The organism is Nibrella saemangeumensis, from assembly GCF_039541915.1.
Lineage (GTDB): Bacteria > Bacteroidota > Bacteroidia > Cytophagales > Spirosomataceae > Nibrella > Nibrella saemangeumensis.
This window is the reverse complement of record NZ_BAABHD010000081.1, coordinates 115,344-171,744: the sequence shown is the minus strand read 5'-3', so window position 1 is coordinate 171,744 and position 56,401 is coordinate 115,344. Positions and strand designations below refer to the sequence as shown.

Annotated in this window: 59 protein-coding genes (2 of these 59 only partly in view); 29 read left to right on the top strand and 30 right to left on the bottom strand. The window is 51.7% G+C overall.

Annotation, left to right across the window (positions count from 1 at the left end):
* On the top strand, positions 1-775 hold the 3' portion of the coding sequence (locus ABD949_RS24820; RefSeq protein WP_345248097.1) for a DUF418 domain-containing protein. 587 nt of this gene lie to the left of the window's left edge; the window shows 775 of its 1,362 coding nt (coding positions 588-1,362); the start codon falls outside the window, past its left edge; the stop codon is at positions 773-775.
* A 150-nt stretch (positions 776-925) separates the two neighbouring features.
* On the opposite strand, the gene ABD949_RS30875 is transcribed toward ABD949_RS24820, so the two are convergent.
* Positions 926-1,294 carry an HNH endonuclease gene (locus ABD949_RS30875; protein WP_425576806.1) on the bottom strand — a complete coding sequence of 123 codons (369 nt, stop codon included), beginning with the start codon at positions 1,292-1,294 and terminating at the stop codon, positions 926-928.
* Complete coding sequence (locus ABD949_RS24815; RefSeq protein WP_345248095.1) at positions 1,291-1,530, bottom strand: hypothetical protein; 240 nt, start codon at positions 1,528-1,530, stop codon at positions 1,291-1,293. The genes ABD949_RS30875 and ABD949_RS24815 overlap by 4 nt, the downstream gene beginning before the upstream one ends.
* A 163-nt stretch (positions 1,531-1,693) precedes the next feature.
* Between ABD949_RS24815 and ABD949_RS24810 the strand changes: the two genes are divergently transcribed.
* From ABD949_RS24810 to ABD949_RS24770, 9 genes are all read left to right on the top strand, one after another.
* Positions 1,694-3,043 (top strand): spinster family MFS transporter, encoded by a 1,350-nt coding sequence (locus ABD949_RS24810; RefSeq protein ID WP_345248093.1) that lies wholly within the window; start codon positions 1,694-1,696, stop codon positions 3,041-3,043.
* A 188-nt stretch (positions 3,044-3,231) separates the two neighbouring features.
* Positions 3,232-3,915, top strand: coding sequence for a response regulator transcription factor (locus tag ABD949_RS24805; protein ID WP_345248091.1), 684 nt, complete (start codon positions 3,232-3,234; stop codon positions 3,913-3,915).
* Positions 3,912-5,294, top strand: coding sequence for a sensor histidine kinase (locus tag ABD949_RS24800; RefSeq protein ID WP_345248089.1), 1,383 nt, complete (start codon positions 3,912-3,914; stop codon positions 5,292-5,294). Before ABD949_RS24805 ends, ABD949_RS24800 begins: the two co-directional genes overlap by 4 nt.
* A gap of 79 nt (positions 5,295-5,373) precedes the next feature.
* Positions 5,374-6,318, top strand: coding sequence for a hypothetical protein (locus tag ABD949_RS24795; protein ID WP_345248087.1), 945 nt, complete (start codon positions 5,374-5,376; stop codon positions 6,316-6,318).
* Positions 6,319-6,453: 135 nt separating this feature from the next.
* A complete protein-coding gene (locus ABD949_RS24790; protein WP_345248085.1) occupies positions 6,454-7,575 on the top strand; it encodes an endonuclease/exonuclease/phosphatase family protein in 1,122 nt (373 codons plus the stop codon).
* A 90-nt stretch (positions 7,576-7,665) separates the two neighbouring features.
* Positions 7,666-8,052 (top strand): hypothetical protein, encoded by a 387-nt coding sequence (locus tag ABD949_RS24785; protein ID WP_345248083.1) that lies wholly within the window; start codon positions 7,666-7,668, stop codon positions 8,050-8,052.
* Between the two features lie 12 nt (positions 8,053-8,064).
* Positions 8,065-10,230 carry a S9 family peptidase gene (locus ABD949_RS24780; RefSeq protein WP_345248081.1) on the top strand — a complete coding sequence of 722 codons (2,166 nt, stop codon included), beginning with the start codon at positions 8,065-8,067 and terminating at the stop codon, positions 10,228-10,230.
* 43 nt (positions 10,231-10,273) lie between these two features.
* Positions 10,274-11,593: a serine hydrolase gene (locus ABD949_RS24775; RefSeq protein ID WP_345248079.1), complete on the top strand. Its 1,320-nt coding sequence runs from the start codon at positions 10,274-10,276 to the stop codon at positions 11,591-11,593.
* A 107-nt stretch (positions 11,594-11,700) separates the two neighbouring features.
* The gene (locus ABD949_RS24770; protein ID WP_345248077.1) at positions 11,701-12,015 is read left to right on the top strand and encodes a hypothetical protein; all 315 of its coding nucleotides are present in this window, start codon (positions 11,701-11,703) and stop codon (positions 12,013-12,015) included.
* A 530-nt stretch (positions 12,016-12,545) separates the two neighbouring features.
* Here the strand turns inward: ABD949_RS24770 and ABD949_RS24765 are convergent.
* The 3 genes from ABD949_RS24765 to ABD949_RS24755 all read right to left on the bottom strand — a co-directional run bounded on the left by ABD949_RS24765 (position 12,546) and on the right by ABD949_RS24755 (position 13,419).
* On the bottom strand, positions 12,546-12,728 hold the full coding sequence (locus tag ABD949_RS24765) for a hypothetical protein (protein WP_345248076.1): 183 nt from the start codon (positions 12,726-12,728) through the stop codon (positions 12,546-12,548).
* Between the two features lie 65 nt (positions 12,729-12,793).
* Entirely contained in the window at positions 12,794-13,120 is a 327-nt protein-coding gene (locus ABD949_RS24760) for a hypothetical protein (protein WP_345248074.1), read from the bottom strand.
* Positions 13,121-13,176: 56 nt separating this feature from the next.
* Positions 13,177-13,419, bottom strand: a complete 243-nt coding sequence (locus tag ABD949_RS24755) for a hypothetical protein (RefSeq protein WP_345248072.1) — start codon at positions 13,417-13,419, stop codon at positions 13,177-13,179.
* A gap of 338 nt (positions 13,420-13,757) precedes the next feature.
* Here ABD949_RS24755 and ABD949_RS24750 point away from each other — a divergent pair, with 338 nt between their 5' ends.
* Both ABD949_RS24750 and ABD949_RS24745 read left to right on the top strand, forming a co-directional pair.
* Entirely contained in the window at positions 13,758-14,279 is a 522-nt protein-coding gene (locus tag ABD949_RS24750; RefSeq protein ID WP_345248071.1) for a hypothetical protein, read from the top strand.
* A 163-nt stretch (positions 14,280-14,442) separates the two neighbouring features.
* On the top strand, positions 14,443-16,185 hold the full coding sequence (locus tag ABD949_RS24745; protein ID WP_345248070.1) for a GMC oxidoreductase: 1,743 nt from the start codon (positions 14,443-14,445) through the stop codon (positions 16,183-16,185).
* A gap of 48 nt (positions 16,186-16,233) precedes the next feature.
* Here the strand turns inward: ABD949_RS24745 and ABD949_RS24740 are convergent, their stop codons facing one another.
* From ABD949_RS24740 to ABD949_RS24725, 4 genes are all read right to left on the bottom strand, one after another.
* Positions 16,234-16,941: a hypothetical protein gene (locus tag ABD949_RS24740; protein ID WP_345248069.1), complete on the bottom strand. Its 708-nt coding sequence runs from the start codon at positions 16,939-16,941 to the stop codon at positions 16,234-16,236.
* Positions 16,942-17,111: 170 nt separating this feature from the next.
* The gene (locus ABD949_RS24735) at positions 17,112-17,459 is read right to left on the bottom strand and encodes a DoxX family protein (protein ID WP_345248067.1); all 348 of its coding nucleotides are present in this window, start codon (positions 17,457-17,459) and stop codon (positions 17,112-17,114) included.
* 53 nt (positions 17,460-17,512) lie between these two features.
* Positions 17,513-18,457 (bottom strand): alpha/beta hydrolase, encoded by a 945-nt coding sequence (locus ABD949_RS24730; protein WP_345248065.1) that lies wholly within the window; start codon positions 18,455-18,457, stop codon positions 17,513-17,515.
* Positions 18,458-18,477: 20 nt separating this feature from the next.
* Positions 18,478-19,002, bottom strand: a complete 525-nt coding sequence (locus tag ABD949_RS24725; protein WP_345248063.1) for a RidA family protein — start codon at positions 19,000-19,002, stop codon at positions 18,478-18,480.
* 233 nt (positions 19,003-19,235) lie between these two features.
* Between ABD949_RS24725 and ABD949_RS24720 the strand changes: the two genes are divergently transcribed.
* The 5 genes from ABD949_RS24720 (at position 19,236) to ABD949_RS24700 (ending at position 23,564) form a co-directional block, all read left to right on the top strand.
* Positions 19,236-19,463, top strand: a complete 228-nt coding sequence (locus ABD949_RS24720) for a hypothetical protein (RefSeq protein WP_345248061.1) — start codon at positions 19,236-19,238, stop codon at positions 19,461-19,463.
* Positions 19,464-19,466: 3 nt separating this feature from the next.
* Entirely contained in the window at positions 19,467-20,843 is a 1,377-nt protein-coding gene (locus ABD949_RS24715; RefSeq protein WP_345248059.1) for a hypothetical protein, read from the top strand.
* A 175-nt stretch (positions 20,844-21,018) separates the two neighbouring features.
* Positions 21,019-21,816 carry an SDR family oxidoreductase gene (locus tag ABD949_RS24710; RefSeq protein WP_345248057.1) on the top strand — a complete coding sequence of 266 codons (798 nt, stop codon included), beginning with the start codon at positions 21,019-21,021 and terminating at the stop codon, positions 21,814-21,816.
* A gap of 106 nt (positions 21,817-21,922) precedes the next feature.
* The gene (locus tag ABD949_RS24705; protein ID WP_345248055.1) at positions 21,923-22,555 is read left to right on the top strand and encodes a phosphoribosyltransferase; all 633 of its coding nucleotides are present in this window, start codon (positions 21,923-21,925) and stop codon (positions 22,553-22,555) included.
* Positions 22,556-22,694: 139 nt separating this feature from the next.
* Complete coding sequence (locus tag ABD949_RS24700) at positions 22,695-23,564, top strand: hypothetical protein (RefSeq protein ID WP_345248053.1); 870 nt, start codon at positions 22,695-22,697, stop codon at positions 23,562-23,564.
* 1 nt (position 23,565) lies between these two features.
* On the opposite strand, the gene ABD949_RS24695 is transcribed toward ABD949_RS24700, so the two are convergent.
* The 6 genes from ABD949_RS24695 to ABD949_RS24670 all read right to left on the bottom strand — a co-directional run bounded on the left by ABD949_RS24695 (position 23,566) and on the right by ABD949_RS24670 (position 29,415).
* Positions 23,566-24,624 (bottom strand): sensor histidine kinase, encoded by a 1,059-nt coding sequence (locus tag ABD949_RS24695; RefSeq protein WP_345248051.1) that lies wholly within the window; start codon positions 24,622-24,624, stop codon positions 23,566-23,568.
* Between the two features lie 68 nt (positions 24,625-24,692).
* Positions 24,693-25,727 carry an SO2930 family diheme c-type cytochrome gene (locus tag ABD949_RS24690; protein ID WP_345248049.1) on the bottom strand — a complete coding sequence of 345 codons (1,035 nt, stop codon included), beginning with the start codon at positions 25,725-25,727 and terminating at the stop codon, positions 24,693-24,695.
* 4 nt (positions 25,728-25,731) lie between these two features.
* The gene (locus ABD949_RS24685) at positions 25,732-26,937 is read right to left on the bottom strand and encodes a parallel beta-helix domain-containing protein (RefSeq protein WP_345248047.1); all 1,206 of its coding nucleotides are present in this window, start codon (positions 26,935-26,937) and stop codon (positions 25,732-25,734) included.
* Between the two features lie 121 nt (positions 26,938-27,058).
* Positions 27,059-28,231 carry a glutathionylspermidine synthase family protein gene (locus ABD949_RS24680; protein WP_345248045.1) on the bottom strand — a complete coding sequence of 391 codons (1,173 nt, stop codon included), beginning with the start codon at positions 28,229-28,231 and terminating at the stop codon, positions 27,059-27,061.
* Between the two features lie 51 nt (positions 28,232-28,282).
* Positions 28,283-28,777 (bottom strand): hypothetical protein, encoded by a 495-nt coding sequence (locus ABD949_RS24675; protein ID WP_345248043.1) that lies wholly within the window; start codon positions 28,775-28,777, stop codon positions 28,283-28,285.
* 14 nt (positions 28,778-28,791) lie between these two features.
* Positions 28,792-29,415: a Cj0371 family chemotaxis-regulating polar lipoprotein gene (locus tag ABD949_RS24670; RefSeq protein ID WP_345248041.1), complete on the bottom strand. Its 624-nt coding sequence runs from the start codon at positions 29,413-29,415 to the stop codon at positions 28,792-28,794.
* A gap of 147 nt (positions 29,416-29,562) precedes the next feature.
* Here ABD949_RS24670 and ABD949_RS24665 point away from each other — a divergent pair, with 147 nt between their 5' ends.
* The gene (locus ABD949_RS24665; protein ID WP_345248039.1) at positions 29,563-30,663 is read left to right on the top strand and encodes a hypothetical protein; all 1,101 of its coding nucleotides are present in this window, start codon (positions 29,563-29,565) and stop codon (positions 30,661-30,663) included.
* A 209-nt stretch (positions 30,664-30,872) separates the two neighbouring features.
* Here ABD949_RS24665 and ABD949_RS24660 read toward each other — a convergent pair whose 3' ends face one another.
* A complete protein-coding gene (locus ABD949_RS24660) occupies positions 30,873-32,210 on the bottom strand; it encodes a DEAD/DEAH box helicase (RefSeq protein WP_345248037.1) in 1,338 nt (445 codons plus the stop codon).
* Between the two features lie 169 nt (positions 32,211-32,379).
* Between ABD949_RS24660 and ABD949_RS24655 the strand changes: the two genes are divergently transcribed.
* Positions 32,380-33,096, top strand: coding sequence for a hypothetical protein (locus tag ABD949_RS24655; RefSeq protein WP_345248035.1), 717 nt, complete (start codon positions 32,380-32,382; stop codon positions 33,094-33,096).
* Between the two features lie 92 nt (positions 33,097-33,188).
* Here the strand turns inward: ABD949_RS24655 and ABD949_RS24650 are convergent, their stop codons facing one another.
* From ABD949_RS24650 to yidD, 5 genes are all read right to left on the bottom strand, one after another.
* Positions 33,189-33,734 carry an HD domain-containing protein gene (locus ABD949_RS24650; protein WP_345248033.1) on the bottom strand — a complete coding sequence of 182 codons (546 nt, stop codon included), beginning with the start codon at positions 33,732-33,734 and terminating at the stop codon, positions 33,189-33,191.
* A gap of 48 nt (positions 33,735-33,782) precedes the next feature.
* A complete protein-coding gene (locus ABD949_RS24645) occupies positions 33,783-34,655 on the bottom strand; it encodes an SDR family oxidoreductase (RefSeq protein ID WP_345248031.1) in 873 nt (290 codons plus the stop codon).
* A gap of 104 nt (positions 34,656-34,759) precedes the next feature.
* Positions 34,760-35,203, bottom strand: a complete 444-nt coding sequence (locus ABD949_RS24640; protein ID WP_345248029.1) for a DUF4174 domain-containing protein — start codon at positions 35,201-35,203, stop codon at positions 34,760-34,762.
* A 14-nt stretch (positions 35,204-35,217) separates the two neighbouring features.
* The gene (locus ABD949_RS24635) at positions 35,218-35,598 is read right to left on the bottom strand and encodes a co-chaperone GroES (protein WP_345248027.1); all 381 of its coding nucleotides are present in this window, start codon (positions 35,596-35,598) and stop codon (positions 35,218-35,220) included.
* A 102-nt stretch (positions 35,599-35,700) separates the two neighbouring features.
* A complete protein-coding gene (gene yidD / locus ABD949_RS24630; RefSeq protein ID WP_345248025.1) occupies positions 35,701-35,910 on the bottom strand; it encodes a membrane protein insertion efficiency factor YidD in 210 nt (69 codons plus the stop codon).
* Positions 35,911-36,020: 110 nt separating this feature from the next.
* On the opposite strand from yidD, the gene lgt reads away from it, so the two are divergent.
* Entirely contained in the window at positions 36,021-36,962 is a 942-nt protein-coding gene (gene lgt, locus ABD949_RS24625) for a prolipoprotein diacylglyceryl transferase (RefSeq protein ID WP_345248023.1), read from the top strand.
* A 52-nt stretch (positions 36,963-37,014) separates the two neighbouring features.
* Here the strand turns inward: lgt and ABD949_RS24620 are convergent, their stop codons facing one another.
* The 3 genes from ABD949_RS24620 to ABD949_RS24610 all read right to left on the bottom strand — a co-directional run bounded on the left by ABD949_RS24620 (position 37,015) and on the right by ABD949_RS24610 (position 40,800).
* Positions 37,015-38,235, bottom strand: a complete 1,221-nt coding sequence (locus ABD949_RS24620; protein ID WP_345248021.1) for a S8 family serine peptidase — start codon at positions 38,233-38,235, stop codon at positions 37,015-37,017.
* Between the two features lie 172 nt (positions 38,236-38,407).
* Positions 38,408-39,379 carry a carbohydrate kinase family protein gene (locus ABD949_RS24615; protein WP_345248019.1) on the bottom strand — a complete coding sequence of 324 codons (972 nt, stop codon included), beginning with the start codon at positions 39,377-39,379 and terminating at the stop codon, positions 38,408-38,410.
* 35 nt (positions 39,380-39,414) lie between these two features.
* On the bottom strand, positions 39,415-40,800 hold the full coding sequence (locus ABD949_RS24610; RefSeq protein ID WP_345248017.1) for an MFS transporter: 1,386 nt from the start codon (positions 40,798-40,800) through the stop codon (positions 39,415-39,417).
* 174 nt (positions 40,801-40,974) lie between these two features.
* Between ABD949_RS24610 and ABD949_RS24605 the strand changes: the two genes are divergently transcribed.
* The 4 genes from ABD949_RS24605 to ABD949_RS24590 all read left to right on the top strand — a co-directional run bounded on the left by ABD949_RS24605 (position 40,975) and on the right by ABD949_RS24590 (position 46,192).
* Positions 40,975-42,405 carry a DEAD/DEAH box helicase gene (locus tag ABD949_RS24605; protein ID WP_425576805.1) on the top strand — a complete coding sequence of 477 codons (1,431 nt, stop codon included), beginning with the start codon at positions 40,975-40,977 and terminating at the stop codon, positions 42,403-42,405.
* Between the two features lie 54 nt (positions 42,406-42,459).
* Complete coding sequence (locus ABD949_RS24600; protein ID WP_345248015.1) at positions 42,460-43,875, top strand: BamA/TamA family outer membrane protein; 1,416 nt, start codon at positions 42,460-42,462, stop codon at positions 43,873-43,875.
* A gap of 92 nt (positions 43,876-43,967) precedes the next feature.
* A complete protein-coding gene (locus ABD949_RS24595) occupies positions 43,968-44,546 on the top strand; it encodes a hypothetical protein (protein ID WP_345248013.1) in 579 nt (192 codons plus the stop codon).
* 50 nt (positions 44,547-44,596) lie between these two features.
* Positions 44,597-46,192 carry a peptide chain release factor 3 gene (locus tag ABD949_RS24590; protein ID WP_345248011.1) on the top strand — a complete coding sequence of 532 codons (1,596 nt, stop codon included), beginning with the start codon at positions 44,597-44,599 and terminating at the stop codon, positions 46,190-46,192.
* A gap of 287 nt (positions 46,193-46,479) precedes the next feature.
* On the opposite strand, the gene ABD949_RS24585 is transcribed toward ABD949_RS24590, so the two are convergent.
* The 4 genes from ABD949_RS24585 to ABD949_RS24570 form a co-directional block, all read right to left on the bottom strand.
* Positions 46,480-47,880 (bottom strand): sensor histidine kinase, encoded by a 1,401-nt coding sequence (locus ABD949_RS24585; protein WP_345248009.1) that lies wholly within the window; start codon positions 47,878-47,880, stop codon positions 46,480-46,482.
* Positions 47,877-48,554, bottom strand: coding sequence for a response regulator (locus ABD949_RS24580; protein ID WP_345248007.1), 678 nt, complete (start codon positions 48,552-48,554; stop codon positions 47,877-47,879). Before ABD949_RS24580 ends, ABD949_RS24585 begins: the two co-directional genes overlap by 4 nt.
* A 969-nt stretch (positions 48,555-49,523) precedes the next feature.
* Positions 49,524-49,865, bottom strand: a complete 342-nt coding sequence (locus ABD949_RS24575; protein ID WP_345248005.1) for a YtxH domain-containing protein — start codon at positions 49,863-49,865, stop codon at positions 49,524-49,526.
* A gap of 40 nt (positions 49,866-49,905) precedes the next feature.
* Positions 49,906-50,151, bottom strand: coding sequence for a YtxH domain-containing protein (locus ABD949_RS24570; RefSeq protein WP_345248003.1), 246 nt, complete (start codon positions 50,149-50,151; stop codon positions 49,906-49,908).
* A 351-nt stretch (positions 50,152-50,502) separates the two neighbouring features.
* Here ABD949_RS24570 and ABD949_RS24565 point away from each other — a divergent pair, with 351 nt between their 5' ends.
* Positions 50,503-51,588, top strand: coding sequence for an endonuclease/exonuclease/phosphatase family protein (locus ABD949_RS24565; protein ID WP_345248001.1), 1,086 nt, complete (start codon positions 50,503-50,505; stop codon positions 51,586-51,588).
* Between the two features lie 191 nt (positions 51,589-51,779).
* Here ABD949_RS24565 and ABD949_RS24560 read toward each other — a convergent pair whose 3' ends face one another.
* Entirely contained in the window at positions 51,780-51,941 is a 162-nt protein-coding gene (locus tag ABD949_RS24560) for a lmo0937 family membrane protein (protein WP_345247999.1), read from the bottom strand.
* A 463-nt stretch (positions 51,942-52,404) separates the two neighbouring features.
* Between ABD949_RS24560 and ABD949_RS24555 the strand changes: the two genes are divergently transcribed.
* Both ABD949_RS24555 and ABD949_RS24550 read left to right on the top strand, forming a co-directional pair.
* Positions 52,405-52,779, top strand: coding sequence for a response regulator (locus ABD949_RS24555; protein ID WP_345247997.1), 375 nt, complete (start codon positions 52,405-52,407; stop codon positions 52,777-52,779).
* Between the two features lie 151 nt (positions 52,780-52,930).
* Positions 52,931-54,388, top strand: coding sequence for a sigma-54-dependent transcriptional regulator (locus ABD949_RS24550; RefSeq protein ID WP_345247995.1), 1,458 nt, complete (start codon positions 52,931-52,933; stop codon positions 54,386-54,388).
* Positions 54,389-54,537: 149 nt separating this feature from the next.
* On the opposite strand, the gene ABD949_RS24545 is transcribed toward ABD949_RS24550, so the two are convergent.
* A complete protein-coding gene (locus ABD949_RS24545) occupies positions 54,538-55,188 on the bottom strand; it encodes a porin family protein (RefSeq protein WP_345247993.1) in 651 nt (216 codons plus the stop codon).
* 563 nt (positions 55,189-55,751) lie between these two features.
* Between ABD949_RS24545 and ABD949_RS24540 the strand changes: the two genes are divergently transcribed.
* On the top strand, positions 55,752-56,174 hold the full coding sequence (locus ABD949_RS24540) for a response regulator (protein WP_345247991.1): 423 nt from the start codon (positions 55,752-55,754) through the stop codon (positions 56,172-56,174).
* An 8-nt stretch (positions 56,175-56,182) separates the two neighbouring features.
* Positions 56,183-56,401: the beginning of a hybrid sensor histidine kinase/response regulator gene (locus ABD949_RS24535; RefSeq protein ID WP_345247989.1), read on the top strand. The gene runs 1,260 nt beyond the window's last position; 219 of the gene's 1,479 nt are visible here — the first part of the coding sequence; its start codon is at positions 56,183-56,185; its stop codon lies off the right edge, out of view.

Genomic DNA, 56,401 nt, shown 5'->3' with positions numbered 1-56,401 from the left:
AAAACAGCACAAGACTTTAACCGAAGCTCAACAGGGGGACAAAGTAGCCTGGGAGGACATGCTAAAAGGGCGGCAGTTTAACCAGAAAAAAGTCGACAAAGAGATTAAGGCCATGCGCGGCAATTATGGGTCAGTCTGGCATCAAATCCGGCCGCGAAGTGTCTTTTATGAATCTGAACTCTTCTACCGCTTTCTGATCTGGGATGCGCTCGGCATGATGCTCCTCGGTATGGCCTTGTTTAAATGGGGCGTGCTAACCAACCGGGTAAGTAGTCGAACGTATTGGGGTATGGTGGTGCTGGGGTACGGCATCGGTATTCCGCTGGGCTGGTGGTCGGTTGTGCAACAGGCAGACTTGTACCAGAACGCTGCCCAGGCGGTCGATACGCAATGGTTTCCGGCCCCCGGCGGCACGTACGACATCCGGCGGACACTGGTGGCGCTGGGGCATATCGGGGTGATTATGCTGCTGTACCGGTCGGGCCTGTTTAGTGGGCTGTGGCGCCCTTTGTCGGCAGTAGGGCAGATGGCCTTTACCAATTACGTGATGCAAACGCTCCTCTGCACCGGTATCTTCTACGGCTACGGACTAGGCTATTATGGTGCCTTGCCCTATTACCAGCTTTATTATGTGGTACCAGGCATCTGGGCACTGCAACTCATTATCAGCCCCATCTGGCTGCAAAACTTCCGCTTCGGTCCGTTGGAATGGGTCTGGCGCAGCCTGACCTACTGGCAGCGGCAACCCATGCGCCGGACAGCCGGACTGCATTAAGAATGGGTGGATGCCGGCGAAGACGTAGTTACCTATATTGCTATAAAGCTCCAGATCTATGAAAAACAGGCTGGCCGCTGAGGAGTTAAAATAGCCTGGGAAAGAGCATTCAAGGGTATAAGTTTAATTCTGCGAGCTGCTGTCTGAAGATTAACCGTTCGACCTCGTTGAATTTAAAAATCTGTGCCGTGGCTTTGCCAATATCAGTTTTTCCGTGAATAGCTCCGTCATCCAGGGTAAAGTGGTAATCCAGGAGTCCCTTCTGGGATTGAAGAAGCGAATCACCGTCTCATCGTCGTTGACGAATGTACCTACGTCAGAGCCTTTGTAAAAATTGCAGTCGGGGCAACAGTAGGCTAAGTTGTCAAAAGCGTTTGTGCCGCCGTGCTTAATACTTCGGATATGCTCAATATGAAACGAATAGAATGATAGCTTTTCAGACAACAGGCAATATTCACACTGGAAATTAGCGCGTATGGCAACTTTCTTTTTGAGCGCAGCAGGTACTGCCCTGCTCATCGATGTAACATTTTTAAAGCCCTTGCTTTGGCGAGTCCAACAATTCGGTTGATGATTAAATACTGTTCTAACTCACTGCGTTCTTCGGTTGAGAGAGGAGCTTCTTTTTGTTTATCAAGCAGAAAGTCAAGTCGTTGCTGGTGAACGGCCGAAGGCTTAAAGTCGATGACTCTTTCCGGATTCATACCAGCAATAAACATCGAGATTTCATCAAAAACCGTTGTTCTTCTGAGCATACTTACTGTGTTTTGACTTAATACAAAGATACCTTTTTCGTTCTCACCGGAAAACCCCTGCCATAAAATTCACCGCATGCTGACCGACAATAGACTAATTGCATTTACAAGACAGAAACGGTAGCTTTAAGGGACAAGTTTCGCATCCTAACCCTACCTTGAAATGCCTGTTCCTACAACCCAGACTCCATCGCTGCGGGCCGGCTGGTATGCCGTAGCTATTTTGCAGGTGGCTTATATTTCCTCGTTCATCGACCGGCAAATTCTGAGCCTGCTCGTGGGGCCGATGAAACGCGATATGCTCCTAACCGATACGCAGGTCAGCCTGCTGATGGGCCTGAGCTTTGCCTTGTTCTACACGTTTCTGGGTATCCCCTTTGGGCGCTTGGCCGACCGCACCAACCGCCGTAATCTCATCATCTGGGGTATTTCGCTCTGGAGCCTGATGACGGCCGTCTGTGGGATTGTCAGCAGTTACACCCAATTCTTTTTGGCCCGGATGGGGGTGGGGGTAGGAGAAGGTACACTCTCGCCCGCAGCGTACTCGATGCTGGCCGATTATTTCCCAAAGGACAAACTAGCTACGGCCATCAGCATTTATTCGGCTGGTGTTTTCATTGGCTCCGGCTTCGCCATGCTTATCGGCGCAGTATTAGTGGGAGCCCTTAGTAATGCCCCGGCGATAACGCTGCCTTTTGTAGGAACGGTATTTGCCTGGCAGCAGATCTTCTTTTATGTGGGCTTGCCGGGGCTGCTGATTGCAGTATTGTTGCTAACGGTGAAAGAGCCTGCCCGGCAGGGCTTATTGACGCCAGCCGGTGACGCAGTTGCGACCCCTACCGTGCGCGAGGTGCTGGGGCTAATTGGCCGGCAACGGGCTGCTTTCTTCTCCGTCACATTGGGTATTACATTCGTATCACTCGTTTCATATGGAATGGCCGCCTGGGTGCCAACCTTTTTTGTCCGGACGTTCAACTGGCCAATGGCCCAGGCCGGGCTGGTCTTTGGGGTCATTATTACCTTGTTTGCTACGTCGGGCATCATTATTGGCGGGCGGCTGGCTGACCGCTTTGTCCGGAGAGGCCAAACGGATGGGCGGCTGCGCGTGGGTTTGATGGCGGGCGGAGGAACGCTGCTGGCTTCGTTTTATCCTCTTCTCGACAATACAGTTGTTGTAGTGGCGGTATTAGCGGTAGCCAGTTTCTTCAATGCGTTTGCCCTGGGCGCTTCGGCTACGGCCATTCAGGAATTGATGCCCAACCGGGCGCGGTCCCTGGCCTCGGCCATCTTCCTGTTCGTGCTCAACCTGATTGCGATGGGCTTCGGGCCTACTTCGGTTGCGTTGCTGACCGATTACGTTTTCCAGAACGAAGGGGCCGTTCGGTACTCGCTGGTAATTGTTATTGCCGTCGGCAGCTTGCTGGCAGTTGTATGCTATAGCTTAGGGTTGGCCCCCTACCGCCGGTCTATCGAACGACTGAGCCGGCCGGTAGTAGCTGAAAAATCGCTGTAACGGGTTTCCAGCTTATTTTTTATACCAGTCAATTGTGCAGAAAAAAACGCTGTCCTGTCTTATTGATTCCCTTGAAATAAATCATTTTAGGTAAAGGTATTAGCTCGATTAGAACAAGAGGGTTCAGTCTCTACCTATTATAGGCTGTTTGGAAATCTGTAACTTTGTCATAAGGAACAGCAAACAGTATGAAAATTCTGGTTATCGAAGATGAGGTTAAGACGATTCAGAGCATCAGGCAGGGGCTGGAGGAGCATCAGTGGGAGGTCGATGTTGCCTACGATGGCACCATGGGCTTCCAGCTCGCTACGCGAAATCCTTATGCACTCATAATCTCCGATATTATCCTGCCCGGCATAAACGGTCTGGAACTGTGTCGAAAGCTGCGGGAGGCCCAGGTATCAACACCGATACTACTGCTGACCGCGCTGGGAACAACCGATGACAAGGTAGTTGGCCTTGATGCGGGGGCAGACGATTACCTGCCTAAACCCTTTGAATTTCGGGAACTGATGGCGCGCGTCCGGGCGCTCACCCGCCGGACCGGCACAGTGGGGCAAACCGCCAATCTGCTGAAAATTGCGGACCTGGAACTGAACCCGGACACAAAAAAGGTAGTGCGGGCGGGAAAGGAGATTACGCTGACGGCCAAAGAGTTTCAACTTCTCGAATACTTTCTGCGCCATCAGGGGCGCGTAATTTCTAAGGTGGAATTAGCCGAGAAATTCTGGGATGTGACGTTCGATACCGGTACCAATGTAATTGAGGTGTACATCAATTTTCTGCGCAAGAAGATCGATAAGGATTTTGAGCCTAAGTTGCTGCATACGCAGATCGGGATGGGCTATGTTGTAAAGCTTCCGTCGCAATGATCAATATCCGTACCCGGCTTACCTATCAGTTTGTTTTGCTGGTCACGCTGATCCTGCTGCTCTTCTCGGTGGGCGTCTACTTTTTCAGCCGGCTTTATCTCCAGAAACGATTTTATAAACGGCTCCAGGACCGTGCCCTCACCACGACCACCCTGCTTTTTGATCTTAAACAGACCGATAGTACAGTCCTGCGCCTGATTGATGCCCCCAACCGGGAGCCCCTGCTGAATGAAAATATTTCGGTGTATAACGAAAAGACCAGACAGGTTATCTTTTCCACCAATCCGGCGAACTCCCGCTTCCACGAACAATTTATTCCCCTGCTCAATCCGGCATCGCAGACCGTGTTTCTGAACCGGAACGAATACCAGATCGTAGCGATTCACCTGACCAGGGGGCAGACCGGAAACTGGGTCATTGTCAGCGGCATCGATCAGGCCGGTAGCGACGCGCTGGACGACCTCAAAAAGATCCTGATCGTGATGGTCCTGGTAGCCATTCTGCTGCTGGGCGTGTCGGGTTGGTTCTTTGCCGATCGGGCACTGGCTCCCATGTGGGGTATTGTGCAGCAGGTGAATGCCATCTTCCCGGCTAATGTGCAAAAGCGGGTTCGGCACCCGAACAGTTCTGACGAGATTGGTGTGCTGGTCGCTACCTTCAATCAACTGCTCGACCGGATTGAGCAGGCCCTGAATACCCAGAAGATGTTTATCGCCAATGTCTCCCATGAACTGAAGAACCCGCTGACCCGAATCAGTTCGCAGATCGACGTGGCGCTGATCCAGAAACGCGAACCGGAAGTGTATGAACGAACGCTCCAGTCGTTGCAGGAAGATGCGCAGACGCTCACCCAACTGACCAATACGCTGCTGGAACTGGCCAATACCGTCGCTCAGGCCAGAGACCTGCCCCTGGAGCCTGTCCGGATGGATGAGCTGCTCTGGGAGGCCAGACTACAGCTCCAGCAATGGCATACCGATTATCAGGTACAGCTCAACTTTCCCGACTTTCCCGATGAGGAGGATGCCTTGATTGTCCGGGGTAATAAACCTTCGCTGAAGGTGTTGCTGATGAATCTGATGGAAAATGCGGGTAAATTCTCAACAAACAACACGGCTGTGGTGACTTTTGCTGCCCGTGCTGGCATAATCACGATAACGGTATTCAACGAGGGCCCACCGATACCGCAGACCGATCTGCCCCATATCTTCCAGCCGTTTTTTAGGGGTAACGCCACCGCTCAGTCGAGTAAGGGACACGGGGTAGGGCTGGCGGTGGTTGCTCAGGTTACGGAGCTTCACCAGGGCCAGATCAGCGTACAGTCTGGCCCCCAGGGCACGACCTTTACCCTGACACTTCCAACCGCTACCGCAATTTAAGGTGAATTTAAAGTGGGCTTAAGTCGAGGTTAAGTTGGCGGTAGTTGCTTTGCACCACTACCTACCAGACATCGATTTAATGGAAGTGACAGGCAATAAGCAGGGGAACCTGAATATAATTATCGGGGCCCTGGTTGGGGTGCTGGCTTTGCTGGCCTACCTGTTTATCGGCTCCCGCAACGAAACCCTCGAAGTACAGCGGCTGCTGACGACCAAAGTAGAACAACTGGCGTCGACCCAGGTCAGGTTGGATTCGCTCTCTAAGGTGCTGGATGAAAAAATAGCGGAGGTGCGCCAACTGGGCGGCAGCCTGACCAAACTGGAAAAGATTCGCCGGCAACTGGAAACGGACAAACAGAAGCTTAAATACGACCTTAATTTCTCTCTTCAGCAATACAATCTCAAAATAGGCGAGTACAACGAGTTTCTGGCCCAGAACGATGTGGAGATCCGGAAGCTCCGGCGCGAGTACAGCTCCCTGCTCAGCCGGGCACGGGTGCTCGAACAGGAGAAGCAAACCATTCTGAACGAAAACGAGGGACTGAAACAGGAAAAAGAAGTGCTGGCCCAAACGGTGGTGGACTACTCTCGCCAGAATGCCGACCTGACCAGTAAAGTGACGCTGGCGTCGGCCATGCAGGCGGTGAATGTAGCGGTACTGGCCGTGGCTCCCAACGGCAGGGAACGCACCGGCAGCTCGTACAAAGCGTCCAGAATCGACCGCTTGAAAATAACGTTCGTCATGCCATCGAATCCGGTAGCGGTAAAGAACAACAAAGACATCTACGTGCGTATTCTGGATGCCAACGGGGCGGTGGTCAGCGACAACGGCATTGGTGGCGTAACCTGGGTCGAAGGCCGGGAAATCGGATACAGTACCCGACAGACTGTACCGTTCGAAAACAATGACCAGCACGTAGACATCCTGTTCCGGCGGGATGCCCCCTACAAGCCCGGCGCTTACCAGGTGGAGTTGTACGCCGAAGGCTTTAAAATCGGTTCCGGCAGCTTTGAGGTAAAGTAACTGCCCGGCTTTCTCTTTCCATTCTCTTCACCGATTAGTATGATTCCAAACCGTACCCGGTCATCAGCGGGTCTTCAGCAATATTTTAAGATAATACCATTGGCTTTGCGGCCTTTTGGAGCCAGAATGGCGAGTATGGCGAAGCGTCTGTCTGGTCGGTACGGGCAGTATCCCCTGGCGTATACCGGCCTCGGCTATCTGTTCTTTACGATGGCGTTTTGCTACCATCCCATTGACGGGCACTGGCTGACCGGCTTTGTGATGATGACGCTGCCCCTGGCAATTCTGAGCGGCCTTGTCGCCAGTATCTACCTGATCTGCCGGGGGGAAAAAACAATAGCGACCGCTGGCCTGATCTGGGTGCTGTTTTCCCTGCCGGTTGTTAAACGGCTGATCGGCACGAGCAGCGGCCTCGGGCAGTTTGCGTTGAACCAGGCTCCGGCCCTGACCATTCTGAGTTTCAACAGCGAATCGTTCTCCGAAGCAGCGGGTCATTCGGCCGACTTTCCGGCGCTGAAAGCCGACATTGCCTGTTTTCAGGAGTACGCTCCCAACGTTGGTATTGAGAAGCAATACACCGCCAAAGTGGAGAAGCTGACCTGCTTTGACCAGGGACGGGAGGTAGGACTGGCACTGCTGTCGAAATACCCTGTCGTGAATCAGTACGGCCGGATTTGGGACCGGGTCAGTGGCCCGGACATAAATGGCTTTCTCTGTGCCGACATTGCTTACGGGCCCGATACCATTCGGGTGGTCAACGTGCATCTGTGGTCTATGGGCGTGCGTATTAAACAGGCTTTTGATGCCCTGAAGACCGGAGACCTGCGGCTTTTCTCGTTTGAGTTTTTTGATACACTACGCCGGTTAAAAGAAGGCTTTGAATACCGAAGCGAACAGTTGGCTGAAGTTGAATCGTACGTGGCCGGTAGCCGGTACCCCGTTATTATCTGTGGCGACTTCAACGAGACACCGTTCGGCTATTCCTACGGCAAACTGAGCCTGAACTTCCGCAACGCCTTTGAAGAGGCCGGCGATGGAATGGGTTTTACGCTGAACCGGCATCCGTACTGGGTTCGGATCGACCAGCAGTTTTTCAGCGCCGATTGGGCCGTTACTTCTTGCCAGACCTTATCGAACATTTCCTTTTCTGACCATTTTCCGGTGGTAGCCCGGTATGTGCTGAAGAGATCAGCGGGTGCGCCTACACAGTTAGCAGCACAACACAAAAGGACCGTTCAGGAAATTGCACAGAAATAAATAGTTTTTGTGCTATTGAAGGTTGTGCGATTATGGAAGAATGCAGATATTGACATCACTTACAGTTAAGGGGAGTTAAACTCGTTTGCTATGAAGCTGATACTTGTGGTGATGTGCATAGGCCTGTCGACAACCTGGGTAACTGCCCAGACTTTCCGATCCAGGGGAACCATCGTGATTGTGCAGGAGTGGGAGCGCTCACCGGCTGCAGACCGGTCAACCTCTTTCATTACCACCCGCAGTTCCCTGGTCATTATTTCCGCCGACTCCCTCACGACAACTCCCATACGCCCCCTCCACCGGATCTACCCTGAACTTTTACCCGCTCCGAAAAAAAACAGGGCCATCGAACAGGAAGATGAGGCTATCGACTTCCTGGAAGAAACAGAACTCTCGTCAATATTTTCCATGTTTCCCTCAGGGAAACCTGTAAATTCGGCCCTTTGGAAAGCTCCAAGACCTAAAAAGCCGTTTTAATTCTCCTCTTGCATGTCTAAAATACTCGCTTTAGCCTTTCTATTTGCAGGCTGCTCCGTCGCTTCGGCCCAGATTCAATGGTCGGCCGATGGTAATGCCTATACCAACAGCGTTTCGGGTAATATTGTCCGGACTACACTGCCCGGCAGCCAGACCGCGGTTGTTGTATCCAAACAGAACCTGATCAACCCTGCTACAAGGCAGCCGATCGCCGTTGCAGCCTATGCTTTTTCCAGTGACAGCACCAAGGTTTTAATCTTTACCAACACGGCCCGGGTCTGGCGCGACAATACGCGGGGCGACTACTGGCTACTAAACCGGTCAACTAATCAATTCAGGCAATTAGGAAAAAACCGGCCTGGTCAGTCGCTGATGTTTGCCAAATTGTCGCCCGACGGGCAGAAGGTAGCCTACGTGAGCGAACAAAATCTGTACGTAGAAGACCTAACCAGCGGACAGGTTGTTCCGCTTACCACCGACGGTACCCGCAAGCAAATCAATGGCACCTTCGATTGGGCGTATGAAGAAGAATTCTTCTGCCGGGATGGTTTTCGCTGGAGTCCCGACAGCAAGCAGATTGCCTATTGGCAAATTGATGCCTCCGGCATCCGCGATTACCTGATGCTCAATACCACCGACTCAACTTATTCCTTCACCATTCCGGTAGAATACCCAAAAGTAGGTGAAACACCCTCATCGGCCCGTATCGGGGTGGTTAATGCAGCGGGTGGTTCCACAACCTGGCTGAAGCTTCCCGGCGATCCCCGGCAGCATTACCTGATCCGGATGGAGTGGACACCCGACGCGCCGGAACTGATTGTACAGCAAATGAACCGGAAGCAGAACCAGACTACCCTGTTCATCGCCAAAGCCGCCGATGGCACCGTTCAGCCAATATATACCGAAAAGAACCAGTCTTGGGTTGATCCCCAGCAGGTTGCCAATACTCCCTCTCCGGAACTGGGTTGGTGGTGGACCGAAGGCGGTAAGTCATTTCTGTGGCTGTCGGAAAAAGACGGATGGCGGCACCTGTACCGGATCAGCCGGGATGGTAAGAAAGAAACCTTGCTGACCCCCGGTGCTTACGATGTAGCCCGGTACCTGACGCTGGATGAGAAAGCTAATTACGTCTACCTGATAGCCTCGCCCGACAATGCCACGCAACGGTACCTGTACCGGATAAAAGCAGATGGAAAGGGCACGCTCCAGCGGTTGTCACCCGCCGATCAGCCTGGCACCCATAATTATAGCCTTTCTCCGAACGGTCAATTGGCTTCGCACTCATTCAGCAGCCACCGGGTAGCGCCCGTTCAAGAGTGGGTACACCTGCCCGATCACAAGCCTATAAGCACTAATACGGCACGGGTCAGACCATCTGTGCGAAAACGGAATGTCGAGTTCTTTACGGTTACCACAGACGATGGCATTACCCTCGACGGCTGGATGGCCAAACCTGTCGGCTTTGACAGCACCAAAAAATACCCCGTTTTATTTTACGTGTATGGGGAGCCGTGGAGTGTTACCACCAATGATAACTACCAGGCCGGAGTAACGGATAATTTCGATAGCAATACCTTGGATTCCAACTACTGTTACGTAGCTCTCGACAACCGGGGGACGCCCACCCTGAAGGGGGCCGCCTGGCGCAAAGCCATTTATCGGCAGATCGGCCGGGTCAACATTCGGGATCAGGCTATGGGTACGAAGAAGTTGCTCCAGCAGCGGCCTTACTTAGACCCCAGCCGGGTAGCGGTCTGGGGCTGGAGTGGCGGGGGCGCTACTACGCTCCATCTGCTGTTTCAATACCCGGATATCTACCAGACCGGCATCGCCGTGGCGGCCGTGACCAATCAACTCCTGTATGACAACATCTACCAGGAGCGCTACATGGGCTTGCCGCAGGAGAATCGCGAGGATTTTGTGGCTGGCTCGCCGATTACCTATGCTAAAAACCTCAGAGGTAACCTGCTCTATGTACACGGTACCGGCGACGATAATGTGCATTATGCCAACTCGGAGCAACTGGTCAACGAATTGGTGCGCCATAACAAACAGTTTCAGTTGATGGCGTACCCAAACCGCAGTCATGGCATTGGTGAGGGAGCCGGTACCCGCGAGCACCTCCGGACGCTGTTCACGAAGTTTCTGCTGGCGCATTGCCCGCCCGGTGCCCGTTAGTGGGATTTCGTTGTATATTGCTTTATAAACAGATCTCACCAGCATGCACTTTCCTTCAGCCTTCAAAACCATACTTGTCAGTTGCGCTGTCCTGCTTACGGGACAGACCATCAGCGCACAGACCCCCGCTAAAGCAGTGTCTGCGAAGGTAGACGCTTTGTTTGCCGAGTGGAACAAACCCGGTAGTCCCGGAGCCGCCGTGGGGGTAGTTCATAAGGGACAGCTCATTTATGCCAAAGGGTTTGGGGAGGCTGACGTAGAAACAGGAGCGCCCATCCGGCCGGAGACAATTTTTCATGTAGCCTCGGTTTCCAAGCAATTTACCGCCTACGCCATTGTTATGCTGAGCCAGCAGGGTAAACTGTCGCTGGACGACGACATAAGGACGTACCTCCCGGAAGTGCCGGACTTCGGCAAGAAGATAACCATCCGGCACCTGATTCACCACACCAGCGGCCTGCGTGACCAGTGGAATCTGCTGGCAATGGCTGGTTGGCAGCTGGATGACGTTATCACAAAGCAGCACATCTTTAACCTGGTTAAGCGGCAAAAGGAGTTGAACTTTGAGCCGGGCAGCCAGTTCGCCTATTGCAACACCGGCTATACGTTACTGGCCGAAATTGTGTCCAGGGTGGGCAAACAGCCCTATCGGGACTGGATGGCCCAGAACGTATTTACCCCGCTGGGGATGAAAAATACCTTATTCTACGACAACCATGAGAGAGTTGTTAAAGGCAGAGCTTATTCGTTTTCCAAATCCTCCGGGCCGGAGAACGAGCCCTATAAGAAAAGCGTGCTAAGCTATGCCAATGCCGGAGCTACCAGCCTCTTTACAACGGTTACCGACCTGGCAAAATGGATCACCAACTTCCGAACAGCTTCCGTTGGCAGCCAGCCAATCATGACACAGATGCTGGAACGGGGGCGGTTAACCAAAGGCGATTCGCTGACGTATGCCTTTGCGCTAATTCATGGCAAATACAAGGGAGTAGCCTTTTATGGTCATGACGGAGCAGACGCCGGGTTTCGGTCAACACTGACCTACTTCCCCAAAGAAGACTACGGAATTATTATTCTTAGCAATGCAGGTGATTTTAACCCCGGCAAAAAAGCCTTTGAGATCGCGGATATTTACCTGGCTGGGCAGCTCAAAGAGGATAAGGCAGCTAAACCGGTTACCGCATCGGTCACCACCAAAGACTATAAAATTGATCCAAAGCTACTCGATCAGTACACGGGCGATTACCAGTTGGCACCTGGTTTTGTCTTGTCGTTTAAGCGGGAGAATGACCGGTTTTTTACGCAGGCAACGGGGCAACCGCAGTTTGAAGTGTTTCCTTCGTCGGATTCCACGTTCTTTTAAAGGTAGTCGATGCGCAGGTCACGTTTCATAAGCCCGTAAACGGAAAGACCAACCGGATTACGCTGCACCAGAATGGTAACCGGTCGGCAAATCGGGTTGAGCCGTTTATGGCCAGCAAAGAAGCGCTTCACCAGTATGTTGGCCGGTATTACAGTCCGGAACTGGAAACGTTTTATACCATTGCGCTGAAGAACGATACGTTGCAGCTTGTGCATATTCACCACGGTGAATCCCGTTTGAATGCTATTGCTACAGACCGTTTACAAGCATCCTGGTGGTTTGTGCAATCCATAGAGATGGTGCGTAACGCCGACAAGGTCATTACGGGGCTTCGTATGTCCAACGGCCGGGTGCGTAACCTTTGGTTCAGGCGGCTGCCGGATGACTTTGGGGAAGAGAAGTTGCCGATAGCCAATAAATAACCAATGAGGAGTTCTCACCAAAGAATACTGCTATAAGTCAAACTAATCAATCCGTGAACTCCAGGTACTCACGGAAACTGACGAACTATTTTTACCGAACACTAATTGAATTTGCCGGCATCATTCGCTTTATCGTAGGTTGACCTCCGCAATAGTCTTGATGGGAGTATCCAACTAAAAGAAGCGGAGACATGTTTACAACACAAAACAAGGCGATCGAGGGTGGGTCACTGGCAACAATAGCCCTCCTTAGTGGAGTGGCAGGTATTTTATTTTGGGCACTTTCCTACGCCTGGATTCCCTTCCGGCTTATAGGACAGGAAACCGAAGTTGTATGGACCTTTGTAGTGATTAGCGAAATTATGGCTGAGGTGGCGGGTCTTAATTGCCATAGTTGCCGGGTTGGTAGCTCGTAAACAACCAGAGCCAGGTAGTGTAGCCTTTTATCGAGCCAGAAAGGGAATCCGGTTAGGGATAACCGTTTGTGTCTGCGTTGTCCTGTTTAATGCGATCGGTATTTTGTTCTTCTCCTAATTTGGTTTTCCCCTCAACTGGTTCAATCGCTCTAGGGCTTTCTGTTGGCGAACCCATTCTTCGGGCGTCCAGGCTTCTTTGTAAGCCAGGCGACGCCAATAGGCCATTTGAATAGACCGCCATAGATTACGGGGGAGAAACCAGTCGGCATCGACACGCTGAGTATGGGAGTAGAGCATACGTAAGTGAATTAATTATAGTTTTTAAAGGGGATTATTGTTTAGGTAGCTAAGCTGGAGCAGCCTTACATCACGGTTATCAGTTCACGATGAAAGGCCTCTTCATCGGCACGGGTTAACTGGCCGTCTTTGACGCAGGAATGATACGCCAGCCCTGTTTCGTAGGCCCGAAGCATATCACCGCTCTTCACTGCCTGTTGATAAGCCCCGTATAGCACCTGCTTTTTGATTTCTTTTGTATGAGCATGGCCCACCTTAGCCAGGAATACAAAGCTGACAATAGCCAGGAACCCCAACGCTTCAAGTGGCAGAAAAGAGGTAACGTAAACATCCAGTTGGGTGTTGATGAGATGTCCTTTCGCCAGTATCAGTAAAGTAGCATCTTTAAACATAGGCTTATCAATTAGTGGGGTGTGAAAAAAAGTCTGGATAGAGACGGAAAATGGGTTTAATTGTTGTCTTCCTCCTTAACGGATGAAGGAGCTTCATCGGGCAGGATAAACAAAAGAAGCAGGCATCCGGTAGCCAGCATAGGCAATACAATCGCTATATTGTCACTGTTTAATCCCAGGTTAGAAATAAACGACTTATAAGCAGCCTGCCCCGAGAACGTTAATCGTTGAACAAAAAGTAAGCTGAAGGCAAAAAGGACCATCAGCAGGGGACGAATATAGCCTTTAACAATTTTCATAATAATGACGTGGTAGTAGAGCACGGGTTAGATACACCCGTGTTTCTGGTATGAACATCGGTGAGAAGTGTCATGCAAAAACCATGCTAATTTGCTTGAAAATTCTCCAAAGCTATCGAACGGCGTGAGGCAATGCCCGAGGACCTGAACAGATTTGTCAGACCCTTTTCCTACGCTTTAGTGGGAGCCTGCTACAGCAATACGTTTGTTTTACAATAGCAGGAATCTGTAAGACTCAAAGGGGAATTTGTCGAATAAAAATTAGTTTTCGACTATTACTGGCTTCAGGCTCCTGATTGAGCAACCGGTAAGCACAGCTTCTTTGGTAAAACTGACCGGTGAGAAAAAATGTCTACATCCTCTGCAAAGCATTGTGGATTTGCGGGGTCAGTATCCTTAGCCGGGCTCCCTTACGGCCCGGCCTGAAAATAGATGAAGTAAATAATGGCATTTCGACTACAGCGATAACCAGACCACTGGATACCTGCCAGTTTCCACTCCGGGCAGGTACTTTTATTGCTGATTTCTTTCGGGTGTGTGTCTGTGTGGCATATACGTTGCATGACTTGGACAGAGATGAAGGAGGTGTTTCGATGAGAGGGGATGATATAAATGAGCAAGCGGATAAAAACTATCTGCTTCATCAGAAAACCGTGCTGGGCAATCAGATGGCCAGCATCTCCAACCGGCTCTACCGGTTGGAGAACAGGTTACGTATGTTTCTGAATCGGATGGATGAACCGGTTAACCGGGTGATGCGGGCGCACTACCAATCGCTGATTCAGATGCAGCAGCAGATGTTGTCATATACCTGGAAGCTCTATAAGCAAGTGCAGGATCAACTAAAACGGTTAGAGTAGCAGTAGAAGCCGTTTGGGTTTAGGGTAGTCATTGACTAAGGCTACCCTGACAACTAATGTATTGGATACCTCTTCAGTAGTTAGCTTGTCTTTGTTACTTTATACCCTAAATAGCACCTGCGCTATATATCTTTTATTCCTTCTGTTTCCCAACCCTGTGCATATGGACCTTTTTGAGATTAAAAAAGCCCCGGTGGTGTACGATGCTGTAATCGTTGGCTCGGGTGCCGGTGGTGGTATGGCGGCTTATATGCTGGCTAAAGCCGGTGCCAAAGTGCTGCTGCTCGAAGCCGGTGGCTATTACGACCCGGCCGATCCTAAATACATTACGCAGTTAAAGTGGCCCTATGAGTCGCCCCGGCGGGGTGCCAGTACGTTTGCCCGCTCGGGTGGTGATTTCGATGCAGCCTGGGGTGGCTGGGAACTGGAGGGCGAGCCATATACCTCTAAAGCCGGTACCGAGTTTCACTGGTTCCGCTCCCGGATGCTCGGCGGCCGTACCAATCACTGGGGCCGTATCTCGCTCCGCTTCGGCCCCGACGATTTCCGGCGTGGCTCCCTCACCGGTATCGGCGACGACTGGCCCATTACCTACGACGACATAAAGCCATACTACGATCAGGTCGATAAACTCATTGGCGTATTTGGCTCGGTAGAAAACTTCCCGAACAGCCCGGATGGTTTCTTTTTGCCGCCACCTAAGCCGCGTCTGCACGAGCTAATGCTCAAGAAAGCAGCTACCAGCATCGGAGTTCCGGTCATTCCGTCACGGTTGTCTATCCTAACCAAGCCCATTAACAAAGAGCGGGGGCAGTGTTTTTATTGCCACCAGTGTAACCGGGGCTGCCAGGCTTACGCCGACTTCTCGTCATCATCGGTACTGGTAATTCCGGCCGTAAAAACTGGTAATGTCGAACTGCGCAACAACGCCATGGTGCGTGAGGTAACAACCGATACCCGGACGGGCCTGGCAACCGGCGTTTCGTACGTGGATACGGTTACGTTGAAGGAAATATCGGTTCAGGCCAAGACGGTGCTTCTGGGGGCCAGTGCCTGTGAGTCGGCGCGGCTGCTGCTCAATTCCAAATCGGCCCGTTTCCCGAATGGTCTGGCCAATTCGAGTGGCGTAGTCGGCAAATACCTGAATGACTCAACGGGAGCTTCGCGCTCAGGCTTTGTACCGGCGCTGATGGACCGCAAACGCTACAACGAAGATGGGGTAGGCGGTATGCATGTGTATACGCCCTGGTGGCTGGATAACAAGAAGCTGGATTTCCCCCGTGGTTACCACATCGAATACGGTGGCGGTATGGGTATGCCAGGCTACGGCTTCATGAACGGTATTACATCGCACAACCACCTGGCACCGGGCCGCGACAAAAATAATCGCGTGAGCTACGGAGCAGCCCTAAAAGATGATGTGCGCCGGTTTTACGGAGCCTACGTCAGCATGTCGGGCCGGGGTGAGCCGGTACCGCTGGAAAGCAATTACTGCGAAATTGATCCGAACAACGTCGATAAATACGGCATACCGACGCTGCGTTTCCACTACAAATGGACGGAGAACGAGGTGAAGCAGGCCAAGCACATGCAGGATACCTTCGAAGAGATCATCCATGCCATGGGCGGTATTCCATTGGGCAACAAGCCGGGGGCTAATCAGAACTACGGCTTAGCGGCACCGGGTCGCATTATCCACGAGGCCGGTACCGTCCGCATGGGCAACGACCCGAACAAATCGGCGCTGAACAAATACCAGCAGGCGCACGACGTCAAGAACCTGTTTGTGGTTGATGCCGGGCCGTTCGTTTCCCAGGGCGATAAAAATCTGACCTGGACGATCCTGGCATCCGCTATGCGCACCTCCGAGTATCTGATTGATGAGGTGAAGAAAAAGAATATATAGTTTACTGTTTCAACCGGGCGGTTCGACGGCCGCCCGGTTGAAACAATTTTAAAGTGCTGTTACCTTAATCTTATTGTAGTACAGCGTAGTAATGCCTTCGAAACCGGAGTCGGTGCCGATGATTACCCAAAGTTCACCCTTGTCGTTGGTTTTGGCTGTAAATGGCTGCTCTTTGTTGCTGCGCTGAATCAGCTTGTACTGATTTACGTCATCTCCGGCGCCCACGTGGCCGAGCAGCATCGCGTCCTTTCCACCGCTCGACTGGTTGCCCTTGTCGATGCTGATGTCGTAGTACGTGCCTTTCTTCACCTTCACTGGTTCGGTAGCCGATGCGCCCGCTTTCAGGTATACCGCCAAAGCCGGCGAACCGCCTATTCCCACGCTATTATCAGCATATTGCGAGGCAATTTCCAGATCAAACTGCAGCCGGTACTCGGTGTTCGCTTTGAGGCCGGTTACTTTCCGCTTCACGAACATAAACATATCGTCGCTGCGGTTGCTGCCCGAAATCTTCAAAGCTTTTTCAGAGGTGTTCAGCGGAGCCGGCAGGGCTTCGTGCCTGAAGCTAAAATCCATAATGCTTTCCTGCTGCACATCATAATCAGTGAAGTCGCCTGTCCAGCCGTCGGTTCCGGCGCTGAAGTCAGAATTGATCAGGACTTTATTTTCCCCTGGACCGGGAACAATCTGGTCCTTCTGACAGGCGGTAAAAGCCAACGCTACTAAGGCAAATAATTGAATGGTTACTCGTTTCATGTTTTACTGGAGTGTGAATAAAAAACTAAACTAATTACCCTGGGTATGTACAGAAATGACCCGGTTAGTTAAAGGACGGTTGGAAACGGAGGGAAAAAAAGTTGAACTATTTTATAGAAGGAAATCGTCAGCAGGATCGTGGGGAAGAGAAGAAGGTAAAAGTGAAGGGGTTAGATAAAGCGGCTGGCCCACCAGATAAGTACACCCTGTAACGGGAGCCGTGCCCACAACAGCCACTGCGGAATGTTATGGAACCTGCCTGAGGTAGCCATATAGAGATTGGCTGGGAACACGGCAATCAAGAGCAGAATTAACCCCCAGGCAGACAGGGAGCGGGTTTGGGGAAACAGCAGCCCTACGCCGAAGAGCACCTCAAAAAAGCCGCTAACGATCACCATTAGCCAGGGGTAGGGGATGTACGGCGGCATAATGGCCAGGTACGTCCGGGGCGAGACAAAATGAAGAACACCGGCTACTATGTAGAGGCCGGCCATGAGGTAAAGGCTGAGGTTCTGCATAAACTGGCTGTAAAACGACCAGTTTATGCAGATTGTTTGTGTCGTTGTTGAGGCTACTTTATCCGATTAACAAAATCAACCGTGGCCGTCACCAGCCTGGGTACTACCGGCAGAGTAGCATTACTGTACGTGGCAATATTGGCCTGCATCTCTTTCTCACTTTCTTTCAGCACATGGTTCATTCGGTCGATGATAAGCAGTTGAGCGCCGGGCCTGGCGTTTGCCAGCAAGCGGGCCTGCTCTTCGCTGACCTGAATATCGCTGGTGCCCTGGATTATCAGAACGGGCATCGTCAACTTTTTAATTTCTGCCTGCGGATCATACCTGAACCAGGAGATCAGATAGGGTTGCACGCTCGGCCGGATCAGCGCTCCGAGCATCGGATTTACGTTTTTTACCAGTCTTCCCTGCGCCAGGCTATCCAGTGCCGGATTCACCATGTCGGCTACCTGCGGAGGCTGGGTTTTCATTTGTTCCCGGATGAGTTTATCTGCCGGCAGCCCGGCTCCTGCCACTGAAATAAAGCCGTCGGCCTTTGCCTGGTTGGCGGCTATCATACCAATCAGGGAACCTTCACTATGGCCCAGGACAACGACTTTTGAGAATTGGTTATCCGCTTTTAGCAAATTGATCCAGCCGACGGCATCGTTGATAAAGGTATCAAAACGCATATCCTCTTCTTTGAGGCCCGCCGGCTGGCTTTCGGCGATACCCCGCTTATCATATCGGAGGGAGGCAATACCCTGTTTGGCCAGCTCCTCGGCCAGCATTTTCAGAGAGTTATTGGTCATCATGGGGTTGTTGCCGTTGCGGTCGGTAGGGCCGGAGCCGGCAATAATCAGCACGACCGGCGGTTTGGCCGCTGTGGGCAGGGTGAGCGTGCCGGCCAGTTTACCCATTGGGGTGTCTAGGGTTATTGAACGGCCGGTAGTGGTTTGGGCCAGCAGCGGGAAGGCTCCAACGAGAAAAGCGATAAGCAACGAAAGAAAGTTTTTCATACGGTAAACAGTGTAGTTGGTTATTCCACTTCAACGATCATCTCGATCTCAACGGCATAGTTCAACGGAATGGTCATGCCAACGGCCGTGCGGGCGTGGCGGCCATTATCGCCAAAAACAGAAACGAGCAGGTCGGAACAGCCGTTGATGACCTTGGGCTGATCGGCAAAGTCGGGCAGGCAGTTGACCATGCCGGTTACCTTGACAATCCGCTTTACCCGGTTCAGCGAACCCAGTTCAGCTTTCAGCGTAGAGAGGAGAGAGACCGTAGTAACTTTAGCGGCCTCATAGCCCTGTTCCACCGTCAGGTCTTTGCCGACTTTGCCGATAATGCCGCTATTGTCGGCGCGGGTGGACACGTGCCCCGCCAGAAACAGCAGATTGCCGGTGCGGACGGCTTTGACGTAATTGGCGACCGGTTTTGAGGGTGCATATAGCGTAAGGCCAAGCTCAGTCACTTTTTTGTCGTAATCAACTTTTTGGCCGAAGCTGAATAAGATCGTGAACAGGCAGAGGAGTGCGGTGGTAAAGCAGGCTTTAGTCATGGCAGGTTGCAGATGAGTTTTCGCTCTAAAGTAACAACTCCCGCTAAATTAATACCTGCTGCGAACGGTAAATTACCTCAGTAGCGTATCTGTACTTGTATGCTCCGGCCAGGGTTGGATAATAGTTCGATATGCTATACATCCGGTCGATTTACCGAAAAGTAATTCGACCGGATGGCAGTAGAAAATATGGTTCAATTGTGCGTATTTGTGCTCTAAACCAACAACTTATTATGGCTCGTAAAACAATTTCACACTACGCAGTCTTTCACAATATCGGCGCAGGCTCCGATATTGTACTGTACTATCAGGGCGGAGGGGCCGATTCGGTTCAGGACATTCCGGTGGCCGAAGCGGCTTATATGGTCAATCTGCTCCGCAATGAAAAGCCGATGTCGTATGACCATGATCGGAAACGGCTGTCTACCCTGAACCCTGAGCCGGCCGGCGAGTCCGAATAAATCATGGCCCGAAAAGTCTTAAGCAGCTACGCTGTTTTTCAGAACCTGAATGGGTCGAGTGACGTAGTATTTTACTACGAGAGTGGGGGAGCCGATACCGTAACCGGGGTAAGTCCGGCCGAAGCCGGCTATATCGTAGACCTGCTGCGTCACGAAAAACCGGTTTCCTACGACCACGACCGAAAGCGCCTGTCGACCTGGACACCCGAACCCGTGGGCGAAGCCGAGCAGGAGCCGGATCTGGATGCCTGGCTAACGGCGAATGGTTCCGTTGCCGCTAGTATCATCTGGGAAGACGCGGCCGGGGCGCAGCCGTGGACGGCCTGGGATGCATCCCGGAAAACCCAGTTGCGCGAGGCATTTCAGCTTGCCCGGCACCGGGGGACCATCGCTGTGGCTGACGTGCCGGAAAATCGGCTGACGCTCACCGACGATGAATCGGCAAAGACCATTCTCTCTCAGGCAGATGCCTGGGCGTACTACAAAGCCAGTGTGGCGCAGTCGCTGGCAGTGGAGATTGACCGGCAGGTATCGTGGTCGGTCACGGGTTATTCGGCTGCACAACTGGCCCAGCTTTTCGATAGTCGGGCGCTGTTTCGGTGGCATAGCGCTGCTCCGGCCGGGTATCAGCTCAAGTCAGGACTCGGTCACATTCTGCCCGCTCCCCCCGTAAAAAATTACGAATTTCTGGGTGTTCAGGGGCTGATCGGTTTCACCCGCCTGGAGACCATAATCCGGGTGCTGGATTGGTGCCGGGCCAATCTGATTCACTACGAAGGCAGTTTTACGGCGGCCAATGTAGAGGACCAATGGCAGTATCGGGGGTATCCGCCCATGACGCGGGTGCTGGCCGGTACCAAGCGGCTATCCCAGCCAAACGGCCCCGTCAAAAACCGGACGGCGGGCTGCTGGGGAACAACCGGTCTGCTGCGGACGTTGCTCCGCGTGGTGAACATCCCCGTCAAACTGGTGAAGCCGGGCGGCCACGCTCAGCCGTGGTTCATGGCTGATTCGCAGTACCTGAGCCATGGCGATGACCCTTACAATCAGTTGACCAAAGCAACTCCTCCCATACCGGCCGGCGAGTTGCTGATCGATCAGACAAAATATGATGCCTGGTTTGGCGATGCTGTCTCAGCCGACGATAGAGGAAATAATGTTGGACGCCGGACCCGTGAACTGGCCCTGATTTACCTCCCCAACTATCTGCTACGCGCCTATTGCGACGATATAGCCGCCGGGAAAAGTCACGCCAACGGGAAGGTATTCGAAATATTCTCCCGTCATTATACCGTTGCCCAACTGGAAGGGCTGACTCTCTGGACGCGGATGGATGCTAAAATTGCCGGCTTCGGTGGCTGCTCAGGTGTTCCCACGTAAATACGGAAGTGGCCTGGCCAGGACAGTGAACGGAGCCTCAGCCAGGTCACTTTCTCTCAGGTAGATGGTTGGGACACAGGGCTGCTTTTTTGATAAGCTAACATTTTGCGGTTTTCTATAACAAATGATCGTCGGGCGGGCTTATGGGAGCATAAACCATTTTCGTACACCCATTATGACGAATCAGAAACGGGAATTAGAGGGCCGCGTTGCCCTGATAACCGGTGCCGGGTCGGGTATCGGCAAGGCAGCCGCTATCTTGTTTGGCCAGCAGGGAGCGAAGGTAGCGGCTCTGGGCCGGACCGAAGATGAACTGCAGCAGACCGTCGATGAGATTAAGCAGGCGGGCGGAGAAGCCCTGGTATTGACTGCCGATATATCGGAGGTTGAGGATATGCAGCAGGCCATCCGGACGATCGAAGACCAGTGGGGACGGCTGGATATTGTCTTTGCCAATGCCGGTATCAACGGCGTCTGGGCACCCATTGAAGAACTGGAACCGGAGGAGTGGGATAAAACCATCAAGGTAAATCTGCGGGGAACCTTTCTGACCATTAGGTACGCCATTCCGCTGCTCAAAAAGAAAGGCGGCTCGGTAATTATTACAGCCTCGGTCAATGGGACACGCATTTTCAGCAACACCGGGGCTACCGCTTACTCCTGCACCAAAGCGGCTCAGGTAGCCTTTACGCAGATGGCTGCGCTCGAACTGGCCAAGCACCGCATTCGCGTTAACGTGATCTGTCCCGGTGCGATTGAAACAAACATCGATGAGAATACCGAACGGAGAGACCTGGAGTCGGAAAAAGAGCCGGTAGAATTTCCGGAGGGAAATATTCCGCTCACAGACGGAAAGCCCGGTACCAGTGAAGAGGTGGCCGAACTGGCCCTGTTTCTGGCATCTGACCGCTCCCGCCATATCACCGGCACACCCATCTGGATCGATGGTGCTGAATCGTTGCTGATGGGATAGGTGGCTAATTGATTGAATGATTGAATAATTGAATGCCGAGTGGTCGATTAGTTAATCAGCTAATTAAACATTCGACATTCAATCATTCAACCAATGAACCACTGCCATGTACGAGGATCGCACCGATGCCGCTTTAGCCCTCATCCCCTTCCTGAAAAAATACGAGGGGCAGAACGGTATTGTGTTGGCTATACCACGCGGTGGGGTGCCCATTGCGTACCCAATTGCCAGGGTGCTGCGTTTTCCGCTTGACATCCTGCTGACCAAGAAAATAGGGCACCCCAACCAGAAAGAACTGGCTATCGGCGCGGTTAGTCTGCAGGCTCGGGTGCTATCCCGAAAACTAACCGTTTCGGCTGCGTACATTGATGCCGAGACGGCACGTATTCAGCTTCTCCTGCGGGAAATGTATACGCGCTACCGGGGAGCAAAAGCCCCCGCCGATAGTACCGGAAAGGTGATAATCGTGGTAGACGATGGCATTGCCACCGGCCAGACCCTACTGGCAACCATCGAGCTGCTCCGCAGCCAGCGCCCCGCCCGGCTCGTGGTGGCGGTACCCGTAGGCCCGCCCGAGGCCGTCAGGCGAATTGGCCGGGAAGTCGACGAGCTGATCTGCCCGCTGGTACCCGATAATTTCCAGGCGGTAGGGCAGTTTTACCGGAATTTCAGCCAGACTTCCGACGAGGAAGTGATTGCTCTGCTCCAAAAAGCTGATGATCGTTCGGCTCCGGATTAGAGGCCTTTTGGGCAACTGAATAGGTATGTTTGCAGTTAAATAAAAAAGCAGATTATTTTGCAACGTTCTATTCTTTTTTTTCGTATATAGGGTTGACAATCAGTCAGCCTGACTCCCTGCTAATCCAACCAGTCTGCCTATGAACCGATACGTTTCCGTACTACTACTTTATGCCCTCTTCTTACCCGCAGTGTCGTCGGCCCAAAGCCTGTACGATTACTACCTCCCCGGTAAGGAACGACGAAATTTTGAAAAATGGGGCTTTAAGAACGGCTATCGGGTAACGGAGCGCTGGTACCTGAGCGGAGAGGGTTTTCTGCGGACCGACAACAGCCGTCTGGATAACTCATTCAATGGCCTGCTCAGCTCCCGGCCGGTAACCCGAACCGGATGGAGCGCGTTAATTGGATTTACCGATCGCGACCAATGGGGCCTGGAATGGGGGTATGCCCGCTCACCGATAAACAGCTCGCTGACGATAAACAGCCGGCCCGAGTACACCCTACGGCTGCAGAACGAGAAAAACGGGTTTGTCTTTCGCTCCCGGTACATGATTTTATCGACCAGCCGCAAAGAGCGCCGGTCGGGCTTCTGGCTGACCGCCGGTGCGTGGCTTATCCCGAACGCCGGTTCCGTGCGGAGCTTTACCCTGGAAGGGCTTGGCTACCGGGGCTTCCGGCAAACACCGGATACGCTGCTGCTGATCAGCCGGACCTCAACCAACCGGGAGCCAAGCGGTTTGCTGGAGTTGGGCCTGGAATACAATGTGCGGCTGTCGGGACGCTGGGATGTGGGTCTGGTAGCGCGTCGGAACTGGGGCCTGGGTAATTCGCTGAAAACCGACTTTACCTACCGCGTCAACACCCAGCCTTACCAGATCGCTTCGCTTCGCGCCAACGGCGACGGCATGAGTTTCGGCTTGGCCGTTCGGTATACGTACACGGCCCGTTACAAGGTCAAGACCAGGAGCCTGTACGACCTTCAGGGAAAAATGCCCCGAAAAAAATAACTTACACGGCAAGCCCTTCCCGCAAGGGGGTTATCAGGGGCATACCCACCAGAAACTTCTCTTCGTCGTCGCGAACGAGCACCGACGACTGGGCGAGTAGCTGGTATTTCATCATGATGTTCTGCAGGCCGATCTGGCTGGAAGGAACCGCCAGTTTCTTTTTCTGCAGATTATTCTCCACGTACAGGTTACCCTCGCGGGTGTACAGCCGGATGGTCAGCGGCTGACTGGTAGCGATGATGTTGTGCTTGATGGCGTTCTCAAACAGCACCTGCAGCGTCAGGGGTGGAATCAGGTAATGCATATACCGGTTTTCTACGTCGACTTCCAGGAAGATACCGTCGCCGTACCGGGTCTTGAGCAGATGAAAATACGCTTTGATGAAGTTGATCTCGTCGATAAGCGGGCACAGGTCCCGGTTGTTCTGCTGAAGCAGGTAACGGTACACCGACGATAGCTCGTCCAGAAACTCTTCTGCCTGCCGGGCATCCGTGGTAATCAGCGACGACAGGGAGTTCAGGTTGTTGAACAGGAAATGCGGGTTGATCTGCGTTTTTAATGAATCAAGCTGACTTTGCAGGTTTACCTTCTTCAACTCCTGCGTTTCGATGAACGAAATCCGCCAGCGCCGGTACAGATACATTCCCTCAAAATAGGCCGCCACCATGGCCGTGCCAACCACCGAAACCAGTGTATTGAAAAAGTAGGGTCTGAATTCAATGATATGCTCCGTATCCCAGAGCCCAAGCAGGTGGTAGAGGTATGTCTGGGAAATCCGCACAAGGCTGGCAAACACAATGAACCAGCCTAGCTGAAACAGGACCCGCTCCAGGGTCTGCGCCTGATCGGGGTAGCGCCGGCGGGAGAAGATAATGCCCCAGCGGTTGCATTCCCAGACCACCATGGTGCCCAGCACAAAGAAAACGGGGATGCGCCAGTCGTCGGGATAAGGAACATTGGTATAGCCGTACATCATCCACTGCCCAATTAAGGACAACACTGGTACGCCGATGACGCGCATCCATTTATCGTTCAGCCTCTGGATATTCTTACCAGCCACACTCACAGTAATTCAGGCAGCCCCTTCTGCTTTGCTCTCAATGTAAACGGTGTAAAGATAATTAATCGCTATTTCATTCCCTTGATCCAGGCCCGTACGAGATCAACACCCTCTTTGTGGGTCGTTTTGCGGCCAAGTTCGGGCATCATAATACCGGGGTCGGTAGAGACCATGCGGAAGAGCAGGATGGAGGCATCGGGCTTGCCCGGTACAATGTCGAAATCGCGACCGCCGGAGCCGCGTCCGGCCGCTACGGGGGCTTTCATGATGCCTAAGGCCGTGGGGTCTGTTTCGTCAACGCTCAGGTTCAGGCCCGAGGTCATGGCGGGGCCTTTGGGGTTATGGCAGTGGGCGCAGTTGATGTCGAGCCAGATGCGGGCGCGGGCCTCCAGTGAACCTGTTTCAGGCTGGTTCCAGACGGGTGCTTTGGGGCAGTCGTTCAGGTTGGGCAGTCCGGTGAGCAGGCCGGCTTTCTGCCAATGTAGCAATTGGTTTTCTGAGGTGCCGGTGTAGGTTAGGTCACCGTTCAGTTGTCGTGCCGACGGTCCGATGGGCATCATCTTCTCCTCGCGGTTATGGCAGCCTTTACACTGGTTCACGTTGGGAATGGTGTAGGCGTGGCTGCGCTTTTTACCGTCCTCAAAAACGTAGCTTACCTGTTTGGTGTCACCCGCAACTTCCAGAAAGGCATCGGTTTGCGCATCGTTCCAGACGTATGTCAGCGCCTTCCAACCCGAGGGCTCATGCATCAGCAGGCGCGTTTCCATCAATCGGCGACCTTTGGCGGGGTCCCGAAAATCGTTGGGGTAGTAAAATGTTTTTATCAGCGTCGTGCCGACGGGGAACGCCAGTACATCGGTGGCGTTGTACGCTACCGTCTGGCCCGCCGGCAGTTTCACAAACCGCAGCTTTTCGGCATAATCGGAGAACAGGGGGGTATTCAGCCGGTACGGTACTATGCCCGGTGCCGGTTGCTGCCCGACTAGTTCGCCCGTAAAAAAGCCATACTCCGACAGCTTCTCCTTCGTTGCCGCAGCCGGGCGGTACCCGAGGGAGAGGTAGGTAGTTATGGCGAGTAAAAGTATTAGAATGGTCTTTTGCATAAGCTCACTTCCGCGTCACCACCTGCACCGGCTCCAGCCGGCAGTCGAAGGCCGACATATCACGGGAAATGGTTTTGAAGCCATTTTCTGCGTCGATATTAGCAACGCTCTGGTTTTTGTTGTTCTGGATACAGATGCGTTTGTCGGGCCGGATGGTACCGGCCGCATCCCGCGTGTTCGGGTCAATGATGCCGTCGTACAGGATGTGCGGCACGTCCTTGCCGAACTTCAGTTTAAAGCGGAACAGCTTACCCAGCCGGCCTTGCATGGTCGGGCGGCCGTGGTTACGTTCGTATACGTTGTCGTGGATGTGGATGGCCGTGGGGTAGGCGTAGTAGTCTTTGTCTTTGATGGGTATCTCGGTGACGTAGTAGCTGAAAATTCCTGTCCCCAGACTCTTGTTCCGGATAATCTGGTTGTTGAACAACTCCACCTGGCTGGTCGCCAGAATCATCACGCCCGTGCCTTCCGGCACTTTCGCCACGATATTTCCTTTCGGTGCAAAATTCGGGTAGTTGTTGTCGTGAATGTTGTTGTTATATACCCGCACGCGGCCCCCGCGTTTCTGCACCAGGTCGGGCAGGTCGAACACCAGAATACCACCCGTGTTGTTGTAAGCTTCATTGCCGAATACCTCGGCATCCGTAGAGTTCTCGATCTCGATACCCGCTACGTTGTGGTACGCTTTGCTGTTCTTTACCACAATGTTCCGGGACTGCCCCACGTAGATACCGGCATCCGAAGCGCCAATAGCGGTGCAGTTGTCGATCAGCACGTTGTCGCACTGCACCGGGTAAAGTCCGTAGCTGCCGTTATCTTTACCGGGCTTGCCGGTCCACTCCACGGTCACGTTCCGGAACGTAATGCCCTTCACGTTCATGGTTTTGATCCCGTCGCCCTTCGTGTCCTGAACCGTCAGGTTTTCGATAGTAATGTTTTCGGCGTTGGATACCCGCAGGCCTTCGGCACCGTCGGTCTGCCCCATGAAGCTGAGTATGGTTTTGCCGGGCCCTTTGCCGCGGATGATGATGTTCTTTTTGTCTTCCAGCGAGAGGCTGCCGGTGAAGGTAAAACGGCCTTCGTCCAGATCGATGGTGCTGCCGTCGTCGGCGGTGATGAGTTTGGTCTGATAGCGTTTCTGAACATCGGGCTGGGCCAGCAGCGCCGTTCCCAGCAACAGAAGGGGTATGGATAGCAGTAAGGGTTTCATACGGGTCAAGGCTTTGATGAAGAACTCCCGCACCAATGTAAGCCTGGTGCGGGAGCGACAGTATTCAGTAAATATACGGAATAATGGGCAGTTAGTTCTGCCTTGCCGGTTGCTAAAACGCTTAGTCGACTACATGCCCCACAAATTGAGCCCCGTTGTCGATAATGACCCCACCCCGGCGGTAGCCCAGGCCGCAGGCTTCGCCGGCAAAAAACACCCCCGCCTGGTAACGGTTCCCCGACGAGTCGTGCACCATTTCTACATACTCCTGGTAGATCTTCGGATAATCGCCATAATCGCCGTCGGCTGATTGTTTTACCCGGCCCTGTTCGTCCAGAATCCGGACGTTGGCGCCCTCGCGGCCAAACAGGACCTTTTCCACGCAGGGACGGTCGGTAAGCGGCCGGGCGTCGGTTTTGAGCAGCAGCGGATGGTATGGGTAGAGGTCCCACAGCACCTTCAGGATGTATTTCGACTGGAACAGCAGCGTATAAGCCGGGTTCAGCACCATCACCTGCCTGGCACGGGTGGCTTCGGTCAGGATGCGGGCCAGGTCAGGCTCTTCCTCGCCGATATACTCCCAGGGCACCAGCTTGAACCAGTAGCTGAACTTCTCAAACTGCCCAGTCTCCGGATTCTGCCGGAATACCCCTTCGCCCGCCGAGAACTCCACGTTATCGACATAGTCAAAGTCGACATCGAAACCGGCTTCACGGGCGGCCTCGCCCAGCACGGCTACATTGGCGTCGTCTTCGGCAACACCCCGCATCGCCGACAGCAGCAGGGTAGGGGGCAGGTCGGGGTTCAGCCGCTCCAGTTCGCGGAACTGCCCAACCAGGGTTTCGTACAGGCTGTTGAACTGCTGCTGCTCATCCAGCCGGTTCGCCTTCAGGTGCGCGTACTGCACCACGGCGGTCTCGGGGATGCAGGTTGCCGTGTCGGCGTTGTATTCAATCAGCTTAATAGGCTCATCATCCAGGCCACCGGCAAAGTCGAAGCGCCCGTAGAGGTGAATATGCCGTTCGTCGTCCCAGGAAAGCTTGATCAGGTCAATGAGGTTTTCCGGGATACCCAGTTCGGCAAACAGGTTGTTGTCGATGACGTGCTGCCCGGCTTCAACCAGCATATCGAACAACTGATTGGCCGCTTTGTAGTAGGCTTCGGCTTCGGCGCTGCGCACCACCACGGCTTCGTTGGTCAGGTAGGGCAGGGTATCGCTGCCCAGCATCCAGTCCCAGCCGATATTACGAAGCTGCTGGGTTGGACTCACGGAAAGTTGACGGAGTTGGATCATAAGCAAAGAAGGCAGCCGGTATCCGGTATGGTCGCTAACGTAAGGAACTGATCACGAAAACATACTGAAAAAAGAAGGCCTGGTCAGCATAAAATAGATGGTCATGCCGGCCATCAGCGACGACATACCTTCTTTCACCGGCCAGTCGGGCGAAAAAAAGATCTGATTTTGCTTCACCATGGCGCGGGGTTCGCCTTCGGCATTACTCCAGAGCCAGCGGCTGCGCACCACGTTGGACGCTGAAAAGTGAAACTCACGGCCATCGGAAAAGACCATCCGGCGTTTTCCCCACCATCCGGTCCGGACCTCAGCCACCAGCGCTCCGGCCGTATCCATAACAAAAAGATTGGTGAAGAGCGACTGCCGCTGAATGGTGTAGGTGCCGTACCGCGTTTCAAGCGTCGCACTCAGCGGCCCGTTTATGGTTAATACCCCACGCGGGAAGGGTCCCAGTTCGGGACCAAAGTTTTGAAAAATCTCGTAACGTTCGGCCACGCTGGGCCGAAACCATTCCAGAATATTCCGCTGCGGTACGGTTGGCAACATACAGGAAACCGGGACTAAGATGAATAACCCCGGCTGCTGCTGCTTCGGTTGCCGCCAAAGAACCCGCTGCGTCCACCGGCCGGACGACTGACTCGGGAGGACCGAACCCGCTCACTCAGTTGTGTCGACTTGTTGTATACATTCGGATTGGCGTACGCACCTGACTGAAAACGCTGTTCATAGCCGTACCGGGGTGTCATAGACCGGCCCAGCATATAGCCCAGGCTACCCCACAGGAGCACATTGGCCAAACCGCTGCCGTGGTGCGTGCCGTAACTGGATGGGTTATTAAAGTACTGACTGGTTGAAGGGTCGTTCTGCACGAGCCGTTTGGCCGCTTCCACACTCAGGGTGTCGCGGTGACCGTCGTGGTAATTCACGATAGCGCCGGCACGGCTGGGATCGGCCTGTACTTCATCCGTAATGCGGAAGTTGCCGGGTGATGTTTCCGTAACGTACGTCAAGACCCCTTCGCGAAACGCGGTTTGGGTTTGTCCGTTCTGGGTCGTTTGTTCCTGTTGGTTGGTACCACAGCTTTGCAGCAGCACACTGCCGTTGAGCAGCGCAATACTGAGGGTAGTACCGATGGTTATGTCTTTGACCCGCCGGAGGATCGCATGTTTTCGTAAAGGTGTCATAGCGCTGTTTGCCTGATTAATAATCTAAACTAACACGACAGGGGTACAGTTACAAGATTTTAGGGACGAACCGTCGCGGGATTCAACCAGCGGTTCAGGCAGGCTACAACCGAATGGCGCTGATTGCTTATTTTTGGCGCACCCATTATGCAGTACACTCCCGAAGATATCCTCAACCGTATCGCGCAGCTTCAGTCGAAAGGCGGCAACCGGGGATCCGAACGCTATTTTCCGTGGGGACTGCTACCCTCGTATCGCGTCAACCCCTACTGGCTTTATCGCCGGCCCGATACCAACGTGTTCTTTACGGCTATAACGATTTTTACCCTCCGACAATTGCATAGCCGGGTATCAACTGAAGCGCAGCGGCTCATTGACGATATTGCCGCCCGTGGTGTATCGACCTACGAACTGTTCCGTAATAAAGACGGACTAAAGACCTATAACTTTTACCAGACCCATCCATCGCGCCATTTCCCGCACGGCCTGGTGATGCGTCACTTCGAGCACTTCCGTATTCCGGACGATATTGACGATACGGCCATGGTTTATCTGACCAGCCCGCCCACTCCGGAGGAGTTGCTCTGGCTGAAAGAAAAGCTGGTGGAACACGCTAATGGTTCTAAACTAACCATTCGGAATACCTTCCGGCAGTACCGGTCGCTGCGGGCCTATTCTACCTGGTTTGGCAAAAACATGCCGATTGAGTTTGATGCCTGCGCTCTGTGCAATATGCTGTACTGTATCTACCAGTACAAACTTCCCCTCAAGCAGCACGATACCGATAGCCTGGCGTTTCTGCGCTCCATTGTCGCAACGAATCGTTACCGCACCCATCCGTTCCGCTGTGCCCATAACTACGCCCGCACCTCCCTGATTATTTACCATCTGAGTCGATTGATAGCTGGCTTCGAACCACCTGAGCTACAATCGGTCCGCGAAAAACTCATCCGGGATACCGAGCTGGAGTTAAATAAAGTCCGGAACCGGCTGGACAAGATCTTGCTGGCCACCTCGCTGCTGCGACTGGGTCAGCGCCCGCCCGCGGTTTCACTGGAGAATATTGAACGAGACTTTGCCGGCTTTCACTTCTTTGTGGCGGGTATGCTATCCGCCTACGAAAACCCGCTGGTGTATTTCTCGGCGGGGTTACCTTTCTGGCACATCCGCTGGCAGTGCGAGGCTCACAACTGGGCGCTGGTGCTGGAGTATGTGGTGCTGAGGCAGGAACGTACCCATGGGCTTTAGCTCGTGCTCGTCCGTAATTGTATCGTGAGACGGGCGAGGTCCGCGTCTGTGACGCGATACAATTACGGACGACTGAAAATATTTTGAAAAATACTTACACTATTGCTCAAGCCACACAATAAAAGGAGTAAAGCGTCGTTCTTTCACTGTTATGCTTTTCCAGCCCCGGTAGTCTTCTGCCGGGGCTTTGTTATTTCAGTACTGAACGGTCAGTTATTCGGCCGCGTCTTCCGGATCGGGCGCCCATATTTTTGGCGCTTTTCGGCTTCATGGTCCCGGCGGACGTTTACCTTCTTATTCTTGTCAATCTTTTCGTGGAATGCGCCACCGCCGTCTTCGGGTCGGGATGACTTTACCACGATGTTTTTCATGGTAACCTTTGGCTGTTCGTGTTCCATCAGTTCATCGGAAATCGTTAGGCCTTTGGGCAGGGGAGTCATCAGAATGGCGTAATTCATCAGCGACTCGATGGCCGTCTGGTATTCCTGATCGCGTTGAGTAATGAACGAAATGGCGGTACCCCGTTTGTCGGCGCGACCTGTCCGGCCGATGCGGTGGATGTAGGTTTCTGGATCCTCCGGCATATCGAAATTTACCACGTGTGATACGTCGGCAATATCCAGTCCCCGCGCAATGATATCCGTGGCAATCAGCACCCGGCATTGTCCTTCCTGAAATTGCCGCACGCTCTCGAACCGGTGGTTTTGCGATTTATTGGAATGAATGACGGCGATGGTATCGTCCTCTTTTAGCCTGGGTTGCAGTTCTTCATACAGGTCATCGGCCAACTGCTTGGTAGCGGTAAACACCAGCACCCGGCTTAAACCCGAATCGCGGTTTAGCAGGGCTTCCAGCAGATTTACCTTGGTATGAAAGTTCGGTACAGCATAGGCTATCTGGTCGATGTTCTGAAGCGGGGTGCCGACCGGAGCGGCCTCTATCCGGACAGGACTGGCAAAATACGCATCCAGCAGTCCCTCTACCTCCTCTGACAGTGTAGCCGAAAACAACAGGTTCTGCCGTTTGGGCGGCAATACATCCAAAATGCGCGTAAGCTGCGGGCGGAAGCCCAGGTTGAGCATTTCGTCTACTTCGTCAATAACAACCCGTTTTACATTCTTCACCTTCAGTACCCCAACGCTGGTCAAATCGATCAGGCGGCCGGGTGTAGCTACGAGCACATCGACCCCGGCCTGTACGTCAGCAATCTGGCTTTTGGTATTCACCCCACCGTATACGCCTACCACTACCAGGTTCAGGTAGTTACTGAGTTTCTGGATGCTTTCGACTACCTGCACCACCAGTTCGCGGGTGGGCACCAGGATGAGCAGTTGCGGCAGCTTTTCTTTCGAAAACTGGTATTGTCGCAGGCAGGGTAGCAGGTAGGCCAGGGTCTTACCCGTTCCGGTCTGGGCAATGCCACACACATCACGGCCGGACATCACCACCGAAAAGACCTTCTCCTGAATGGTTGTTGGCGTCGTGAAGCCCAGATCGTCGAGTGCGCTGAGCAGCGGTTTGTTGAGGTTTAAATCGTGAAAAGTCATAGTTAGGCCATAACAGAGCGCCGGGCTAATTAATTTCCGTAGAACGGGCTGAAGCACAGAGGTACGTTGAACTGCCGCAAAATAAATTCAGCCCAAGGCTTAAATAAAATTTAGTTACCATGCTGTAAATTAGAGCGATATAAGCATTTCGGACCTTACCTTTTTTCTTATGCGTTGGCTATATGTATTGCTGTGCACGGCCCTGGTCGGCTGCAATCAGTATCAGACCATTGACAGTAATGGCAAAAAAATGATTATTACCGCCGATGCCCGGGCCAACTACGAAGCCGACTTGAGCAAAGTCGCTTACACGGTCAGTGTCGAAAAATCGGCGCTGGGCAGAGAGGCCGTTGGAGCGGCCAAGGCCCGACTGGCGGCAATGGGTATACCCTTCCTGTTTGAGGAAATAGACCAGTTACGGCAGACTCGGTCGTGGACATACATTGACAGCATTTTTGTGGCTAATCAGCCGCAAATCGAGGCCGATCCGCTGGGGCCTGTGATTAAGGAGCATGTCTCGCAGATCATCCTGAGAGATTTCAATCTGGTGTTGCAGCCCGGCGACAAAGCATCGGCCAGAATAGTCTATTACGTAAAGTGTCTCGTCGACTCCGATAGTCCGCACCCCGGTTTGGTATATATCGGAATTAACCGGCTGACCAATACGCTTACTCCTCAGGAGCGCATTCAACTCGCCGAGAGCCAGTATAACCGGTCTGCAGTATTCATGGAAAAGGACGCGCAGAACTTCCGCAAAATGCGAGCCTCCCTGGATGCTCTTCCCGAAGAAGAAAGAAATAAAATGGGAGTAGGCGTCTATAAACTACTGGGTCTTTATGATGAGGTAGCTTATTTTATGCCTAAGTTAAAAGAGTTAATGCCGTAACCAGGTTAGGTTCTGTTCGAGGATTTCGATTGATTTACTGATAAGTTCATGGTCTGAACGGCGTAACGGGGCAGACATTATTTGTTGAGAATTCAGCCGCAGTAATTCTGTTCATAGTCATGTATTTTCTGTTGCAGCCTTGCCTCCAGATACTCATTTGCGCCGGCCAGAAAGGAAAGTATGGTATGAGCTTCTGCAACATAGTCGAGCCTTTTCGCCTTGGACCAACTGCTGGGCGGCTCCTGTAGATTGGTTATCCGATCGGCCAGTTTGACCGCCCAAACCTCTTTACTACAGCTTCTGATTCGGTTGAGGCTATCCTGCATTTTTTCGGATTTAGGAAGGGCGTTGTTTTTAGTCAATGCAGCAACGGCAGTGGCAACCGCAATACTAAACTGCGATGTTAACTCACCGGCTGTTGTAGCGGTGTCTTCCAGCACGTCGTGCAGGAGCGCAACCTGAATCGCAAATGGTAGATCGAGGGTCCCTGTTGCATGCCCGGCAATCAGTATCTCCATGGCTACGTTGCTCAGATGCACCACATACGGCAGATTGGTTCCCGGTAAGGTTTGCTCCTCTTCCTGATGCTTTGCCGCAGCAAATAGAATGGCTTTTTGGTAAGCGGTTTGAACAGTCATAGTATATCGGTAGTACTTCTATTTTTGCCCACAAGAGATAAGTACGGTTTACATCCACACTTTTTTATAATCCTCCGCAAATTGCCGGAAGGTGATGGGTGGGCGACCCAGCAACTGCTGTACCTCATCGGTTAAACCACCGGCCCGACCGGCTTTGGCAACGGAATAAAGGGTAACCATAATCAGCACGAAGCCCAGTGAAACGTTCTCCTGTATGCGTTTGCGCCAGACAAACCGGAAAATAGACGGATCGGTGTAGGTAATCGTCCGGCCCAATACCTCAGACAGAATTTCGGCTACTTCGTGGTACGTGAGGGCTTCACTACCCGTCAGCTCGTAGGCTTTGTTAATATGTCCGGTATCCCTTAAGGATAAGGCGGCTATGGACCCAATATCGCGGACGTCGATGAAGCTGGTTTTGCCGTTACCGGCCGGTACAAAGATTTCATTGCGTTCACGGATCTCCTTCCTGTGCGTTGTGCTGAGGTTCTGCATGAAGAACCCCGGCCGCAGAAAGGTGTAGGGGAGATGGGCGTTGGTAATTAGTTTTTCTATCTTGGCGTGGGGGGTAAGCGGATTGTTTTCGACGCCCTGCAAGGACAGAAAAACCACTTGCTTCGTCCCTGCCCGCTGCATGGCACCTACAAAGGGTGCAAAGTACCTGGCTACATCGGCGAGTTGGGGAGGTCGCACCAGCAGCACCCGGTCAATGCCTTCCAGGGCGGTGTCGAAGGTGCGGGGATTGGTGAAGTCGAGCCGGACCAGGCCGCTGACGGTGTCGGGTACGCCGGCGCGGTCTTCTGTCGGGTTGCGTACGCCGGCCACTACCTGATAATCGGCGGTGGGGTAAGCCGTCAGGGCGTTGATCGTTTCAGTGCCGACGTTGCCGCTGGCTCCGGTGATTAATAGTCGCTCACTCATGGCGGAAAGATATACCGAAGTGGGCAAATCTCCACCTGTATACAAAAAAACAGGCAGTCGACATTCTTCTCTGCCAACTGCCTGCTGAGAACTGCCTGCCAAACCTATTGCTTCTTCATCTCCTGCTTCCGCATCGGCATGGTGTCGATAAGGGAAAAAAGCTCTTTGGGATCGATTGGCTGAGCAAACCGGTGCTTTACCGTACCGTCTTTACCAATGAGCCAGCCCATGAAGTCTTCGGCCGGAATCAGCTTAAAATCACTTTGCATCAGAAACTGCCGGTCGGGCTCCATCAGGGTAGAGGCTACCAGGACAATAATTTCCATGTCGCGCTCCCGGAATTCATCTTCCACCTGCCGGAAGCTATCCTGTTGTTCAATCAGATAGTGTTGGGCGTCGTCGCGGACGTATACCAGCACCACCCGGCTATTATCTTTTTTTTCGTCGAGAATCGCTTTGAGCGACTTCCGCTGATTAGCTACGCTTTCCATAACGAGAGTAGATCCAATAGTAAGTATCAACAGGATAATCAACCAACGGACGCGCATAGTGTTTAAATAGCTTAGTCAAACAAGTCTTCCGAACGCTCCAGCAGCAGGATAGAAGCCTGCGGGACAATGACGTATTTCTCGCCTTCGTATTCCAGTTCAATGGCGTTGCGCTGGAGGTAAATAGCTAGATCGCCCTCCTGAGCCTGCAACGGCATGTATTTTACCTTTTCTTCGGTTTCTTTCCAGGGTTCGTCCTCCATAGCGGCCGGGATCGGGTAGCCTGGTCCTACCTTAATGATGTAGCCCGATTGTACCTGCTCCCGTTCCTGCACGGTAGGTGGGAGGTAAAGGCCGCTGGACGTGCGTTCGCTTGGCCCTTTGGGTTTGATCAGGACCCGGTCACCCACAACCAGTAATCGCTTCAGTCGGTTATCTGCCGTTATTTCCATCATACTACAAATCGATAGTCGTTAGTCAATTGTCTTTATTAAAAAGGTTGTGCAACCCGATGGTTCAAAAACCGGGCAACTCCCCTCACTCCGCCAATTTGTCAGTCAGGGGACAGGATCATATCCGTGCCCTCCCCAGGGATGGCAGCGGCCGATTCGCTTCAGACCCAGCCAGCCTCCTTTCAGCGCACCATGCTTTTGCACCGCCTGAATCATATACTGCGAGCAGGTAGGCGTATAGCGGCAGGCATTCGGGAAATAAGGCGAGATGGCAGCCTGGTAAAAGCGAACAAAGCCAATCAGCACAAGCTTCATAGTCGGTTTCGGGAAAACGTTTATATTTGTCGGCTGACGGTCGAAGCAATAGCCGGCCGTTACTGGACCTTCGTCGTTAGCAACAAAAACGACTCCGAAAACAATCCGTTATGCTGCAATACATTATTTGGGATGTCGATCCCGAAATTTTTCACCTTGGTTCCTTCTCCGTTCGCTGGTATGGTCTGTTGTTTGCCCTGGGCTTTCTGATCGGCATGCAGATTATGGTGCGGATCTTCAAAACGGAAGGAAAGCCGGTTGAAGATACCGATAACCTGCTGCTGTTTATGGTAGTGGCTACTGTGCTGGGCGCCCGGATTGGTCATTTTCTCTTCTACGAACCGGAGTTTCTCTTTAAAAATCCGCTGCAGGTGCTCTTGCCGCCTTACAGCGGTCTGGCCAGCCACGGCGCGGGTATCGGGATCATCCTGGGGTTATGGATCTACTCCCGCCGGGCCAATAGCCGCAAAACGGGGCAGACGTTCCTCTGGGTGCTCGACCGGATTGCCATTGTGGTAGCGCTGGCCGGGTCGTTTATCCGGCTGGGCAACTTGATGAACTCAGAAATTATCGGAAAACCGACAACAGTGCCCTGGGGATTTGTCTTTGTCAGAGCCAGGGATGAATACCCTATATTCAAAGATTCGGCGTTCAGCAATTCCATTCGAACCAATCCGGCCCGGCTGGAAGAGGTAATGACTTCCATCAAAAACGGCAGCCTGAACCTGGATTATATGCTGGTAAGCCGTCATCCGGCGCAGTTATACGAATCGATTACCTGTCTGATCCTGTTCTTTATTCTAATGGGGCTCTGGAACCGTTACAAATCCCGCACCCCCCGTGGCCTGCTGTTCGGCCTATTTATGGTCTGGATTTTTACGCTACGTTTCCTCTACGAATTCCTCAAAGAAAACCAGGAAGCCTTTGAAAATACCATGGCCCTGAATATGGGTCAGATTCTGAGCATTCCGGCGGTCCTGATGGGGCTGTTCTTTCTGATCCGAAGTTTTCGGAATCATCCCAAAGTAAACAGTTCGGTACCTCAGGAGTAAGGATAAAAAAAGAGGACTCACCCGTGAGTCCTCTTTTTTTATGCCTGATTGATCAGCGCGCTACCATCTGGTCCGCGTTACCATCCGGGTCACCCGATACCGGGCCAATTGCCCGTGGCCGGCCTCCCGTCGCCAGCAACACACCGGCCATGTGTGGAGTCGCCATGGAGGTACCACTCATAAAGGCATAGCTACCGCCCGGGTACGTCGATTTAATGCTGACACCCGGCGCTGCGTAGTCGATGGGCGGATTCCCAAAATTTGAAAACGAAGCAAACAGGTTGTTACTGTCAAAAGCCGAGATGGTGTAAATATTGGTTCCATTCACCCGGCCCGGCGACACATTCGTGGCGCTCTGCGACTCGTTACCGGCAGCCAATGCCAGGAAAAAACCTCTGGCAGCGGTATTCAGCACCGCATTGTCAAGCGAACTGGAAACACCCCCGCCCAGGCTCATGTTGATGACATCACCGGCTCTGCCTACAGACGCTATATAATCCAGGGCAGAAATGATTCCCGACGTTGAGCCGCTACCGCTGCCATCCAGGACTTTGATCGGCACTACTTTGGCACCGGCGGCTACTCCCACTACCCCAACGGTATTGTTCCGGGCGGCAATGGTGCCGGCCACGTGCGTACCATGGCCATGATCATCATCGGCGGACGTTCCACCCACAAAATTACGGCCCCGATTGGCATCAACGTTCAGATCGGCGTGGTCGAGGTCAATGCCGGTATCTACTACCCAGGCTACGTTGGTACCAGTGTAGGAAACGGCTCCGCCGACGCGGCTGATCCCCCATGGTGTTTCCTGCGTGCTGGGCTCGGTTGGGGTAGTGGTGGTAGGCTTTCTCAGGATAATCATCTGGTCGGGCTCTACGGAGGCAACATACGGCGAGTTCCGTAAAGCGTTGACTTCGTCGGCGTCGAGCCGGATTGAAAACCCTTTCAGGGCTTTGCTGTATACCTCTTCGGCGCGGTCAGCAAATTTTCCACTCACTATATTATTGATAACGCCCCGCATTTTCGTACTGCGTTTATCGTAATCGGTTTCACCATCAAGTGTGGTCACGTCTACATCCTGACGGAGCACGACAATGTATTTTTGTTTCTGACCATTCACGCGGGCCGTGGGTTGGCCGGAGGAGAAACGAACATAATCAGTCGATAAAGGAGAAGGATTCTGGTCCGCTAACTGGTCATTCTGACACGCTGCAAACGCAAAAGACAGGCAGGCTACGAGCAGCGAATTACTCAAATTGATCTTAGTCATAAAAACTTAAGTAATTGATAAGATTTGAAAATTGTAACGCTTGTGTATACCTATAACTCTATTTTGTATATAGATCGTGCCGATTAATGATTAAATCGTCATTAAAAAAGGCGCATTAAGCGCCTTCGTGCTTTTTTCATATAGAGGGTAAGCAATGATTCGGCCGTTGCCTTTACGCTGGAAGTTTATATAGGTCGTCACGCGAAATAGCATTGGGTAGTGGCCCACTCCGGGTAAGCTTCATTTCGGCCAAAGCAACACCGGCGTAGGCGCATTGTTCGGGTGTTTTACCGTCGAGCCAGGCCGTCAGGAACCCCGCCCAGTACGCATCGCCTGCACCGGTGGCATCCACTACGTCAATGCGCCGACCCGGTAGACGAACGCGCTCCCGTCCCTGCTCATACGATACCAGGCTGCCGTCGGCGCCCAGCGTCAGACAGACCAGGCGGGCCCCCATTTCGTGAAAATCGCCGATGATCCGGTCCGGCGACTGAGGGCTACCATACAGGCGGGCAGCATCGTCTTCACTTAGTTTCACGAAGGCTTTTGAGGCACAATAGTTTCTGATGACCCGCCGGGCACCTTCTCGATCGGGCCAGATGGGAGTCGCATAATTGGCATCAATAGATACCTGAGCCCCAAACCGACACGCCCGTCCAGCGGCTTCCACAATAGCATCCTGCGCCGGCTGCCGGCTGAGCGCAAAGCAGGTGGTGTGAAAGATAGCCGACTGTTGCAGCAGTTCATCGGGCAGGTGCTCCGGCCGGATCTGGCAGTCAGCCTGGCGGTAGGCGATGAAATCGGGAGTCCCTCTGGTGCGTGATACCACCACGATACTCGTAGGTGCCTGTGCATCTTCGGCAATGTAACGGGTATCCACGCCCGCTTCCGCCACCCGCTGTTTCAGATACGCGCCCAGGTTGTCCTGCCCCACACCTGCAACCAGGGCTGTTCTGTTGCCCAGCCGGGCCATGTTGGCTGCCATATTAGCCGGACTGCCACCCTGGTAACGGTGGAAATCGCGGGTATTCAGCAGGCTGTCCGCCAGATCATGGCCAATCAGGTCAACGAGCAGTTCGCCAACCGCCAGTAAAGCATACGTTCGGTTCTGGGTAGCCTGACCAGTTTGATTCGGTTGATTCACGAATAATAAAGAATTTTATACCAGCAGTCGACTCGTTAATTACCCCCCGGACCCGTCGGGAAAGCGGCTTTCTCGCTCCGTACCGTTTCTTTGACAAAAAAGCAGGCCCCGGCCGCCAGGAACAGACAAATCCCGCATAACACCAGCGCATTACGCGGATCACTGCCCAAAACACTGTCGTACAGAAACGGAATGGTAATCATGTTAATGATCTGCGGCACTACAATAAAGCCGTTGAAAATACCCATATACACACCCATGCGCTCTTTTGGCACCGAAGTCGAGAGCATTACATACGGCATAGACATAATAGAACCCCAGGCCAGGCCCACCAGCGTCATGCCAATCACGAAGATACTCTTGTCGTTGGAGAGCAGCATCGACAGGAAGCCTAAACCGCCAATGGAGAGGAACAGTGCGTGGGTGCCCCGGCGACTGATTACTTTAGCGATGGCGGGCAGGAAGAACGAGATACCAAAGCAGCCCACGTTGAATAGGGCGAAGCATAGACTGCCCCAGCGGGTACCTTCGGCAAAACCAGGTGAGTCGGCATTGGGGGCGTCGTAAGCGTGCCGGGCAATGGCCAGCGACAGGTATTGCCACATCAACGGCAAGCCATACCACGTAAAGAACTTCACCCACCACAACTGCCGCATAGTCGTAGGCATCTCGCGCAGAGCGTGGGCAACCTCGGTAAACGCGCCCAACACTCCACCAGCCTGCTTCTTCTGACGTTCAAATTCTGCCATGTTTTCGGGAGGGTATTCATTCGTGGTGTAAACCGTCCAGAGAACTGCGGCCAGTACAGCCAGCGCACCGATATAAAAGGAGTATTTTACAAAATCAGGAATATTGTTGGTGCCGGCGGCTGCGATGGTAAGGCCAAAGATGGGCAGGATAAACGGCATCAGGTTGGCGAGTGTCTGGCCGAAACCGACAAAGAAGCTCTGCACGGCAAACCCCAGCGTGCGCTGCTGCACGTTGAGTTTATCGCCGATAAATGCTCGGAACGGCTCCATCGTTATGTTGAGGCCGGCATCCAGCACCCACATCATGCTGGCCGCCATCCAGAGCGTCGACGAATTTGGCATCAGAATCAGGGCCAGGCTGGTGATGATTGCGCCGATCAGGAAGTAGGGTTTCCGGCGACCCCAGCGCTGCGACCAGGTCCGGTCACTCATGGCCCCGATAATGGGCTGAATGATAAGTCCGGTAACCGGTCCCGCCAGCCACAGGGCCGGAATGGCAGCTTCGTCGGCATTCAGGTAGCGGAAAATAGGACTCATGTTGGCCTGCTGCAGACCAAACCCGTACTGAATACCCAGAAAGCCGAAACTCATGTTCCAGATTTGCCAGAAATTTAACTGAGGCTTGTCGGCCTGCCCGGCAGTTACCGGCTTCTGGATTTTTTCATTTTGCATAGGTTGTCGAAGTTTGTGAAGGGCGATTTGCGGGAAAAAAAACAATGATAAGGAATCTGTTGCAGGATGTAAAGAACCTTTTTATCCAGAAATATGTATATTTGTTACCATTCAAGCGGTTGCTGGCCGGGGATTCAAGGTCAGCTCATTTCTCAATTCATTCAACGCTGAACCTTGACATTCAACGACTTTAACCTCCACGACGACCTGCTGTCGGGCGTTGAGGCCATGAACTACAAACAGGCTACGCCTATTCAGGAGCAGGCCATTCCAAAAATTCTCGCGGGTAAAGACCTGATCGCCTGTGCCCAGACCGGCACCGGTAAAACGGCCGCCTATCTGATTCCGCTGTTGGACCGTATTTCTCATGCCAGCCACGACCATACCAGTACGCTGATTCTGGTACCGACCCGTGAACTGGCTAAACAGATCGACGATCAGGTAGAAGGCTTCGCCTATTTTGTGTCGGCAACCAGTATTGCCATTTACGGGGGCGGTAAAAGCGAAAACTGGGACCAGCAACGACGGGCACTCACCACCGGTGCCGACATTATTATTGCTACGCCCGGCCGTTTGATCGCCCATATGCAAATGGGCTACGTCAATTTCGACAAACTGGATTACCTGGTGCTGGACGAAGCCGACAAAATGCTCGACATGGGCTTTTCCGATGACATTCTGAATATTGTGCGGCAATTGCCGGCCAAGCGGCAGACCCTGCTGTTCTCGGCCACCATGCCTAACAAGATCCGGGAGTTTGCCAAGCGAATCCTGCAGGAGCCCGACGAAATCCGGTTGGCCGTATCTAAACCGGCCGAACGCGTCGACCAGCAGTTTTACCTGGCCTTCGACCGGCAGAAACTGCCGCTGCTGGCCCACCTGATGAAGCAGACGGCGGGCGTGCAGAGTATGGTGCTATTTACCTCCCGGAAGTCGAACGTAAATGCCATTGTGCGGGATCTGGTCCGGTTAGGCTACGGTGCCCGCGGCATCTCGTCCGACAGTGCCCAGGAAGATCGGGAAGTGGTGCTGCGGGATTTTAAAAACAAACAGTTTCCGATTCTCGTAGCGACCGATGTGCTGTCCAGAGGAATCGATATCGATAACCTGACCCACGTCGTTAATTTCGACATCCCCCGCGATGCCGAGGATTACATCCACCGCATTGGCCGGACGGCGCGGGCCGAAGCAACCGGTACCGCTATTACCTTTATCAGTGACCAGGATCAGGACCGAATCCTGCGCATTGAGCGGCTGCTGGAGCATGAGGTAGAAAAACGGGCCATTACCGAGGAACTGGGTTTGGGTGTCGCCCCTGTATTTAACCCGAAATTGTACCGGGGTGGGGGTAGCCGGGACAAGCAACGGAATAAAAAAGGACGCCGGCCGGGTCAGCCGGTTCAATCGGCTCATGCCCCTAAATCGCTCACCAGTGAAGCGGCTCCCGCACAGGGAGATGCTCTCCCCCGTGGCGACAAGCCGGTTCGGTCGAATAAACGTCGGAATAAGAATCGCCGGCCCCGGCCTGAAAAAGGCGATCCGGTACAGCCTACAGGGGCTCCATCGGCCGTTCAGAGCCCTGCTGGCTCGGAAACTCACCCGTAGTTTGCAGCCAAACGGCTATATTTGCCGAAAAACGGCTTGTAGAAGCCGCTCTGAATGCTGCTGATTACACTTTTATGGTCCTGCCTGCAAGCTGTACAGCCGGTTATAAAGCCTGGTCCAAACTTTGGCGATACGCTGGTGGTTGTGCGATCGGTTAATCTATACGGAAATATTCGTACCCGCGATCGCATCATTCTGCGCGAAATGGCGGTTCGGTCCGGTGATACGCTGCGCCAGGGCGATCTGGCAGGTAAACTGGCCTGGGATCAGCGCAAAATAACAAATACCAATCTGTTCATAACCGTTGATGTGGTGGCAAAACCGGTGGTGGATACTACTGCCGGGATACAACTGGTTGATATAGAGGTGAACATGAAGGAGCGGTGGTATCTGTTCGCCCTTCCGACCTTTGATCTGGCTGACCGGAATTTTAACGAGTGGTGGTACGAACGCGGCCGTGACCTGCGCCGGACCATTTACGGGGGCCGGTTAAGCTACCGAAATGTAACGGGTGTGGGCGACCGGCTAGCCCTGATTCTGGAGTTTGGGTTCACCCGCCGGACGGTTCTGTCATATTCCCGTCCTTATATCGACCGGGCGCAGCGCACCGGCCTCCGGATCGATTTCAGCTATGCCACGAACCGGGACGTACCTTACCGCTCGGCGGCCGATAAGTGGTTGTATGTTCGTAGCAATAACCTGCTGCGGGAGCGTGCCTTCGCAGCCGTCATACTCACCCGCCGGAACGGCTTCTACCATTTTCACCAGCTCGATACCCGTTTCTTTCAGAATTCAATTGCCGATACGGTGGCCCGGCTCAATCCCGACTATTTTCTGAACGGCCGTACCCGCCAGCGGTACCTCCAGCTTTCATACGTATATACCTATGACCGGCGCGATGCAGTTGCGTACCCACTTCAGGGAACGTGGCTTCGCTTGATCGCTACTCAGATGGGCGTACTGCCCAATGACGATATCCACCAGACAGAATTGCTTGGTAGCTTCACGCGTTTCTGGCTGCTGGGTGGCCGGTTTTACGCCAACAGCGGAGTTCGGGCCAAGTATTCCTGGCCCGAGCGGCAGCCTTATTTCAACCTGCGCGGGCTTGGTACGCTGGATAACTTTGCACGGGGGTACGAACTTTACGTTGTGGACGGTCAGCAATACACTTTGTGGCGCAACAACCTGAAATACCAGCTCTTTACCGTTCGTAAGCAACTCAAATGGGTGCCGGTTCGTCAGTTCAGTACCCTGCCTCTGGCTGCGTATATTAATGTCTTTGCCGATGCTGGCTACGTGGGTAGTACGGTGGCCCGGCAGTACGAGAGCCGGCTGGCAAATACCTGGCTGTTGGGTACCGGTGTCAGCCTGGATGTAGTGACGTTCTACAACTTGGTCGGGCGGTTCAGCTTCTCCATAAACCGACAAGGGCAGACCGGTTTTTTTGTGAATATCCTCCAGGAAATATAAACCTGATTACGGGCCTGCCTATATGTACCGTATCTTTGCAGGATTTTTAATTTTCCGAGCGGTCTGCTGGTAATCAGGTGGCCCATTTGTATATGAAAAAAGTTTTAGCTTTTATCGTTTCTGTTTCCTTCCTCCTGAGCGGCCATGGCTGCCGCGATAATCAGAAAGCAGATACCACAACTGAATCGGCTGCGACATCAGCCGGCGGTGCGTCTGACACCCCAATTAGCGAACGCCTGCAGTCGTTAGGGCTCACGGGCGAAGGGCACTGGCGAGGTATCAGCCTCGGTGACTCGCTGGCTATCGTAAAAAATACCGAAGAGGCAAAGCTGTTTGAAAGTGACGCCAGTCACCTGGGGTATTCCCTGGAGTTCCCGAATATGGAGTCGGTTGATATGCTCTATCACCAGAAAGACCAAAAAGTATTGGCCATTGACGTTGATCTTTACCTGAATACCCGGCAGTCGGTGACCGACTATACGAACGATCTGAAGCAGTATTTTACGGCACGATATGGTCATCCCGTGCAGCAGGAGAAGGCGGTGGTCTGGACCGGAACCCAACAGGAGAAAATCAGCGTTATCGATGTGTCCGAGGGGAAAGACTATGGGATCAAAATAAAGATCAATAGCGCGCTGGAAGCAGCGGCTACGGCATCGACTCGTCGGTGAAATGCTGAAAATTTCGTAAATTTAGGCTTTAGTTCTGAGAAAAATACAAAATGAGCATACATGAGGAAATTGGTCTGCGCCGGACGTTCGCTATCATCAGCCACCCGGATGCCGGAAAAACCACGCTGACGGAAAAATTGCTGCTGTTTGGCGGAGCTATCCAGACCGCCGGTGCCGTAAAATCCAACAAAATCAAAAAGTCGGCAACCTCCGACTTTATGGAGATCGAAAAGCAGCGGGGTATTTCAGTGGCTACCTCGGTGATGACCTTTCACTACAATGACCTGAAGATTAATATTCTGGACACGCCCGGTCACAAAGATTTTGCGGAGGATACGTACCGGACACTCACGGCTGTCGACAGCGTTATTCTGGTGATCGACTGCGTAAAAGGGGTGGAGGAGCAGACCGAGCGGCTGATGGAGGTCTGCCGGATGCGCGACACCCCGGTGATCATCTTCGTCAACAAGCTCGACCGTGAAGGAAAAAACCCATTCGATCTGCTCGATGAACTGGAAGAAAAGCTGAACATTCGGGTACGGCCGCTAACCTGGCCTGTCAACATGGGTTCTGACTTTAAGGGCGTGTATAGCATGTACGAAAAGAAACTCTATTTCTTTAAAGTCAACAAAACCAAGGTCGAAGACGATGTGCTGCCGATTGATCTGGACGGGACGCTGCTCGACGAGAAAGTAGGGTCCCGCGATGCGGCCCAACTCCGCGAAGATGTAGAACTCATTGAGGGCGTGTACGATCCGTTTGATCCGAAAGCCTACCGCGAAGGTCATGTGGCACCGGTTTTCTTTGGGAGTGCCGTCAACAACTTCGGCGTGAAGGAACTGCTGGATACCTTCTGCCAGATTTCGCCGGAGCCCATTAGCCGCCCCACGGATAAGCGGGTGGTTAATCCGGATGAGAAGAATTTCAGCGGCTTTATCTTCAAGATACACGCTAACCTTGACCCGCGTCACCGCGACCGGATTGCGTTTCTGCGGATTTGCTCCGGTAAGTTCGAGCGCAACAAGTTCTACCACCACACCAGGCTCGATAAAGATGTGCGGTTTGCCAGTCCATTCAGCTTCATGGCCGACAGCAAAAGTGTAGTGGACGAAGGCTTCCCCGGCGATGTAGTGGGATTGTACGATACCGGTACGTTCAAAATTGGGGATACCCTGACGGAAGGGGAGGACCTTCAGTTTCAGGGCATCCCGAGTTTCTCTCCCGAAATTTTTAAGGAACTGATCAATACCGACCCCATGAAGGCCAAGCAACTGGATAAGGGCATTCAGCAGTTGACCGACGAGGGCGTTGCTCAGTTGTTTACCCTATCACTGGGTAACCGGAAGATTGTCGGTACGGTGGGAGATCTCCAGTTCGATGTGATTCAATACCGGCTGGAACATGAGTACGGTGCTAAATGCCGTTGGGTACCGATGAACATCAGCCGGGCCTGCTGGATTACCTCGGATGATAAGAAAAAATTAAACGAATTTATCCGGTTAAAAGGCATGCAGATTGCCTATGATAAAGATCAGAACCCGGTTTTTCTGGCAGATTCGGACTGGGTTCTGCGCATGAATCGTGACAACAACCCGGATATAAAATTCCATTTGACATCCGAGTTTAAGACAGCCGTGGAGTTCTGAGGTGAGCTTCGTGGATTATGATTTTGGAGGGGGTAGAAAATTTCTGCCCCCTCTTTGTTTAAAAATGTTGAGGAAAAGTTAAACAAAATTTAAACTGGTCGAGTTATTGTAGTAAATAAGCAAATAGCAGGACGGTTGAGAGCGCAAGATGTTTGGTTAGAGGTTGAGTTGTACTAAGGTTGAGAGGAGTTGAGTTTTTGCAGATTAATTGAGACTGAGGAAAAATAAAGTCCGGCCGCTTGGCCGGACTTTATTTTTGTAACAAGAGGTAAGTACTTTCGTATGAATCAGGTAAGCGCCTTGGTAGATTGACCTGAATACTGGTTTTCTTCTTTGTTACCGGATTCCTGAAGGTCAAATGTTATAAAAATGGTAGTGCCTTTGGCTTTTTCGGATTCAATCCGGATGTGCCCCTGGTGAATGGCAATAATCCGGTGAGTAAGCGCTAAGCCAATGCCGTGTCCCTCTATACCAATCGTTTCGTCGGACCGGTAGAATGGATTAAACACGTGCGGAAGATCTGATTCCGGAATGCCGTATCCGTTATCAATAAACTTTAACTGAATTTGTCCGGGGGAAAAGGAGATCTGGACCAGCACACTTTCATTGGCAGAATACTTGCAGCCATTTTCCATTAGATTTTGAAAAGCTGTCTGTAACAGGGATTCTTCGGCCAGAATGGTAAGATCCTCTTCCCGGTCGGGTAAATTGTTAAAGTCAATTTGAATCTGGTAATTGGGCGACTTCTGGAGCAGGTTACCCCTAGCCTGCCATAGCAACTCGTCTATACGAACCGCTTTAAAGGGGAGGGTAGATGTATCGGCGTTGACCCTGGCCAATTCCAGGAGGCCACTTACCAGGTTATTCATGCGTTTCACCTCATCAAGAACGGCCAGGAGGGTGGTTTCATACTCCGCTTCCGTCCGGGACTGCATCAGCGTAACTTCAATCTGTCCCATCATTACGGTAAGGGGGGTACGGAGCTCATGGGACGCGTGGGAAACAAAACTTTTTTGAGAGATAAAGGCTTCTTCGAGCCGACTAAGCATACTATTAAAGGTATTGGCTAATTTAGATAATTCGTCTCGTTGGGCACTGATCTGAAGCCTTTTATGAATACTGGTTGCTGAAATAGCGTTTACCTGATCAATAAGCAGGGAAATAGGCCGAAGGGTATCTGTAGCAAACACCCAGCCGGCAATACCCACAATAATCAGGCTGCATAGCCATCCAAACAGAAGGATTTGCTGGAGACGTTGTAATTTGGAGAATCCGTAGCGATCGTAGCCGGAAATAAAAACAAGCATTGGTTTGTGGTTCTTCTCCAGAAAGCGAAGGCCAAGCGATTCAATGCTGTTTTCCCTGAACTTGACCCGACCTGTTGTTTTTACCTGCTGAAGAAGTTCGCCGGAAATGAAGGGTTTGGCACTACCATTACGAAAAATGAATTCTCCGTTGGCGTTATATACCGCAATTTGCTCCTCAAAAAGTTGAGGAGTGCCACCCAGCAATTTCGAATTGGTTATTCCTCCCCCCCGTAAAATGTCGGAGGCTTTATTTTCCAGACGCTGGTAAAACTCTGCTTCCCGGAACTGGTCGAACATATAATAAATGGAGACCGAGAACAACAGCATGATGGAACCCACCAGCAGCAAAAACAACAGAGTTAACCGAGTCCGAATGGTCATTCTTCTTTTAACATGTATCCCATGCCGATCACCGTATGGATAAGTCGGGCGGGAAAGTCTTTATCAACCTTCTTGCGAAGAAAATTGACGTAGACGTCGATAACATTGGTCCCTGTGTCAAAATGAATATCCCAGACTTTTTCGGCAATATCGATCCGCGATACTACACGGCCCCGATTCCGCATCAGATACTCGAGCAAGCCAAACTCTTTGGCCGTCAGTTCAATGCGTTTGCCGCCCCGTCGGGCAACTTTTTCGTTCAGGTCCAGCTCCAGATCCGCTACTTTCAATACATTCGCTTTTACGCCGGTATCCTGACCCCGTTTATACAGCGCACGCAAACGGGCCATCAGCTCCCGGAATTCAAATGGCTTGACCAGATAGTCGTCTGCTCCGGATTCAAATCCTTCCAGCTTGTCTTCAACTGACCCAAGAGCGGTCAGCATCAGGATTGGCGTTTTGATCTGATTCTTCCGCAGTGACTGGGCCAGATCAAAGCCGTTCATCTTCGGCAGATTTACATCGAGCACAATTACGTCGTAGCTGTTGCTCAGGGCCATGGTTTGTCCAATCTGACCGTCATAAGCAACGTCTACCTCACAGGATTGTTCTTCCAGACCTCTTTTCACGAAAGAAGCCAGTTTGGGTTCGTCTTCTACAACCAGTATTTTCATATATGCAAACTACTTGGTAGTCGCAAATTAAAAAAAACTCGACTTCTATATCTATTTACTGCGTAAGTATTCCGGATAAATAATCATACGATAGTTCCTGTTCTGAATACCACACCCGAAAAGAAGAGAGTATCTGTGTGTAGTTGGTTGGGTTCCCAATCAGTAAATATGTTGGGCTCAGGTTAAATCGCTATGAATCAAAGATTAAAAGCCGATTAAAGAAAGGAGACGATGCAGGAGACCAACAAAAAAGCCGACGGAGACTCTCCGACGGCTTTCCGCTTCTATCCACACCATTTCAAGACGTGTTACCTGGCGGCAACCAATCTTGATGTTCAACCTTCCCTTTGTAAAGGATCTTTATACTTAACTAAGTAATACCTGGTTCAGTTCGGAGAAGTGTCTCTGTATCTCCGTTTGTTCTGATACAAATTTCGCGCTTACTTATTAAATCCAAGTTAACCCCTAGTTAAAATTGACTTAATTTATCGGTTAGACGTAAGCGGTTGAAAAAGTCACATTAGCCACTAAAAAACCTCAATATGACTGTTTTCGTTTGTAAAAGTAATATATAAAATTGAAAAAATGAAATGTATGAAATTTTACTGAACGGTCTCCTTAGTAAAATTACTTAGGAGTGGGCTGCTAAAAAGTATCTAGTCCGCTCAGGTTGGTGAGACCCTCACCAGCTATCCGAAGATTGGTCAGGCCTGGGAAAAATAAGCCAGCCCCATCATGGTAACTAAAGCAATCAGCCGATAAACTAAACTGAAATTATTCTGGGTAGTACGGTGGTAATTCATAAGTAGCGTGTAGCTGAATGTTTTGACGCTACAAAAGTCTTACCTTTTAATTAAATGAACTTTAAACAGCCGTTAAAACCCCATTAAAAAACCCTGGCCACATGTGGTCAGGGTTTTTTAATAACGTTGAGTAAATCAAATCGCTTTAATTGATTAGCGTAACAGCTTAGTCAACCCGGATTGAGTCTCTGGTTGACTCGATGCCTGAGTGAGCGTTATCAGCCATGTGCTCTACCGTCTGGTTGTACTGAGACTTAGTAGCGTCCATGTCGCTATCACCCTTGTGCAAATTCTTGTTAGCAAAGTCGTTTACCTTCGCTTTTGCCTGGTCGTAGCCCTGCTTTACCTGGTCTACCCCTTTGCTCCACTGATCCTGCAGATCCTTGGAACGCTTATCGGCTTCTTCCGACAACATTTTACGTGTTTCTCTTCCACTACGTGGCGCTGTCAGAACACCTACAGCAACACCTGTTAATAAACCGGTCAGAAAATCTCTTGTGCTTCGCATACTATTGAGTTATTTTAGGTTCAACATAGATTAGTTTTCATTATACCCGGGGCTCTGATCCGCCCGCATCGCCTTTAAAGCGTGAAGCATTTGCTTCAACCACCTCATTATACTGACTCTTTATATTATCAAGACCTGTCTGTAACTGATCCTGCAGGTCTCTGAAAAAATTGTCAGCATCCGTAGATATGCGTTCACGAGTTTCGCGACCGCTGCGAGGTGCCAGTAAAATGCCCACCACGGCACCGGCGGCTAGCCCAAATAAAAGTCCGGGTAATGATCTCATCCTGTTGACTGTTTAGTGTGAATTTTTATTACACTCACTATTTAGAAAAATTCGTACCAATGCCTGTTACTGTCTTGATTGTGCATGAAAATTACTGATTTTCAGTTATTTAACACGCAAGGCCTGGCCGTGTTTTCATTTCTGGGAATTAGCACTGAGGAAGATTTTCCACATCCGGGTAACGTCATTCCTCAGTTTGGGCATTCTGACTAAGTCATTTAGTAGAATTATCCGGCTTCTCCACCTTACCTATAACGGGTATCCCCCTATAATTGTTAATTTCAGACTTTATTTCCTTGTCGTTTATGATTATTCGGCAGTTGACCTACACTCCCCGTTTTACTGCTATTTATGGAAACCTTAGAAGTGGTGTTTTTATGTTATAGTCTGTTTATAGTGACAGCTTCGTTTATTAACCTGCTGCGAATTGATTATTGGTGGATCCGGATGTGGGATTTTCCCCATCTTCAGCTAATCGTACTGGCGGTACTGGGATTGGGCGGGTGGTTTATCTGGGTTCACCAATATAACTGGCCCAACTGGCTAGTGCCTGTATTCCTGGTGGCATCAATCATATATCAGCTATGGCTTATTTTTCCCTATACCCGCTTGCATGCTGTACAGGTACCACCCCTACGGACAGTGAATGAAGAAGCAGAAGGAGGGAAGCTGGCAGAGATCAGTCTGTTGATTGCCAACATCCTGATGGAAAACAACCGGTATAATGAGGTACTCCAGTTGGCCCAGCGGCAAAACCCGGATATTATTCTGATCCTGGAAGCGGATGAGACCTGGCGGCAGAAGCTTAACGCTCTGGAGCCTAACTACCCGTACCGACTCCTGCACCCCCTGGATAATACCTATGGCATGTTGTTGTATTCGAGGGTACCGGTGCGTGATCCGAAAATTCGGTTTCTGATTGAGGACGAAGTGCCTTCTATTCACGCCCAGCTCGTTCTGGAAAATGGGCAGAACATCCATTTCTTCGGGGTTCATCCGGAGCCGCCCAGTCCTACGGAGCATAACCGGTCGACGGAACGGGATGCGGAACTGGTGCTGGTAGGACGTGAAGCTCGTCGACTGAATGAGCCCGTTATTGTGGCGGGGGACCTGAACGACGTTGCCTGGTCGCACACAACCCGTCTTTTTCAGCGCATCAGCGGCCTGCTCGATCCCCGCGTAGGGCGGGGGCTGTTCAACACCTTTCACGCCCATTACTTTTTTATGCGGTGGCCCCTCGACCATATATTTGTGTCGCAGCACTTCCGCCTGGTCCATATCGAACGGATGCCGTCCTGTGGCTCCGATCATTTTCCCATGTTTGTCACCTTACAGCTTGACAATAGCTTAAGCAACCGGACAAACCTGCCTAAGCCCGACAAGGAAGACAAAGAAGAAGCTGCAGAAAAGGTAGACGAGGCAAAAGAAAATAAGTAGTATTACCCAGAATAGAAAAATCCCTGCACTCAAATTGGTGCAGGGATTCCGTACCCACCGTAACTTGTACTTAACCTAAAATGAAACCACCTAAACCTAAACGTACCACTCTATTAGGAGTTCTGTTTATGAGTACAGCAAATAAAAGAAATTAGTTGCTGATTCATATCTTAATATTAGTAAACGGCTGCTCAAACGCCCCTGCCCTGGATCAAACGCAGCACAACAGCGATAATGGCGATAACCAGCAGCACATGAATGACATTGCCGAGCCCGAAACTATTGAAGCCCAACAGGCCGACCAGCCAAAGGATAACGAGAATAACGGCAACTGTGTAAAGTAAATTTCCCATAACGTGCTTGAGTAAATCAGACTTTCCTGTGTCTCTTGCTCGACTATCTCTACTGAAAAAGTTGTGCCAATTCCCTCTTAGGGTCCTGCCAGTTCTCTTTTCATGGCTTTTATGTTTGTAAATGAGCCAAATAGCGGTAAAACAGGTCTTTTTCCTTCAGCAAAGTTCTGGGGACTCTCCTTAATTCGTTGTGGAAATTCGTCTACATCTGTAGAAATTACTGTAGAAAAAAAACTCAGTTCATTTTGGCTCCGTAGTATACGCCCCTAAGTAAAAAAAATATTAAATAATGTAACTGGCTTATAATAGGCGGTTTATAAGGCTTTTGCGGAGGCTGTCACCTCCCAGACAGCTAGTTAGGCACTATATTTTATATAATAAGAAGTAAAATAAATTATGAGTACTAATGACTGGGGCAAGGACGTTGGGCGTCGGAGCAAATACACAGCAAAGACCGGCCGTAATGACAAATATTAATACGAATAAACGAGTGCTGATCGTTGACGATGAAGCAGACATCTGCCTGTTGTTGTCAGGGCTTCTCCGGCGGTTAGGCTATCAGCCGACTTGTGCGCATTTTCTGGAGGAGGGTAAGAAGTGTATCTACAAACAACAGTTTGATGCCGTATTTCTGGACCTGAACCTTCCCGATGGACTGGGCTTTGATTTATTGCCGGTCATCAAACAGGAAGGTGCGCCCACCAAGGTTGTTATGATCAGTGCATTTGATGGTATGGCTGAACGAAAGCGAGCTTCTGAACAGGGTGCTGACTACTTTATGGGAAAGCCTTTTTCCCGACGAACGGTTGAGCAGGCCCTGCAGTTTATACAGGTTTAATTTGTATATTTGTTTTAGAAGAGCCTGTTTCGATAGGCTCTTTACGTTGTTATTATCTCGTACAGACCGGATTGGGTCAAAGCAGATTGAGTTCTCCCTGCTTAACTCAAGGCCTGTGAGTACCGGGTAAACCCCGAACAGGCATTAACGTATGGAAAAAATACTGATTGTTGACGACAATAACGATATCTGTCTGCTCCTGGAACGCTTTCTTGGTAAGCAGGGCTACAAAACGGCTTCGGCTCAGCGAGGTGAAGACGGACTGGCTTTGCTGCGTAAAGACCCCTTCGAATTAGTAATCTGTGACTTTAAACTACCCGATATTGACGGCCTTGAAATGCTGCGCCGGATCAAAGTTCTTGATCCGTCTACGGCGGTAATCATTATTACCGGTTACTCCGATGTTCGGGTGGCGGTACAGGCGGTAAAACACGGGGCTTTTGATTATGTAACCAAGCCCCTGTACCCGGACGAGATCCTGTACACCATTAAAAGTGCGCTCGACCGCCGGAGTCAGCAGCTCGCCCAGCCCACTCCCGAAGCCGATGAGACACCCGTGCCGGCAAAAGCTCCTAAAGCCTCCAAAGCGTCTCAGGCTCCCAACGGCAAACGCTTTATCTACGGCAAAAGCCGGGCGGCCGAGCAACTCCAGAAACACGTAGATCTGATTGCACCGACCAATATGTCGGTGATTATCACCGGTGAAACCGGAACCGGTAAAGAATTTGTAGCCAACGCCATTCACCTGAAGAGTAAGCGGGCCGAAAAACCTTTTGTGGCAATTGACTGCGGGGCGCTTTCCAAAGAACTTGCCGGCAGTGAGCTGTTTGGTCATGTTAAAGGCTCTTTTACCGGAGCCATGGCCGACAAGGTCGGTAGCTTTGAGGTAGCCAACGGCGGCACGCTCTTCCTGGACGAAATTGGTAACCTGTCATACGAAAATCAGATTAAACTCCTGCGGGTGCTGCAGGAACGGAAAATAAGACGTATCGGCAGCAACCAGGATATTTCGGTTGATGTGCGCATTATCTGCGCTACCAACGAAGACCTGCGCGATGCCGTGCGGCAGGGGCGCTTTCGGGAAGATATATTTCACCGGATCGATGAATTTCGGATTGAACTGGCTCCGTTGCGCGAGCGCCGGAGCGATATTATGATTTTTGCCGAGCACTTCCTGGATCTGGCTAATCAGCAGCTGGAAAAAGAAGTGCGGGGCTTCGACGATGAGGTTAAAGAAAAACTGAAAGAGTACTACTGGCACGGCAACCTGCGCGAACTACAGAACGTCATTAAGCGGGCAGTTTTGTTGGCTCAGGAAGATCTGGTCACCGTTGATTGTCTGCCCCCGGAAATTGTAACACCGACGTACCTGACGGCAGAAGATACCGGGCAGGTGGCGACCGTAGCCGGCGAAGCGCTGCGGCCGGGTGCTCCGCCCATCGTTCAACAGGCGGGCAACCTGAAATCAGTCTCGGAGAATGCCGAACGGGCTGCCATTCTGAAAGTGCTGGAGAAAACCGGATACAACAAAACCAAAGCCGCAGAAGTGCTCAATATCGATCGTAAAACGCTTTATAACAAGTTAAAAGCGTATGATATTCATCTGTAATTACTGTATTTCCCGTCAGACCGGAACAAATAGGTAAGGCCAAGCGGCACTTTTTCCGGTTTTTGCCGTTTATAGTATGGGTACTTGATAATGAAAAGGCCCCCGGCATTGGTCCGGGGGCCTTTTTGTTTACTGTCCTGCAAGTTAGTTTAGCGTAAACTTACCCCGAGCGAAACCATACCCACTGCATTCCGGGCGTCGCCGAGGAACAGACGGGCACCGTCTGTATTCGTGATCTTGTTAAGACCCTGGCCGTAGCGCAGGCCCAGAAATGCCTTGCCAAAATAGATATTTACTCCACCAGCAAGTCCTACGTCGAACTTATTAAAATCGGCTGTATTCAGACGCTGGCTGCCCGAGCCAAATGTTCCTTCTGAATTCATCCTGGCGCTGAGCAGGTAAGCTCCGTACGGACCGGCCTGAAGCTCTACACTGGGGCCAACCTTAAAGGTAGCCAGAATTGGCAATTCCAGGTAGTTGAGCCGAAACGTGTTACGTCCCTGAAAGAAAGCCAGGTTGTAGTCGGCCGAAGCGCCCTTAGCGGTATAAAGTAATTCCGGTTGGATCGCTAAGAAATCGCCGGCTGGAATCTGTGCAAATACACCTGCGTGAAAACCATACGCTTCTTTACGGTTGTTAACATTTTGTAAATCCAGCGTGCTGGCGTTGAAACCTCCTTTGATACCGGCACGTACAGTATTGAACGTTGCCGATTGTGCCTGAGCTGAGTCTGAGGTGGCAATCATGCCTCCGGCTGATAACAGGCTGGCCAGAAGCAGTTTGATGAACGGTTTTTTCATACGAATTGAGTTGGATAGACTACGAAAGGTAATTACCCTTCGGTGTTAGTTGTAACAATCTCATGCCAAACAAAATTAAAAGGTATTTTACTTTTAGGTAAGTAGCTCATAATAAGGGGGATATTGCAAGGTAGCCACCCCTGTTTAGTTCCGCGCATATTGGAAAAAATTAATTTTTATGCGTAAAGCTTTCTACACTTTGAGTAAAAAAATTTTCACTCGTCGTCTTTTTTTAGCTGGTAACATCATCTGTGCCGACTGGTTTAGTCTGGTTTTGTACTGGACGCTTCTTAGAAAAGCATTTGGGACATGCCTGTTGGATAGATTTTTAAAAAAGGATTTATTTTATTTTTGTTAGTAGGATATATTTGACCGGATGAAAAGCCAGTTTATTCAACTGGCTTTTCACTTATTGGCCGACGGCTACCACTTTTGCCGTAATAGTTGTATTTTTACGAAGTAACGGTAAAATGGCCCATATATAGGGACTCGTATAGTAACGTATGACAGGAGCGGCCGTTCAGGAAAACTAAATGTCCTTCATGTTCCGTAATCAAGCTAAAATGACAATTCTAATTGCCGACGACGACGCAGACGATCGCATGTTTCTGGAGCAGGCGCTACGCTCCATTGGGTATACACAGGACATTCAGTTTGTCGAAGATGGGGAGCAGTTGATGGACTATCTGAAGCAGCAGGGTTCTTACTCCGAAGCCAACGCACCCTGGCCCAATCTGATCATTCTGGATTTGAACATGCCCCGGAAAAATGGCTTTCAGGCTTTGGAAGAAATCAAAGCCGACGCCCGTCTGCGTCGATTACCGGTTGTTGTGATGACTACCTCATCGGCCGATGAAGACGTGCTGCGGACTTACAATCTGGGCGTTAATTCGTATATCACCAAGCCCTTTAATTTCAACCGGCTGATTGAAATGATGGGCGCACTGAAGACCTACTGGATTGATACAGTCAAACTACCCGAATAATTGAGGGCATGAATGTTAAAGTGAAACCACTCGACGTTAGCGAAAAACAACACATGATTAGGGTGCTGCTGGTAGAAGATGACGAAGATGATTACGTATTGACCCGAACGCTGGTATCCACGAAAGAAAATGCCAATATCCGTCTCGACTGGGTTGATAACTATCCGGCGGCTGTAGACGCTGTCTGTCAGAATAATTACGATGTGTATCTGGTCGATTACCGGTTA

Bases quoted from the DNA above. Each gene is read 5' to 3' on its own strand.
- ABD949_RS30875 (WP_425576806.1), bottom strand. From the start codon at position 1,294: ATGAGCAGGGCAGTACCTGCTGCGCTCAAAAAGAAAGTTGCCATACGC.
- ABD949_RS24815 (WP_345248095.1), bottom strand. From the start codon at position 1,530: ATGCTCAGAAGAACAACGGTTTTTGATGAAATCTCGATGTTTATTGCT.
- ABD949_RS24810 (WP_345248093.1), top strand. From the start codon at position 1,694: ATGCCTGTTCCTACAACCCAGACTCCATCGCTGCGGGCCGGCTGGTAT.
- ABD949_RS24805 (WP_345248091.1), top strand. From the start codon at position 3,232: ATGAAAATTCTGGTTATCGAAGATGAGGTTAAGACGATTCAGAGCATC.
- ABD949_RS24800 (WP_345248089.1), top strand. From the start codon at position 3,912: ATGATCAATATCCGTACCCGGCTTACCTATCAGTTTGTTTTGCTGGTC.
- ABD949_RS24795 (WP_345248087.1), top strand. From the start codon at position 5,374: ATGGAAGTGACAGGCAATAAGCAGGGGAACCTGAATATAATTATCGGG.
- ABD949_RS24790 (WP_345248085.1), top strand. From the start codon at position 6,454: ATGGCGAAGCGTCTGTCTGGTCGGTACGGGCAGTATCCCCTGGCGTAT.
- ABD949_RS24785 (WP_345248083.1), top strand. From the start codon at position 7,666: ATGAAGCTGATACTTGTGGTGATGTGCATAGGCCTGTCGACAACCTGG.
- ABD949_RS24780 (WP_345248081.1), top strand. From the start codon at position 8,065: ATGTCTAAAATACTCGCTTTAGCCTTTCTATTTGCAGGCTGCTCCGTC.
- ABD949_RS24775 (WP_345248079.1), top strand. From the start codon at position 10,274: ATGCACTTTCCTTCAGCCTTCAAAACCATACTTGTCAGTTGCGCTGTC.
- ABD949_RS24770 (WP_345248077.1), top strand. From the start codon at position 11,701: ATGGCCAGCAAAGAAGCGCTTCACCAGTATGTTGGCCGGTATTACAGT.
- ABD949_RS24765 (WP_345248076.1), bottom strand. From the start codon at position 12,728: ATGCTCTACTCCCATACTCAGCGTGTCGATGCCGACTGGTTTCTCCCC.
- ABD949_RS24760 (WP_345248074.1), bottom strand. From the start codon at position 13,120: ATGTTTAAAGATGCTACTTTACTGATACTGGCGAAAGGACATCTCATC.
- ABD949_RS24755 (WP_345248072.1), bottom strand. From the start codon at position 13,419: ATGAAAATTGTTAAAGGCTATATTCGTCCCCTGCTGATGGTCCTTTTT.
- ABD949_RS24745 (WP_345248070.1), top strand. From the start codon at position 14,443: ATGGACCTTTTTGAGATTAAAAAAGCCCCGGTGGTGTACGATGCTGTA.
- ABD949_RS24740 (WP_345248069.1), bottom strand. From the start codon at position 16,941: ATGAAACGAGTAACCATTCAATTATTTGCCTTAGTAGCGTTGGCTTTT.
- ABD949_RS24735 (WP_345248067.1), bottom strand. From the start codon at position 17,459: ATGCAGAACCTCAGCCTTTACCTCATGGCCGGCCTCTACATAGTAGCC.
- ABD949_RS24730 (WP_345248065.1), bottom strand. From the start codon at position 18,457: ATGAAAAACTTTCTTTCGTTGCTTATCGCTTTTCTCGTTGGAGCCTTC.
- ABD949_RS24725 (WP_345248063.1), bottom strand. From the start codon at position 19,002: ATGACTAAAGCCTGCTTTACCACCGCACTCCTCTGCCTGTTCACGATC.
- ABD949_RS24720 (WP_345248061.1), top strand. From the start codon at position 19,236: ATGGCTCGTAAAACAATTTCACACTACGCAGTCTTTCACAATATCGGC.
- ABD949_RS24715 (WP_345248059.1), top strand. From the start codon at position 19,467: ATGGCCCGAAAAGTCTTAAGCAGCTACGCTGTTTTTCAGAACCTGAAT.
- ABD949_RS24710 (WP_345248057.1), top strand. From the start codon at position 21,019: ATGACGAATCAGAAACGGGAATTAGAGGGCCGCGTTGCCCTGATAACC.
- ABD949_RS24705 (WP_345248055.1), top strand. From the start codon at position 21,923: ATGTACGAGGATCGCACCGATGCCGCTTTAGCCCTCATCCCCTTCCTG.
- ABD949_RS24700 (WP_345248053.1), top strand. From the start codon at position 22,695: ATGAACCGATACGTTTCCGTACTACTACTTTATGCCCTCTTCTTACCC.
- ABD949_RS24690 (WP_345248049.1), bottom strand. From the start codon at position 25,727: ATGCAAAAGACCATTCTAATACTTTTACTCGCCATAACTACCTACCTC.
- ABD949_RS24685 (WP_345248047.1), bottom strand. From the start codon at position 26,937: ATGAAACCCTTACTGCTATCCATACCCCTTCTGTTGCTGGGAACGGCG.
- ABD949_RS24680 (WP_345248045.1), bottom strand. From the start codon at position 28,231: ATGATCCAACTCCGTCAACTTTCCGTGAGTCCAACCCAGCAGCTTCGT.
- ABD949_RS24675 (WP_345248043.1), bottom strand. From the start codon at position 28,777: ATGTTGCCAACCGTACCGCAGCGGAATATTCTGGAATGGTTTCGGCCC.
- ABD949_RS24670 (WP_345248041.1), bottom strand. From the start codon at position 29,415: ATGACACCTTTACGAAAACATGCGATCCTCCGGCGGGTCAAAGACATA.
- ABD949_RS24665 (WP_345248039.1), top strand. From the start codon at position 29,563: ATGCAGTACACTCCCGAAGATATCCTCAACCGTATCGCGCAGCTTCAG.
- ABD949_RS24660 (WP_345248037.1), bottom strand. From the start codon at position 32,210: ATGACTTTTCACGATTTAAACCTCAACAAACCGCTGCTCAGCGCACTC.
- ABD949_RS24655 (WP_345248035.1), top strand. From the start codon at position 32,380: ATGCGTTGGCTATATGTATTGCTGTGCACGGCCCTGGTCGGCTGCAAT.
- ABD949_RS24650 (WP_345248033.1), bottom strand. From the start codon at position 33,734: ATGACTGTTCAAACCGCTTACCAAAAAGCCATTCTATTTGCTGCGGCA.
- ABD949_RS24645 (WP_345248031.1), bottom strand. From the start codon at position 34,655: ATGAGTGAGCGACTATTAATCACCGGAGCCAGCGGCAACGTCGGCACT.
- ABD949_RS24640 (WP_345248029.1), bottom strand. From the start codon at position 35,203: ATGCGCGTCCGTTGGTTGATTATCCTGTTGATACTTACTATTGGATCT.
- ABD949_RS24635 (WP_345248027.1), bottom strand. From the start codon at position 35,598: ATGATGGAAATAACGGCAGATAACCGACTGAAGCGATTACTGGTTGTG.
- yidD (WP_345248025.1), bottom strand. From the start codon at position 35,910: ATGAAGCTTGTGCTGATTGGCTTTGTTCGCTTTTACCAGGCTGCCATC.
- lgt (WP_345248023.1), top strand. From the start codon at position 36,021: ATGCTGCAATACATTATTTGGGATGTCGATCCCGAAATTTTTCACCTT.
- ABD949_RS24620 (WP_345248021.1), bottom strand. From the start codon at position 38,235: ATGACTAAGATCAATTTGAGTAATTCGCTGCTCGTAGCCTGCCTGTCT.
- ABD949_RS24610 (WP_345248017.1), bottom strand. From the start codon at position 40,800: ATGCAAAATGAAAAAATCCAGAAGCCGGTAACTGCCGGGCAGGCCGAC.
- ABD949_RS24600 (WP_345248015.1), top strand. From the start codon at position 42,460: ATGCTGCTGATTACACTTTTATGGTCCTGCCTGCAAGCTGTACAGCCG.
- ABD949_RS24595 (WP_345248013.1), top strand. From the start codon at position 43,968: ATGAAAAAAGTTTTAGCTTTTATCGTTTCTGTTTCCTTCCTCCTGAGC.
- ABD949_RS24590 (WP_345248011.1), top strand. From the start codon at position 44,597: ATGAGCATACATGAGGAAATTGGTCTGCGCCGGACGTTCGCTATCATC.
- ABD949_RS24585 (WP_345248009.1), bottom strand. From the start codon at position 47,880: ATGACCATTCGGACTCGGTTAACTCTGTTGTTTTTGCTGCTGGTGGGT.
- ABD949_RS24580 (WP_345248007.1), bottom strand. From the start codon at position 48,554: ATGAAAATACTGGTTGTAGAAGACGAACCCAAACTGGCTTCTTTCGTG.
- ABD949_RS24575 (WP_345248005.1), bottom strand. From the start codon at position 49,865: ATGCGAAGCACAAGAGATTTTCTGACCGGTTTATTAACAGGTGTTGCT.
- ABD949_RS24570 (WP_345248003.1), bottom strand. From the start codon at position 50,151: ATGAGATCATTACCCGGACTTTTATTTGGGCTAGCCGCCGGTGCCGTG.
- ABD949_RS24565 (WP_345248001.1), top strand. From the start codon at position 50,503: ATGGAAACCTTAGAAGTGGTGTTTTTATGTTATAGTCTGTTTATAGTG.
- ABD949_RS24560 (WP_345247999.1), bottom strand. From the start codon at position 51,941: ATGGGAAATTTACTTTACACAGTTGCCGTTATTCTCGTTATCCTTTGG.
- ABD949_RS24555 (WP_345247997.1), top strand. From the start codon at position 52,405: ATGACAAATATTAATACGAATAAACGAGTGCTGATCGTTGACGATGAA.
- ABD949_RS24550 (WP_345247995.1), top strand. From the start codon at position 52,931: ATGGAAAAAATACTGATTGTTGACGACAATAACGATATCTGTCTGCTC.
- ABD949_RS24545 (WP_345247993.1), bottom strand. From the start codon at position 55,188: ATGAAAAAACCGTTCATCAAACTGCTTCTGGCCAGCCTGTTATCAGCC.
- ABD949_RS24540 (WP_345247991.1), top strand. From the start codon at position 55,752: ATGACAATTCTAATTGCCGACGACGACGCAGACGATCGCATGTTTCTG.